A 53096-nucleotide genomic window follows, 5' to 3' on the forward strand; every position below is an offset into this window, starting at 1 on the left:
AATTAGGGTGTGACGCGCGAAAGGGCAACATGGCGCAGGCGGACTCGGGCGATTCGAACGGTTTCGAGGGCGGCGTCGCGCAGGCCTATGCCAACCAGGTGGCCTATTGCGAGGCGAACGGCGCGCCGGTGACCGCGCGCGTGGTCGCGGCGATCGCCCGGCAGCTCGGCCGCCCAGGCGCGGGCCCCTTCATCGAGCGGATCGCCGCGTGGCAGGGACAGGCGCTGGCCGACGGGCTGCCGTTGCGCTCGGCCGCGGCGGTGCATGGGCTGCACTTGTCGGGCACCGCGCCGGAACTCGCGCCGATCTATGCGGGCCGCAAGGCCGATGACGACGTGGTGATCGGCGCGCTGTGCCGGACGCGCGCGGCGCGGATGCTGCCGTGGCTCGACGGGCCGCCGCAGACCAACGAGGCGGGCCGGTCGAGCAATTTCGTTGCCGCCATGCTGTGGCTCGCGGATCGGGGACTACCGCCGCGATTCGCATGCCGCGAGATCGGTTCGAGCGCGGGGATCAATCTCATGATCGACCGCTATCGCTACGATCTGGGCGGCGTTGCGGTCGGTCCGCGCGATGCGGCGATGGCCTTCACGCCCGAGTGGCGCGGGCCGCCGCCGCCCTCGCATCCCATCACCTTCGAATCGCTGCGCGGCTGCGATGTCGCGCCCGTCGATCTGACCGATCCCGATCAGGCGCTTCGGCTCAAGTCGTACATCTGGCCCGAGCACCATGTCCGCTTCGAACGGCTCGAAGCCGCGATCGCTGCTGCGGGTTGTCGGCGGCCCGACCTCGCGGCGATGAACGCGGCGGATTTCGTCGAAGCCGAACTCGCGATGCCACAGGAGGCCGGTACTACCCGCGTGCTGATGCACTCGATCGTCTGGCAATATGTTCCGGCGGATGAGCAGGAACGAGTGACGCGCGCGATGGAAGCGGCGGGCGCGGCGGCGACTGCGGACCGCGCGCTCGCCTGGATCGCGGTTGAGGCGGACCGGAGCCTGCTCGGCCATCGCCTGACGGTGCGCTACTGGCCGGGCGGCGAGGCGGTGGTGGAACTCGCGGCGGCCCACGCGCACGGCGCCTGGATCGAATGGCGCGGCACGGCGGCGCGCTGAGCGCGCGTCAGGCTTCGCCCGGCGCGCGCGCGCGGATGGCGACGGCGTGGACGCGCTGGCCGGGAATGTCGCCGAGCGCTGCGATGACCTGGCGCTGACGCTGCAGCCGCGAAACGCCTTCGAACCGCGCGCTCTCTATCTCGATGGTGAAATGCGATTCGCCGCTGCCGTCGTCTCCCGAATGGCCCGCGTGGCGACCGCTGTCGTTGATGATGTCGAGGCGGCTGGGCGCGAAGGCGGCTTCGAGCAGGTGCCGCATTTCCTGTGCGATCGGTCCGGTCATGGGTTCCATTTCGTGCATGAGTGCCCCATCTTCAAGCGGGTGAGACGAGACAGGCTACACGGGCGCTTCGAATCCAGAGGCAAGATCTGCGACTGGCCGGGCTGCGATGAAGCGGGAGAATTTCGCGCTCCCGGCGCGCGGCGCGCGAGCTTCGATGGGCCGGGCGACTGGCGCTGGTTCTGCCTCGATCATGTGCGCGAATTCAATTCGGGATACGACTATTTCGAGGGCATGTCGTCGGAGCAGATCTTCGAGGAGCAGTCCCCGCTCCACGGCTGGGACCAGCACACCCGCGCGTTCCGCACCGACGCGGGCGTCGACGGTATTCCCCGCTGGGCCGATTTCTCCGATCCGCTCGAGGCGATCAGCGCCCGCGCGCGCCAGCATGTGCGCGAACGCCGCGAAGACCTGCGCGCGGCGCAAAGCGCGGCGCGCTTCAGCCCCAGCGAGCGCCGCGCGCTCTCGACGCTCGGGCTGGGGCAGGATGCCGACCGCAAGGCGGTGCGCACCCGCTACACCCGGCTGGTGCGCGACTTTCACCCCGATCACAATGGCGGCGACCGCAGCCGCGAGGACCGTCTGCGGCAAGTGGTCGAGGCCTATCAGCTCCTGCGCAAGGCGCCCGCGCTCGCCTGATCGCTCAGCCGCGCAGGGCCCTGGCGCGCGCGGCGCCTTCCTCGCCGTAGAGGCGCGGGATGTCCTTGCCCGAATAGAAGCCCGCGAAGGTCTCCGAACCTTCGGGGATCGCCACCCAGGGCTGTTTGCTCTCGACATAGATGTGCACGTCGGGCGGGCACGCATCAGGCTCGTCGAGCGTGCCGACGCGCACGAACGCGGCCTTCTCCCCCGCGCCGGCGAAGTGGCTCCACAGCGTCACGCGGCAGACCGGGCAGCGGAACACGGCCTGGCCCTTGCCGCTGGCCGAGGGCGTCTCGACCCGGTCGGGCGCCTGGCCGGTCACTTCGATCCGCGCGGTCTCGATAAGCGCGTTGAGCGCGAAGGACGATCCGCTCTCGCGCTGGCACCAGCGGCAGTGGCAGCAGTGCACGACGTAGGGATCGTCGAGCAGGCGGTAGCGGACTGTGCCGCAGGCGCAGCCGCCTTCGGCGCCGCTCATGCCCTTTCCCTTTCGCAGATCGTCGCAAGCTGGTCGGCGCAGGCCGTCCAGCCTTCGACGAAGCCCATCGTCTCGTGCTGCCTGCACGCGTCCTCGCTCCAGTGGCGGGCGCGGGCGGTGTAGCGGGTACCCGAGCCTTCGGGCGCGATCTCCCAGATGCCGATCATGAAGGGCTCCGAAGGCTGGAAATCATCGACGATCGCATCGGTGGTGATGAACCGGCGGCCTTCCTCGTAAGCCAGATAGATCCCGTTCTGCGGCACGATTTCGCCCTCGGGACCGTACATCGTCATCCGGCAGGCACCGCCGGGACGCCGGTCCTGCTCGTCGACCTCGGCGCGCCAGGGGGCGGGGCACCACCACTCGTTCTGACGTTCGGCCAGTACTTCCCAGACCTTGGCGGGCGGCGCGTCTATCAGGCGGGTCACCGAAAGTTCGCGGTTTTCCTGCGGCATCGTGGTTCTCTCCTCGAACGTGATCTCAGTCGCGGTCGGGCGCGCCGAGCGGGAAGAAGCGGCGGTAGGGGCGGGCATCCTCGATGCAGCGCGCCACGGGCGGCAGCGCCACGAGATGCGCGCGCCATTGCCTGAGCCTGGGGTAGGCGCCCGAAATGGGATGGACCCAGTCGGCATAGAACAGCGCGGGCGCGGCGGCGCATTCGACCAGCGTGACCTGCCCCACCACCGGATAGTATTGCAGCCAGCCCTCGAGCCAGGCGTAGGCCTTCTCGAGCCGTGCGCGCGCTTCCTCGACGCGCGCCATGTCCGGGTTCTCGCGGTCGCGCAGATACTCGTTCACGACGTCTTGCGTATTGGCCATCACATAGTTGTCGAACACGCGGTCGATCATCCGCACGCCGATCGAGGCGTCGGACTGCAAGGGGATGAGCTGGATGTGCTCGACGTGGTGGACGGCGAGATAGTCGATGATCGCGCTCGCCTCGAAGATGACGTTGTCGCCGTCCTTGAGCACGGGGAACTTGCCCGCGGGCCCCGCCGAGCCGACGAGTTCGGCGTGCTCGGGATGATCGGCGTCGACGATGCGGAAATCGAAGGGCAGCTCACTGGCATAGAGCGCGATCAGCGCCTTCCAGGTGTAGGACGAGAACGGGTGTCCGTAGAGCGCGAGGTCGGGGGCGGGGGTCTTTTCCATCAATTGCCTTTCCTGGCGGCGCTCACTTCTTCATTTCCTCGATCAGCTTGCTGTCGATCGCCTTGGCCGCCTTGTAGGCCGCGCGATTCTGGCAGCGCTCGGCGTAGGCGACAAAGGATTCGCGCGGCGGGAATATCCCGAAGTTGAGCCCCCAGTCGACCGAACTGCCGACGTAGACGTCGGCCATGGTGAAGCGGTCGCCGCAGACCCAGGCGCGGTCGGTCAGGAAGGCGTCGAGCGTGTCGATCGTGCGCACGAACGACCCGAAGCCGGCCATCCCTTCCTGCTCGGGAGAGCTTGGCTCGAACTTCAGTACCCGGGCGGTGATCGCCTGTTCGACGGGGCCGGCGGCGAAGAAGGTCCAGCGCAGGTAGTCCGCGACTTCGTCGTCGCCCGGGCCGAGCTTCGCTTCGGGGTGCATCACGGCGAGATAGAGGCAGATCGCCGCGGCCTCTGTCACGACGCGCTCTCCGCTCGCGGCGTGGTGGATGATCGTGGGCACCTTGCCCATCGGATTGGCAGCGAGGAACGCGGCGGGCTTGGCCTGCCAGTCGACCAGCACCTGTTCGTAGGCGGCTCCCGCCTCGTGCAGCGCCCAGCGCGCGATCTGGCCGCGCGACATGGGATTGGTGAAGAACGTGTAATCGGCCATGGCATCGTTTCCCCAGAATCTCCGAGGTGAGAACGTCTATAGAACAAAGGCGCGCGGTCAATCGCCTTGCGTTCATTCGCCCAGCGGCCCGACCACGCCGAAGCGCGCGCCTTGCGGATCGGTCGCGGTGACGACCCAGTCCCCGCCCGGAACCTCGTGCGGGCCGCTCTCGACGGTGCCGCCGTTCTCCTCGATCGCGCGCTTCGCCGCCGCCGCCGAGGGCACGCCGAAGTAGAAGTCCCAGAGCACCGGCGTGTCGAGCCGCTTGCGCATGATCGCGCCGAGGCGCTTCCCGCCATGGTCGATGAAGCAATAGTCGCCCAATTCACCCATCGGCATCGATTCGTCGAAGGCAAAGCCGAAGTGCCGGGCGTAGAACGCCATCGAGCCGGGCTGGTCGGGGCTGGCGAGTTCGTTCCAGCGCACGCGCTGCGTCGCGGTCTCGTCGAACACGTCGCTGGTCGCGCCGGGAGGCGCTCCGGGCGGAGGCTTGGGGGCCATGACGTAGATCGGCACGCCTTGCGGATCGCGCAGCATGGCGATGCGGCCGACCGGCAGATCGGCCGCGGGCATCTGCACGCTGCCGCCCTCGGCCTCGATCGCGACGACGGCGGCATCGACGTCGGCAACCTGAAGATAGGGCATCCAGCAAGGCCGCGCGCCGCCCGCCAGCATCGCCTCGGTCAGGCGCAGGACGCCGCCCGCATTGCCGCCGTCGTCGCGCACGATCATGCGATAGTCCATGCCCGCAGCGCTCGGGTCCGGATCGGCGTGCGCCGCGATCTTCCAGCCGATCACCGCGCCGTAGAACGCGGCGGCGCCTTGCGGATCGCTGGTCATCAGTTCGTACCAGATGAAGCCCGCGCAGCTCTCAGGCATCGGTCTTCTCCAGCACGACGACGGGCACGAAGCCGCCGTAGACCATCCGCATGCCGTCGAAGGGCATGCTTGCGGGCATGCTGATCTCGGGATCGTTCTGCATCCGCTCGCCCGCCGCATCGCAGGCCTCGCGCGAGGGCCAGGCCATGAACGAGAAGACGACGTTCTCCGCCTCGCGCGCGTCGACCGCGCGGAAGAAATCGGTCTGCTTGCCGCTTTCGAGGGCGTCGCCCCAACCTTCCAGCACGCACAGGGCGCCCAGGGGCTGGAACGCCTTGTCCCATCCTTCCTGGGCTACCGCCCGATAATCCTCGCGCCTGGCGTGTTCGACCGGGACGAGGAATCCCTGCACATAGGGCAATCGTGACAGATTGCCCTCGATCACCAGCGGCTCGAAGCTGCCGTAGATCATGCGCTGGCCATCGAACGGCATCGGGTGGCGGGCAGGGTCCATCCGCGGATCGGGGGGATCGGCCTCGAAGATCGCGGCCATGCCCTTGTCGCGCGTGGCCTTGTCGGGCCATTCGATCCACGAGAAGACGATGCTCTCCTCGTCCCGGGCATCGACCGCGCCGTAGAAATCGGTCTGCTTGCCATGCTTCACGTCGTCGGCCCAGCACTCGACGACGCGGCTCGCGCCATTTTCGAGAAAGAGCGGATCGACCTGCCGGGCATAGGCGATGAAAGCGTCCTTGTTCGCGGTCGGCACCGCGATCACGAGGCCGTCGAAATAGCTCATGGTTCAGGCTCCTGCGGTCTGCTTGGGGGCATTGGCCTCGAAATGTCGCATCTGGTCGGCCAGCGCCTGTTTGAACGCGGGCCGCGCCTTTCCGCGTTCGACGTAGTCGCGAAGGCCCGGCCGCTCGGCGACGAGTTCGGTGCGGTCGATGTCGCGCAGTACCGTGACCATCGCGATGTCCGCGATGGAGAAGTCGCCCGCGATCCACTCGCTGTCCCCCAGCGCTGCCGCCAGCCGGTCGAGCCGCTTGCCGGTATCCTCGAGCAGCGAGGGCAGGCGCAGCGGTGCCCAGTCCTGCTTGCGCGCGAAGATCGTGGCGTTGGCGATCTCGAACATTGCCGGCTCGACGCTGTTGTAGGCGGCGAAAAGCCAGCTCAGCACCGTCGCGCGGGGCTGCCCGTCCTTCGGCAGCAGGCCGCCTTTCTCGCCGAGATGAACAAGCGTCGCGCCGCTTTCGAACATGGCGATCTCCCCCTCGCGCAAGTGCGGGACTTGTCCCCAGGGCTGTTCAGCATAGTACCACTCGGGCCGGTCGACGGCGCTGATCAGGCGCTCGCGATAGGCAAGGCCGATTTCCTCGCAGGCCCAGCGCGGCCGCAAGTCGCGCACGAAGCCCTGCGCGAAGGGGGGCACCCATTCGAACGCGGTGATCTCGATCGTGGCGTCGGGATCGATCGGCATGGTTTTTCTCCTGTGGCGCGAAGGGATCAGGCGGCGGCCTTGCCGGCGCCTTCGAAAGCGGCGAGGTCCATCCAGGTGAATTCGATGACATGGCCGTCCGGATCGGCGACCGAGCGGGTCATCATGAACCCGTGGTCGATGGCGGGATTGACGTCGCTGGTGCCGCCGGCCTGTGCTGCCTTGTTCCCCAGCGCGTTGACCTCTTCGCGGCTGTCGAGCGTGAGGCAGATCGCCACTTCGCTCGATCCCGCCGGGGCGATCGGGCGTTCGGTGAAGCTGCGCCATTTGTCGTGGGTGAGGATCATGACGAAGATCGTCTCGGACCAGACCATGCAGGCCGCGGTTTCATCGGTGAACTGCGGGTTGTTGGCAAAGCCCATGCCTGCATAGAATGCCATGGCCCGGTCGAGATCGGCGACGGGCAGGTTTACGAAGATCATTCGAGGCATGGCGCTTCTCCTTGGACGTCGGCCTCGCGGGCGATTCGCTTGCCTCAGACTGGCCATAAGAGTTACTAAAAGCAACTATGAAGTTACGAAAAGAAACCGAGGCAGGCGAAATTCACGGCAAGTGGTACGAGGACGCCTGCGGCGCGGCCTTCGCCATGGAACTGATCGGCGAGCGCTGGTCGCTGCTGGTGGTGCGTGAGCTTATGCTCGGCGGAAGACGGTTCAGCGACATCCGCGCCAGCCTGCCCGGTATCAGCGCCAAGGTGCTGACCGAGCGCCTCGAGCGGCTCGAAAGCGCGGGTATCGTCGTGCGGACGCTCTCGGAGCCGCCCGCGAGCGTCCAGCTTTACGATCTCACAGAATGGGGCAGGGCGGCAGAACCCCTGATCCAGGAACTGGGACGATGGGCGGTGCGCTCGCCGCTTCATGACCCCACGCTGCCGATGACGCCGGTGGCGCTGATGCTCTCGATGCGGACGATGCTCGTCGTCGAAAAGGCCGAGAAGCTGGCGCTGACCGCGCTGTTCGAGGTCGGGCAGGACCGTTTCCTGGGTCGGCTGGAGGACGGGGCCTTGTCGTTCACGCGCCTCGGCACCGACGCGGTCGAGACCGATCTGACCTTCAAGGCGCCGACCGCGGGTGATTTCCTCCCGGTGCTCTACGGCAAGGTTCCGCCCGACACGCCGGGCATGCGAATCGAGGTCACCGGCGAGCGCGATCTCGCGGGCGCCTTCATCGATCTGTTCGTGCTGCCGCCCAAGATCCGCTGAGCGCCGGGCCCTCGGGCCTTGCCATGGCGCGGCCGGTCACGAATTTTCGCCCGTAACGTTATTGCAGCGCAGCGCCCGTCCGTTTAGGCCGGGCTGCGAGATGACCGAGATAACCAACATCACCGCCGACAGCCGCGACAAGACTGTCCTGCCCGCCCCCGATATCGAGATCGACGTGCGCGAGACGTTCGGGATCGACATCGACATGAAGGTTCCCGCGTTCTCCGAAGCCGACGAGCGCGTGCCCGATCTCGATCCGGCCTACGTCTTCGATCCCGATACGACGCTCGCGATCCTCGCTGGATTCGCGTTCAACCGCCGGGTCATGGTCCAGGGCTATCACGGGACCGGCAAGTCGACGCACATCGAACAGGTCGCGGCCCGCCTCAAATGGCCCTGCATCCGCATCAACCTCGATGCGCACATCAGCCGCATCGACCTGATCGGCCGCGACGCGATCGTGCTGCGCGACGGGCTGCAGGTGACCGAGTTCCGCGAGGGTCTGCTGCCCTGGGCGTTGCAGCACCCGGTGGCGCTGGTCTTCGACGAATACGACGCCGGCCGGCCCGACGTGATGTTCGTGATTCAGCGCGTGCTCGAGACCGAGGGCAAGCTCACGCTGCTCGACCAGAACCGCGTGATCCGCCCAGATCCGGGTTTCCGCCTGTTCGCGACGGCCAACACAGTTGGTCTCGGCGACACCTCGGGGCTCTATCACGGCACCCAGGCGATCAACCAGGGGCAGATGGACCGCTGGAACATCGTCGTGGGGCTCAACTACCTGCCGCAGCCGGTGGAGAACGAGATCGTCACCGCGAAGGTGTCCGGTGTCGATCCCAAGATGATCGCCGACATGGTCAAGGTCGCCGATCTTTCGCGGCAGGGCTTCATCAATGGCGACATCTCGACGGTGATGAGCCCGCGCACGGTGATCACCTGGGCGCAGAACACGCAGATATTCAAGGACCCCGGCTTCGCCTTCCGGCTCTCGTTCCTCAACAAGTGCGACGAGACCGAGCGGATGCTGGTCGCGGAATACTATCAGCGCGTGTTCGGAACCGAGCTGCCAGAAAGCGTCGTCGCCAAGGCCTGAGGGCCTAGCACTTGCGACAGCTCACCTGGCAATAGCCCGTATCACGCGGCAGCGCGCCGCAGCCGCGCTGCCGCAGCCACTCGATCGGCTCGCTCGCGAGTGATGGCGCCGCATCGACCGGCTTGCGGATCTCCGGCGGCAGTTCGCTCGCGGGGATCGGGCGGCCGAACAGGAACCCTTGCACCTGGTCGCAGCCCATCGCGGTGAGCGCCGCGAACTGGCCCTCGTTCTCGACGCCCTCGACGATCGTTTCCATCGAGAAGTCTCGCGCCAGACGCAGCAGCATCTCGACGATCGAGAGGCTGTCGCCGTCGCATGTCAGATCGCGCACGAACGAGCGGTCGATCTTGAGCTTGTCGAAGGGAAAGCTGCGCAAATAGTTGAGCGAGGAGTAGCCGGTCCCGAAATCGTCGAGCGCGATCCGGGCGCCGAAGGCGCGCAAGCGGTGCAGCAGCCGCGTGTGAACCTCGCATTCGTGGACCAGCAGGTTCTCGGTGATCTCGAGCTCGAGCCGTTCGGGCGCCACGCCGCTCGCCGCGAGCGCGCCGATGACTTGCCCGAGCAAGGCCTCGCCGCGCATCTGCGCGGGTGACACGTTGACGGCGATGGTGAGATTCTCGTCCCAGGTCGCGGCTTCGGCGAGCGCCTCGCGCAACACCCACGTGCCGATCGTGTTGATCAGGTCGAGGTCCTCGGCGAGCGGAATGAAGACCGAAGGGGGGACCGAGCCGCGCGTCGGATGGTTCCAGCGCAACAGCGCCTCGTAGCCCTTGGTCTGGCGTGTCGCGATGTCGATCAGCGGCTGATAATGGATCTCGAACTCGTCGCGCTCGAGCGCGTGGCGCAGGTCGCATTCCATTCGTCGGCGTTCGGCGCGTTCCTCGAGCAGGGCGGGCTGATATTCGACATGGCAGCTCCGGCCGCGCGACTTCGCTTCATAGAGCGCGAGATCGGCGGCGCGCAGCAGCGATTCGCCGTTGGCGCCGTCGCGCGGTCCGAGCGCGACGCCCACGCTGGCGCCACCGGGCATGGTCTTGCCGTCGACGTGCATCGGGCGCGAAAGCGCCGAGACCAGCGCCTCGGCGCGCGAGACGAGGTCGTGCGCGGTCTCGGCGGACGTGACGAGCAGCGCGAACTCGTCGCCGCCGAGCCGCGCGGCGGTGTCTCCGGGCCGTGCCAGCGCGGCGATGCGCTCGGCGGTCTGGCGCAAGACTTCGTCGCCCGCGGCATGGCCGAAGGTGTCGTTGGTCGCCTTGAAGGAATCGAGGTCGATGAACAATACGCCGCAGACCTCGCCCTTGTCGCAGGCCTCGAGCGTCTCGCTCAGCCGCGCGGTGAAGACGGGGCGGTTGGCAAGGCCCGTCAGCGCGTCGGTCAGCGCCATGGTGCGCACCCGTTCTTCGGCCGTATGCCTTTCGGTGACGTCCTGCACGAAGGCGCGGTATCCCGTGTGATTGCCCTCCCCGTCGAACACCGGGCAGCCCGAAATCGACCACCAGCGCCGCTCGTCGCCGAACCGGGCGGGCAATGTCAGGTTGCTGATCTGGCGCAGCGCCTGCGCCGAGCGGATAAGCTCGCGCCATTGGGGGCCGGGTTCGAGCAGCGATGTGATGTGCATGCCCTCGACGGCCTCGACGTCGCGTCCCAGCGCGGCGCACATCCGCGCCGACGGGCGCTCGAGGCGGCCATCGCGGTCGATCTCGACCAGCCAGTCGCTGCCGTGCTGGTCATAGTGGCTGAGCAGCACCTCGATCGTCTCGTTGGCCGTCTTGAGGCGGCGCGTACGCAGCCTGCGCGTCGCGAAGAGATGGTAGAGACTGAAGATGGCGTAGTGCACGCCCATCGCCATCATCAGCGTCATCGCCGCGGCGAGCCAGGGATCGACGTCCTTGGCGCGGATCAGCGCCATGCCGATGGCGAGCATGACCGCCAGATTCGAACCGAGCCCCACCAGCGGCAGCGATGTCATGAAGATCGTGTCGATCATCACCACGGCCGCGCCGAAGAAGATCGCCTGGCCAGAGCCGTTGGCGGGCGCGGCCGCGACAGCGATTCCGATCGCCAGCGACCAGATGCAGCCGCGAACCAGCAGGAGGACCCGGAGCATATTGAGGCGGCGCATCGTCTCCGGCGCGATCCGCATGATGTTGGAGTAGAGCACGCACTCGAGGACGAAGAGCGAACCGGTGAGCGCGGCGACCGTGAGGAACGCGTGGAGGGGAGCCGACGCGATCAGCCACAGCGCCATGCCCGTGCGCACCAGGTCGGACGTGATCCATGGAAACTGCTCGAGGTGGTGCATCCGGCAGTTGGCGAACCACTCCCGATCACGCTCGGGAATGTCGTGCCGGATCATCTCCAGCCGCGGCCCCTTGGCGAAGAAGTCCTTGAATCCTTTGACAACCACCGAATTCAACAGACCGTCATCCTTCGTCCGCGGGCCATCTCCTAGGACGGGCTTGGACGACTGAACTTAACCCCGGCGCATCCCCGCCGCATCCTCGGGGTAGACCGCGCGGACGAAATAGAGCCCGTCGGGCGGCGCATTGAGGCCGAGCGCCTGGCGGTCGCGCGCCGCCAGCGCCTCGGCGACGCGCGCCTCGCGCCAGCGGCCGAGCCCCACCATCGCGAGACAGCCGACCATCGAGCGAACCTGGTGATGGAGGAAGCTGCGCGCCGCCGCCTCGATGATCACCGTCTCGCCTTCGCGCCGGACGGTGAGCCGGTCGAGCGTCTTGACCGGGCTTCTCGCCTGGCAGTGGACCGAGCGGAAGGTGGTGAAGTCGTGATTGCCGACGAGCGCCTGCGCAGCGCGGTGCATCGCCGCGTGATCGAGCGGACGGGCGACTTGCCAGGCCTTGCCGCGCTCCAGCGTGAGCGGCGCGCGGCGGTTGACGATGCGATACTCGTAGGCGCGGCCGAGGCAGGAAAAGCGCGCGTGCCAGTCCTCGCTCACGGTCTCGCAGGCGGTCACCGCCACCGGATCGGGGCGCATCAGCGCGTTGAGTGCCTCCATCAGCCGGAACGGCGTGAGCGGCTTGGCGATGTCGAGATGCGCGCGCATCGCCAGCGCGTGAACGCCCGCGTCGGTGCGCCCCGCGGCATGCATCGTCACGTCCTCGCCGGTGATCGACCTGGCGGCATCCTCGACCGATTGCTGAACGGAGGGTCCATGCGCCTGGCGCTGCAGGCCCATGAACGGGGTGCCGTCGAATTCGAGGGTCAGGGCGAAACGCGTCATAGGCGGGTGCCGATACCGCGAGCCTCGCGCTGCTGCAAACGGCCTTGGCGGCGTGCGAGCAAGCTGGCACCATGCGCGAAACTCAGGAAAGGGACCGCAATGGACGAGACTCAACCCGAACGTCCGCGCTTCGAGATCTTTCGCGGCGCCGAAGCGCCGACGCTCGCCGAAGCCGGCTGCATGGCGATGGAAGGCGCGCCGGCGAACATGTTCGAAGTCATGGCCCGCGACGCCTCGATGGCCGAATCGGGCGGAGAGTACGTCGACGTTCCCTATCGCCGCCCGGGCATGAGCCTGACTCGTCTGTGGTTCAAGAGCGGCTACCCGCTGCCGCTCCACACGCACGATTGCGACTGCCTCTACTACGTTCTTGCCGGGTCGATCGAACTGGGCGATCGCACGCTGGTTGCGGGCGACGGGTTCTTCGTCGGCAGCGAGGTCCCCTACGGCTACTCGGCCGGACCGCAAGGCGCCGAAGTGCTCGAGTTCCGCACGACCGAGAGCTTCAACATCCGCATCAAGGACAAGCCGGTCGCCTCGTGGGAGCGCACAGCGGAATCGATGCGCGCGGCGCAGCCGCGCTGGGCGGACGAGGAGCCGCCGGTCCGGCGCATGCCCGAAAAGGCCTGATGCCTATCCGGTGAGGACGGTTCCGGCGGGGATCGCGCGGCCGCGAAGCAGATCCGCCGTCGCCATGGCCGGGCGGCCCGCGCGCTGGACCGTCAGCGGCCGGATCGCGCCGTTGCCGCAGGCGATCGTCAGCCCGTCGTCGATCACCGTGCCGGGCGCGCCCCGGCCTTCGACGACATCGGCCGCGAGCACCTTGTAGCGCTCGTCCTCGAACGCGAACCAGGCGCCCGGTGTCGGCGCGAAGGCCCGCACTTGCCGCTCCGCCTGCTCGGCGTCGGCGGTGAAATCGAGCCGGGCCTCGGCCTTGTCGATCTTCTTCGCGTAAGTCACGCCGTCCTCGGGCTGCTGGACCGGGCGGTGGAGCGCGAGGTCGCGCAAGGTTCCGACCAAAAGCTGCGCGCCGCGTTCGGCCAGTTCGCGCGTCAGCTCGCCGGCGGTCTTGCGCTCGATCACGGTGCGCAAGGTCGCCAGCATCGGCCCGGTGTCGAGACCGGCTTCCATCTGCATGATCGTCACCCCGGTGGTCGGATCGCCCGCCAGGATCGCGCGCTGGATCGGCGCCGCCCCGCGCCAGCGCGGCAGGATCGAGGCGTGGATGTTCAGGCAGCCGAGCCGCGGCGCGTCGAGGATTGCTTGCGGCAGCAGCAGGCCATAGGCGGCGACCACGGCGATATCGGCCTTCAGCGCGGCGAATTCCGCCTGCGCCTCGGCGCTCCTGAGCGAGGCTGGATGGCGCACCGCGATCCCGCGCAGTTCGGCCTCGCGCTGGACGGGCGAGGGGGTCGGTTCGCGGCCCCTGCGCCCGCCGGGGCGCGGCGGCTGGGTATAGGCGGCCACGACCTCGTGCCCCGCTTCTGTCAGCGCCACGAGCGCCGGTACGGCGAAATCGGGCGTTCCCATGAAGATGATGCGCATATGTCCCGGTTTGTTCTTCCTCTGGAGGGCCGCAAGCCCTATCTGCCGAGCCATGGCATCGCAAGAGATCGAAGCGCTCGCGGCGGCGCTGAGCAAGCTTCCGGGGCTCGGCCCGCGCTCGGCGCGGAGGGCGGTGCTGTGGCTGATCAAGCGGCGCGAGACCGCGCTGGTCGCCTTGCTCGATGCCCTGGGCGCGGTGCGCGAGACGCTGGTCGAGTGCCGCACCTGCGGCAATGTCGATACGAGCGATCCTTGCGGCATCTGCGCCGATCCGCGCCGCGACGCGCGGCAGCTCTGCGTCGTCGAGGATGTCGCCGATCTCTGGGCGCTCGACCGCGCGCATCTGTTCACCGGCCGCTATCACGTCCTCGGCGGCCGCTTGTCGGCGCTCGACGGGGTGCGGCCCGAGGACCTGACGATCGACCGCCTGCTCGAGCGTGTCGCCGGCGGCGGCGTCGACGAAGTGGTGCTGGCGATGAACGCGACGCTCGAGGGCCAGACCACCGCGCACTACATCGCCGAGCGGCTGGAGGCCTATCCGCTGCGGATCACCCAGCTCGCGCATGGCCTGCCGGTGGGCGGCGAGCTCGACTACCTCGACGAAGGCACGCTGGCCCAGGCGCTGCGCGCCCGCCGCCCGGTTTCCTGAGCCGCGAAGATCACCGTGATCGTCACGCGCAATATTGCGCAATCGCGGCGCCGCGCCTATTTTTGAGCGCATGGCTATCCGCGAAATCATCGAAGCGCCCGATCCGCGCCTCAAGCAAATCTCGAAACCCGTCGAAAGCTTCGACGACGATCTCAGGACGCTCGTCGCCGACATGTTCGAGACGATGTACGACGCGCCGGGCATCGGCCTTGCCGCGATCCAGGTCGGCGTGCCGCTGCGCGTGCTGGTGATCGACCTCCAGCCCGAGGACCCGGACGCGGAGCCCGAAGTGTGCAACCACGGCGGCCACCAGCACACCCATCAGCCGGTGAAGAAGGAGCCGCGGGTCTTCATCAATCCCCAGATTCTCGATCCTTCCGAGGATCTTGCGATCTACAATGAAGGCTGTCTCTCTGTTCCCGAGATCTACGCCGAAGTCGAACGTCCGGCGCGCATCCGCGCGCGCTGGCAAGACCTCGACGGCACCGTCCACGAGGAAGCGATGGACGATCTCATGGCCACCTGTCTGCAGCACGAGATGGACCACCTCGAAGGCATCCTGTTCATTGACCACTTGTCGCGCCTCAAGCGGCAGATGGCGCTCAAGAAGCTGGAAAAGCTGCGCAAGGCCGCCTGACTTCGAGCCGCTCCCGAAGCGTGGTTGTGGATTGCGGTGCGAAAGGGCTGGCGTTCTCCATTCGTTCTCGCTAGCCTCCGGGCATGGACCCGATTCTGCTCGTTATCGTCGCATTGGTTCTGGGCCTTGCCGTAGGGCTGGCGGCGGGCTGGTTCTTTGGCTCGCGGCCTGTCGTGGACTGGCGGGAGCGCTATCAGGCGCGCGATGCCGAGGCGCGAGAGCTTGACGAGAAGTTCCGCGCGGCGATTCGCGATCTGGCGAGCGCCAGCGAAAGGGCCGCGCGCGCGGACGAGCTGGCCGCCGCGTTCGAAGCGGCGCGCGCGGATCACGGCCTTACGCTCGACCGGCTGCGCGCCGAGCACGCGCACGTGCTCGAACGGGTCCGCTCCGAGCTGACCGAGGCGCATGAAAAGACGCGCGCCGAGCACGCGCGGCTCTCCGGCGAACTCGCCACGCTGCGCGAGAAGACCGCCAATTTCGACGAGCAGAAACGGCTCCTGATCGAGGCGCAGGACGCGCTGCGCAAGGAGTTTGAGAACGCGGGCGCCAAAGTCCTCGAAGGCGCGCAGGAAGCCTTCCTGCGGCGCGCGGGCGCGCGCTTCGCGGAAAGCGAGAAGGCGAACGCCGAACGCATCCGCACGATGCTCGAACCGGTCGGCGCGCGGCTCAAGAGCTACGAGGAGCAGGTCAATGCGCTCGAAGCCAAGCGCGTCGATTCGTTCGGCCAGCTCACTGGGCTCATCCGGTCGATGCGCGAAGGGCAGGAGCGGGTGCGCGAGGAGGCGCAGCGGCTCGGCAATTCGCTGCGCAACGCGCCCAAGGCACGCGGACGCTGGGGCGAGCAGCAGCTTCGCAACGTGCTCGAGCAGTGCGGCCTCGCCGAGCACACCGATTTCGTCACCGAGCATTCGATCGAGACCGAGGAGGGGCGGCTGCGCCCCGACGCGATCGTGCGCATTCCCGGCAACAAGCTGCTGGTGATCGACGCCAAGGTCTCGCTCAACGCCTATCAGGACGCCTTTCACGCCGACAGCGACGCCGAGCGCGAGGCGTTCCTGGCGCAGCACGCCAAGGCGATGCAGGCGCATATCCAGACGCTCGGCGCCAAGAGCTACCAGAGCCAGTTCGAGGACGCGCCCGACTATGTACTGATGTTCGTGCCGGGCGAGCACTTCATTGCCGCCGCGCTCGAATACGATCCGGGACTATGGGATTTCGCCTTCGATCGCCGGGTGCTGCTCGCGAGCCCCACCAATCTCGTCGCGATCGCGCGCACCGTCGCGCAAGTCTGGCGGCAGGACGGCCTGGCGAAGGAAGCGCGCGAGATCGGTCGCATGGGCGGCGAGCTGTACGATCGCCTCGCGGTCGCCGCCGATCACATGAAGCGCGTGGGCGCCGGGCTCGAAACGGCGGTGAACAACTACAACAAGTTCGTCGGCAGCTTCGAGCGCAACGTGCTCTCGTCGGGCCGCCGCCTGCGCGACAAGCATATCGAGATCGGCAAGCGCGAGATCGAGGATATTTCGCAGATCGAATCGTTGCCACGCTACGGCGAGGGGTCGGTGGCCGAAGCGGCCGAATAGGGTGCCGCCGGGTGGATTACCCGCCCGGTCCTGGCTCCTCCTCGCGCGTCAGTTCGGCGATGTGGCCGCTCGATCGCAGGACCATGCGATTGCCCTCGACTTCGTACTTGGGCGTGGCGGCCAGCAGGGCGCCAACGGCTTTCTCCTGGCCCCAGACCGGCCCCTCGCACACCATCTCGGTCTGTTCGAGCGGACCGGCAATCAGGCGGTCGGCCTCGGTGCGCCAAGGGCCGCCCAGGGCATTGCAGCCGACGGTGGCATCGAGCTGCGCGCGCTCGAACGTCAGTTCCGCGCTCTGCGAAGCCGGTTCCTCGCCGTCAATCGAGACGAACTTCCAGGTCGATTCGGCGAGGTGCGAGGAATCGGCGGGCCCCGCACAGGCCGAACTGAAAAGCACCAGGGCTGCTAAGATGCCGCGTTTCCGCATAGCAGCATAACCTATGTTGCAAATGCTTAGTTCCGGATGAACGAGCCCCTCAGGGTCGACCGATCCGGGCAAGCGCCTCGTAGGCGAGCACCGCGCCGGCGACGGCGGCGTTGAGGCTGTCCGCCCGGCCGAGCATGGGAATGCGCACGCGCAGGTCGCAGGCCGCCTCGTAGGCCGCGGGCAGGCCCTGCGATTCGTTGCCGATCAGCAGGAAGCAGGGCGGGGCATAGGGCGCCTCGCGATAGTCGGTCGGATCGCGCAGCGAGGCCGCGACGAGCTGGCCGGGGCCCGAACGCAGCCAGCCGATGAACTCGTCCCAGCGCGCGGTCGCGATGCGCTGGGTGAACACCGCGCCCATGCTCGCGCGAACCGCCTCGACCGAAAACGGGTCGGTGCAGTCGTCGAGCAGGATCAGCCCTCCCGCGCCGACCGCGTCGCAAGTGCGAAGCATGGTGCCGAGGTTGCCCGGATCGCGCAGCGCCTGTGCCACCAGCCAGATCGGGGCGGCGGTCTGGTCCAGCCTGGCGAGGCTGGTGTCGAACTCGGCGAAGACTCCGGCGACCGCCTGCGGATTGTCCTTGCCGGTGACCTTGCCGAGCACCGCCTCGTCCATTTCCACGACATCGCCGCCGGCCGCGAAGACCGCGTCCTCGAGCGCGGTGAGCAGCGGATGCGGCTCGCGATTGGTGGCCATGGCGAGCAATTCGGGGACCTTGCCGCATTCGCGGGCGTCGGTCAGCAGGCGCAGGCCCTCGGCGAGGAAGCGCTGCTCGCGGCGGCGATGCTTCTTGTCGCGCAAGGCGCGCATGAACTTGACCGTCGGGTTGGAAAACCCCGTAATGACGCGCCGTTCGGGCAAGCGTTCATTCCTCGCCGAAACCGTCGCGGACCAGCGCCGCGAGCATCGCGAGCGCGGTGTCGGCATCGTCGCCGCTGACCTTGATCTCGATCGAATCGCCCTTGGCCGCGCCCAGCATCATCAGCCCCAGGATCGAGCCGCCCGAGGCGCAGGCGCCGTCCTTGCAGACCTGCACCACGACAGAGGACGGGAGCTCCGCGACGTAGTTGACGAACTTGGCACTGGCCCTGGCGTGCAGGCCGCGTCGGTTGACGATCGTCACCGACTCGCAGGCGACCTGGTCAGGCATCCTGCCCCAGGTATTCCGACGCGATCGTGATGTAGTTGCGGCCCGCGTCGCGCGCGGCGGCGGCGGCCTCGCGCACCGACATGCACTCGCGCGCCTTGGCGAGACGGATCAGCATCGGCAGGTTGATCCCCGCGATCACCTCCACGCGTCCCGCCTCCATCAGCGAGATCGCCAGGTTCGACGGCGTTCCGCCGAACAGGTCGGTCAGCACGATGGCCCCTTCGCCCGAATCGACGGCATCAATCGCCGCGCGAATCTCGGCGCGGCGCTGTTCCATGTCGTCGTTCGGGCCGATGCAGACGGTACGGACCGCAGCCTGATCGCCGACGACATGCTCCATGGCGTGAACGAATTCCTCGGCCAGATTGCCGTGGGTAACCAGGATCATCCCGATCATGTGGAAGCGAAACTCCAAATTTCCCGCGATGGTTCCCAGGTCATGGTTCTAGCGTTCACGGCGCAGCCCCCCTTCGGGCAGGTCGGCTGCGCGCGAGCCCAGGTTGCGATGCAGCAATGTGGGCGAAAATCCCGAGGCACGCAAGGCGGTAGCTAACAGCTCCGCAGTGAACACCGACCGGTGCCGGCCCCCGGTGCAGCCGAAGGCGATGTGAACATAAGCCTTTCCCTGCGCCCGGTAGCGCGGCAGCAGCATCAGCACGAGATCGCGAATGCGCGCGAATGCCTCGTCGAAAGCCGGGTCCCTGCGGATGTGGTCGCCCACCGCCTCGTCCTGTCCCGTGAGCGGACGCAGCTCGGGCACCCAGTGCGGATTGTCGAGAAACCGCATGTCGAACACGAGGTCCGCCACCGGCGGCATGCCGCGCGAGAATCCGAAGCTCGAGACCGTGACCGTCAGATCCTCGCCGGCCGATTCGGCGAAGCGCTCGCGGATCACCGCCTGCAGATCGTTCGACGAGTATCCGGTCGTGTCGATCAGCATGTCGGCCCAGCGGCGCAACGGCGCGAGCAGTTCGCGCTCGGCGCGGATTCCCGCTGAAGCGGAGCTTTCACTGGCAAGCGGATGGCGGCGGCGGGTCTCGTTGTAGCGCCGTTCGAGCTCGCGGCTCGCGCAATCGAGAAACAGCGTGGTCAGTTCGAGGTCCTCGCGCTCGGTGAGGCGCTTGACCTGCGCGATGACGCCGGCCGGATCGAATCCGCGCGTGCGCGAATCGAAGCCGAGCGCGAGCTTTCCGCGCAGATCCGATCCCTCGGGGCCCTCGATGAGACGATCGAGCAGACGGATGGGGAAGTTGTCGATGATCTCCCAGCCGAGATCCTCGAGCACGCGCAACGCCGTCGTCTTGCCCGCCCCGAGCAGCCCCGTCACCAGGAGCAGCCGCTGGCGCTTGGGGTTCGATCCGGTTTGTGCGTCCCCTGTCATCGCGCCTGTCCATGCGCTTGTGCCCGGCGAAAGAAAAGGGGACTTTCGTCCCTTCCCGGGACGATCTCAGACGCCAAGTCCATAGCGTTCGAGTGCCAGCTCCACCTTGATCGCACTGACCGGGCTGTCGGGGCTGAGCGTCAGGTGCGGGATGCGCAGCCCACCGATCGCGACGTCGCCGGCGTGCTCGACGAAGCGCGGCGCGTTCGCCTCGAGCGTGCAGACCAGGCACACCGGCACCGATCGCGCGGCGGGCATGCGCAGCAGGCCCAGATTGCGCACCTCGATGAGCCCCTCGGTGGCGGGGTGCGGCGATGCCAGCAGGAGGCCGTCCGCGACTTCAAGGCCGACGCCGTCGTCGCCGACGAGGGTGGCGCCGCGGTCGATCAGCGCCAGCGCCAACGAGGACTTGCCGCTGCCCGGGGCGCCTTCGAGCAGGACCGCACGCGCGCCGATCGCGACGCAGGTGGACTGGCGCGGGCTCAAATCTCGCCCTCCCAGGCGGGCAACGAGACGATCAGCCGCGCGCCCTCGCGTCCGTCGGCCCGCGCGCCGGCGGTGAGGCGGCCGAAATGCGCCTCGACGATGGTCCGCGCGATCGCGAGTCCGAGGCCGCTGTGCGTGCCGAATTCCTCGCTCGCCGGGCGCAGCGAGTGGAAGCGTTCGAAGATCTTCTCGCGGGCATCGGCGGGAATGCCCGGTCCCTCGTCGCTGACCGAAACGAGAACGCGGTCGCCCTCGCGCGACAAGGCGATGAGGATCGACGCGCCCGGCGGCGAAAACGACACCGCGTTGTCGATCAGGTTGTGGAACACGCGCTCGAGCCGGGGGGGCGATCCGGCGACGGTCATGTCCGCGCCGCCCTCGCGTCCGACGACGAGCTTGCAGGTGCCGTTGACGCCGCGCTGGTCGCGCTCGGCGACGAGCGCCATGATCAGGCGCAGCATGTCGACCGGCTCGAACCGGGCCCGGCTGAGTTCGGCGTCGATCCGGCTCGCGTCGGCGATCTCGGTCACGAGGAAGTCGATGCGCCGCACGTCCTGCGCGGCGATGTCGAGGAGCTGGCGGCGCAGCGCCGGGTCCTCGACGCGGCCGAGCGTCTCGACCGCGCTGCGCAGCGAGGTGAGCGGGTTCTTGAGCTCGTGCGCGACATCGGCGGCGAAGCTTTCGACCGCGTCGATGCGTTCGCGCAGCGCGGCGGTCATGTCGGAAATGGCGCGCGCAAGCAGCCCGATCTCGTCGCCGCGCTCGGGCAGGCGGGGCACGACGACCTCGCGGTCGCGGCCGAGGCGCACGCGGACCGCCGCGCGCACCAGCTTGCGCAACGGCTCGACGATCGTGCGCGCCAGGAACAGCGAGAGCAGGATCGAGATGACCAGCGCCGCGCCGACGATGATCGCCAGCGTCTGGCGCGCGTCGCGCACGTTCTGGGTGATGTCGCGGGCGTTGCGCGTGATCAGCAGCGACTCGCCGTCCTCCCCGACCGGGGCGGCGGCGATGATCACCGGCGTGCGATCTGGCGCGAGGCGAAGGCCGATGGCGCTGGTGCCGGTCTCGAGGGCCTCGGCAAGCTCGGGCCAGTTGTTCGCGCTGGGGCCGTCCGGATCGGCGTAGGCCGGGATCGGCGGCGCGCCGATGAGGAAATCCATCCCGCGGTCGAGCAGCCGCGCGGCTTTCTGCAGCGTCGATTCGCTCGCCGGATCGACGAAGACGTAGGACGGCTCCACGAGATCGAAGCTGTCTTCCTCGAGTTCGCCGTCCTCGTCGTAGAGCCGCAAGCGCAGTTGCAGGCCCGATCCGATCTGCATCATCAGCGCGCGGCGCTGCTTGCGGCTGCGCTCCTCGAGCGCGTGGGAGGTGATCTCGACCTCGGAGGCGGCAAGGCGAAAACGCTCCGCCAGCAGTTCCTTGCGGTAGCTGTCGATGTAGAAAAGGCTGCCCGCCAGCAACGCCAGGGCGATGACGTTCACCGCGAGTATCCGCGCCGTCAGCGAAACCCGCCAGGACCATCCCCAACGATTAAGCCTGCTGTCGCCGCCTCGGCTAGCCATCGGTGAATGAATAGCCGGCGCCGTAGAGCGTGTCGATCGCCGAGAACTCGGGGTCGGTCGCGCGGAACTTGCGCCGCAGCCGCTTGATGTGGCTGTCTATGGTGCGGTCGTCGACGAAGATGTCCTCGCTGTAGGCGGCATCCATGAGCTGGTTGCGGCTTTTCACCACGCCGGGCCGCACCGCCATCGCCTCGAGGATCAGGAATTCGGTGACGGTGAGCGCGACCGGCGTGCCGTCCCAGGTCACGCGGTGGCGCGCCGGATCGAGCGCAAGGCGGCCGCGCACGATCGGTTCGGGCATGTCCTCGTCGTGCGTCTCCGCGGGCTCCTGGCGCACCAGTTCGGACCGGCGCAGGATAGCGCGGATGCGGGCGACGAGCAGGCGCTGGCTGAACGGCTTGGTGATATAGTCGTCCGCCCCCATGGCAAGGCCCAGCGCCTCGTCGGGCTCCTCGTCCTTCGAGGTCAGGAAAATGACCGGCAAGGGCGATTTCTCGCGCAGTTGCTCAAGCAGCTTGAGGCCGTCCATGCGCGGCATCTTGATGTCGAAGATGGCAAGGTCGGGCGGGTTTTCGAGCAGCGCCTTCAGGGCGGTCTCGCCGTCGGTGTAGACGCGGGTCGCGAAGCCTTCTGATTGCAGGCCGATCGATACGGTGGTGAGCACGTTGCGGTCGTCGTCGACGAGGGCTATGCACTTCTGGCGACCAACGGCGACGGGTGCCTCGCTGTCTGTTCCGGCGGGTGATTCTGCCATGGTCAATTCGTTTGCATTGTCGTGGGGCGGCCTGCTGGTTTTCCGCATAGCGCAATAGCGCATTTGCATGAAGTGCACGAGACGGCACGGTGTGTCAGTTTATTGCAATGGATTCGCGGGATTTGACGCGTATTATTCGGATGGACTATGCGGCGCCGACTCTCGCTTAGCCCCCATGATCTCACGCGCCATCCGACGGGATGGTTCGTCCAACCGGAGAAGATGACTTGACCGCTTCGCTTAGCTGCCCGCTCGAAAAACAGGGGATCGTGACCAAGGCTACGGTCCATGCCAATCTCGGCACGGCGCAACTGGTCGAACATGCGGTCCGAAACGGCGAAGGCAAGCTTGCCGCCGACGGCCCCCTCGTCGTCGAGACCGGCAAGCACACCGGTCGCTCCGCCAAGGACAAGTTCATCGTCCGCGACGCCGAGACCGAGAGCACCGTGTGGTGGGGCGACGTCAACGTGCCGATGACGCCGGAACACTTCGCCGCGCTCAAGGAAGACTTCCTCAAGACCGTCGAAGGCGAGGACACGCTCTACGTCGCCGATCTGTTTGGCGGTTCGCAGGCCGAGTATCGGGTCAACGTGCGCGTCGTGAACGAATACGCCTGGCACAACCTGTTCGTCCGCACCCTTCTGGTGCGTCCGACCGAGGAGCAGCTCGAGAGCTTCGTGCCCGAGTACACGATCATCGATCTGCCGAGCTTCCGCGCCGATCCCGAACGCCACGGCTGCCGCAGCGAGACGGTTATCGCGGTCAACTTCACCGAGAAGCTGATCCTCATCGGCGGCACGGCCTATGCCGGCGAGATGAAGAAGAGCGTGTTCGGCATCCTCAACTACCTGCTGCCGACCAAGGGCGTGATGCCGATGCACTGTTCGGCCAACATCGGTCCCGACGGCAGCACCGCGGTCTTCTTCGGCCTTTCGGGAACCGGCAAGACGACGCTTTCGGCCGACGCCAGCCGCAACCTCATCGGTGACGACGAGCACGGCTGGTCGGACACCGCGGTCTTCAATTTCGAGGGCGGCTGCTATGCGAAGATGATCCGCCTCTCGCCCGAGGCCGAGCCCGAGATCTATGCAACCACCAAGCGCTTCGGCACGGTGCTCGAGAACGTGGTGATCGACCCGGAGACCCGCCAGCTCGATCTCGACGACGCCTCGCTCGCCGAGAACTCGCGCGGCGCCTATCCGATCGACTTCATTCCGAACACCTCGGAACACAACATGGGCGCGGTGCCCTCGAACGTGATCATGCTCACCGCCGATGCTTTCGGCGTACTGCCGCCGATCGCGCGGCTCTCGCCCGATCAGGCGATGTACCACTTCCTCTCGGGCTATACCGCCAAGGTCGCGGGCACCGAGATCGGCGTCACCGAGCCGCAGGCGACCTTCTCGACCTGCTTCGGCGCGCCGTTCATGCCGCGCCATCCCTCGGTCTACGGCAACCTGCTCAAGAAACGGATCGCCAAGGGCGGCGTGAAGTGCTGGCTGGTCAACACCGGCTGGTTCGGCGGCAAGGCGACGCAGGAAGGCATCAAGCGCATGCCGATCCAGGCGACCCGCGCGCTGCTCAACGCCGCGCTCGACGGCAGCCTGAACGATGCCGAGTTCCGCGAGGACCCGAATTTCGGTTTCGAGGTCCCGGTCCACGTTCCGGGCGTCGATGACAGCCTGCTCGACCAGCGTTCGGCCTGGCCCAGCACCGAGGAATACGACAAGACCGCACAGAACCTCGTGCGCCTGTTCATCGACAACTTCGCGCAGTTCGAGGATCACGTAGACGAGGGCGTGCGCAAGGCCGCGCCGACCGTTCCGGTCGCCTGAGCCCCTCGGCCGTCTGGTCAATGGTTGCCTGACATTGCCGGCCGCGTGACCTTGTCCGGTCACGCGGCTCGGTTTATTGCTCGCGGCGAGGGCCTTTAGAGGAGGAGCCACCCCCATGAGCATCTTTGATGGTATTCTGAGCCAAATCAGCGGACACAGCGATATCGCCAATCTCGCCGAAAAGCTCGGCATCGACAAGGACATGGCCGAAAAAGCCATTGCCGCACTCGGATCGGCGCATCAGAAGCAGGGCGATACGGTCGAGCTGGCGGCCAGTTCGACGGGGCTCTCTTCGGTGATTCTCAGGCAGATTGTCGAGCAGATCGGCGGCGAGGGCTCGCTCGGCGAATTCGCGCGCATGATCCAGGACGATCCGTCCAAAGTCTCGGCCTTCTTCGACCGTGACGGTGACGGCAGCGCGCTCGATGACGCCGCCGATTTCGCGAACGGCCTGTTCGGCAAGAAGTAGCTGCCAGCGGCAGAGCCGGTCCTGCCGGCACCGTTATCCCATCCGCCGCAGCCGCTGCTTCAGGGCCTCCCGCGCGCTCGGTCGAGGGCGGGGTCAGCCGTGCGTCGAGTGCCGCACCCGCAACGTGTCGCCGTCGATGCCGCCACCCTTGACGGCCTTGGACGTCTTCGGCGGCGGTGTCGTCGTCGCGCCGGTGCACGAGCCTGCCGTGCGCGGCTTGGGGGTGGTTTCGGTGGCTTTTTCGTCGGGCTTGTCTGTCATCGGAAAACCTCGCCTGGGCGTTGCTGATACCTAAGCAATGCATTTGGAGGGCAATTCGTTTCCGATCGTTCACCGTGTGACCGACGAGACGACACGAACGCGCGCTTAACCAACTCGGGCTCGCGAAGCGGCGCGCCATCGGCTATCGGACCGGCATGGCCGACATCGCCCTTTCCCTGCTCGTGCTCGCGGCGCTGCTGCTGGTCGTGGGAGCCCTCTACCTGCTGCGGCGCGGCGGCGCGCGACGGCAGGCGATTCTCATGCTCGTGCTCGCCGCGGTCATGGCCGCCAACGTCGCGCTGTGGGCCGTACCCGACGAAGCGGGACGATCGCTCGTGGACGACGGGCAGGCAGGTCCGGAACCCGCTGCCCGCTAATCGTCCGTCGGCTACTTGATCGGGCAATCCGGCGCGAGGCGCATGTCGAGATAGTTGTCGACCGAGCGCATCAGTTCCTCGATCTCGCTTTCGTAGAAGTGATTGGCGCGGGCGATCTCGTCATGATGGATCGTGATGTGCTTTTGCGTGCGCAGCTTGTCGACCAGCTTTTGCACGGCATTGGGCGTGACCACCGTGTCCGACGTGCCCTGGATGATGATGCCCGAGGCGGGGCAGGGCGCGAGGAAGCTGAAGTCGTACATGTTCGCCGGTGGCGAGACCGAGATGAAGCCACGAATCTCCGGGCGCCGCATCAGCAGTTGCATGCCGATCAGCGCGCCGAAGCTGTAACCGGCGATCCAGGTGGTCGAGGCTTCGGGGTGGATCGACTGCACCCAGTCGAGCGCCGCCGCCGCGTCCGACAATTCCCCGATGCCGTTGTCGAAGCTGCCCTGGCTGCGCCCGACACCGCGAAAGTTGAACCGCAGGGTCGCGAAGCCGCGGTTGACGAAGGTCTTGTAGAGATGCTGCGTGATCCGATCGTTCATCGTGCCGCCCGCCTGCGGGTGCGGGTGGAGGATCATCGCCACCGGCGCGCGCGGACGCGAAGCGGGTTGGAAGCGGCCTTCGAGCCGGCCTTCGGGACCAGGAAAGATTACTGCGGGCATGGAATAGAGAACCCCGGGTTTGTGCCAGATCTTGCGCCAGATCTTGATGACGCCCCGGCTTCAGGGGACAGACCTGGACGCCGGGGATGATTAAGAGAGTGGTTCGCTATATAGAAACACGCGGAATGAAAACAACTTGCAAACGATGACCGCGAAATCGCTTTATCTTGATCATGCCGCCACCACGCCGCTCCTGCCCGAGGCGCGCGAGGCGATGATGCGCGGGTTCGCGGTCTGGGCCAATCCCTCAAGCCCGCATGCGGCCGGCCGCGCGGCGCGCGCGGCGCTCGAGGATGCGCGCGACCGGGTGAAGCGGGCGCTTGGCTGGCCGCACGAGATCGTGTTCACCGCCAGCGCGACCGAGGCGCTGGCGCTGGCGGCCCGGCACGCCAAGGCGGACCTCGCGGCGGTTTCAAGCGTCGAGCACGATGCCGTCCTGCGGCTAGCTGGCGAGGCCGTGCGGATCGAGGTCGACGCATGCGGCAGGGTCGATCCCGCCCGCTGCGGGACAGGGGGCCTGGTTGCCGTGCAGCAGGTCAATTCGGAGACCGGCGTCGTCCAGCCGCTCGACCGGGTCGCGGCGCAGGTGCGGCGATCGGGCGGGCTGCTGCTCGCCGATTGCGCGCAGGGCGCGGGCAAGCTCGATCTTCCCGATGCGGATCTCATTGCCGTTTCCGCACACAAGTTCGGCGGGCCGATCGGCGTCGGCGCGCTGCTCGTGCGCGAATGGGCCTTGCTCGAGGCGGTCGGCGGCCAGGAACGCGGCTATCGCCCAGGTACCGAAAACCTGCCCGGCGCGCTGGCGATGGCGGCGGCGCTCGAGGCGGGGCGCGACTGGCTGGGCGAAGCCGCGCGGCTGCGCGTGATGCTTGAGGAAGGCGTGCAGGCGGCCGGTGGTGAGATCGTCGCGGCCGGTGCCGAGCGATGCCCGACGATCGGCGCGGTGCGAATGCCGGGGCTGGCCGCCGCGCTCCAGTTGATCCGTTTCGATGTGCAGGGGATCGCGGTCTCGGCGGGGAGCGCCTGCTCCTCGGGTTCGATGCGCCCCAGCCATGTGCTGGCGGCGATGCGGCTGGGCGAGCGCGCCGCCGCCGAGACGATCCGGGTGAGCATCGGGCGCGAGACGCGCGAGGCCGATGTCGTTCGCTTCCTCGATGCCTGGCAGGCGATCGCGCGATCGGTTCGGACCGCGGCGTGATCTATCTCGACTATCAGGCGACCACGCCGCTCGCCCCCGAAGCACGCGAGGCGATGCTGCCCTGGCTGGGCGGGCCGGACACGCCTGGCTTCGCCAATCCGCACAGCGCACACCGGCCCGGCCGGGCGGCGGCCGCCGCGATCGAGATCGCGCGCGAACAGGTCGCGGGGCTGCTGCCGCCGGGCGGGCGGGTGATCTTCACTTCCGGTGCGACCGAGGCGATCAACCTCGCGATGAAGGGCGCGGCGCAGCGCGGCGAGGATGACGTCGTGGCCGTGAGCGCGATCGAACATGCCGCCGTGCTCGACTGTGCCGAGGCCATGCGCGGCGAGACTGAAGTGCGCGTTCTTTCTGTTGACGGCGAGGGTCTGGTCGCGGGCGATCTCGTGATGCCCGAGCGCTTGCGGCTCGCGGCGGTCATGCAGGTCAACAACGAGATCGGCACGATCCAGCCGGTCGCGGCGCTGGCCGGGGCGGCGCACCGCGCCGGAGGGCTGTTCCTGTGCGACGCGGTGCAGGGCGCGGGCAAGCTCGCCGCGCCGGGCGAGGCCGACATGATCGCGATCTCGGGGCACAAGCTGCATGGCCCCAAGGGGATCGGCGCGCTGTGGCTGCGCGACGGCATCGCGCTTGATCCGCTGATGCACGGCGGCGGTCAGGAGCAGGGCCTGCGCTCGGGCACGCTCAGCCCCGCCTTGTGCGCCGGGTTCGGCGCGGCGGCGTCGCTTGCAGCCGAGAGGCTCGAGGCCGATACCGCGCATGTTCGCACGCTGTGGCAAAGCGCCCGGGCGATCCTTTCGCGCTGGACGCTCAACGGTTCGGGCGAGCAGCGCTGGCACGGCAATCTCAATGTCCGGCTCGACGGCCTCGACGTCGCGCGGCTTATGTCGGACTTGCGCGACATCGCCTTTTCCGCCGGATCGGCCTGCGCCAGCGGCTCGGGTCGCCCCAGCCACGTGCTCAAGGCGATCGGCCTTGCGGACAGGAGTGCGAAAGCCTCTATCCGCCTCGGATTCGGGAGATATACTGCGCTTTCGGATTTGGAGGATGCCTGCGCACGTATCGAAGCCGCGGCGGCGGCGCAGGGAGTTTGAAGTGTTGAGCGTTTGTTTTGTGACCGCCGAGGGTGACAGGGTGATGGCACAGGCCGAACCCGGCTCGCGGCTTCTCGAAGTCGCGCAGTCGGCGGGCATGCCGCTCGAGGGGACCTGCGAAGGGCAGATGGCCTGCTCGACGTGCCATGTCATCGTCGCGAGCGACTGGTTCTCGCGGCTGCCGGAAGCCTCCGCCGACGAGGAGGACATGCTCGATCTCGCCGCCGGGGTGTGCCGCACCAGCCGCCTCTCGTGCCAGATCGAACTGACCAGCGAGATGGACGGGCTGGAAGTGCGCATCCCCGGCGTCTCGCGCGATATGCAGATCCGCTAGACGCCGGGGCGCTTCTTCAAGCGCGGCCGTTAGGGCCAAGGCTGTGCCATCAGGCCGGGACCGTGGCGCCCACGGCCTCGATGAGAGCCTTCGAGAAGGCCGGGATGTCATCCGGATTGCGGCTGGTGATCAGGTTGCCGTCGACGACCACTTCCTCGTCCACGACGTTCGCGCCCGCATTGCGCAAATCGGTGCGGACCGAGGGCCAGCTCGTGACCTTGCGGCCCTGCACGACGTCGGCCTCGACCAGCAGCCACGGGCCGTGGCAGATCGCCGCCACGGGCTTGCCCGCCGTCACGAACTCGCGCACCAGAGAGACCGCTCGTTCCTCGAGGCGCAGACTGTCGGGGTTCATCTGACCGCCGGGCAGCATGATCGCGTCGAACTTGTCCGCTTCCACTTCGGCGAGCGTCAGGTCTACGCCGACCTTTTTGCCCCAGTCGGTGTGATCCCAGCCCTTGATCGTTCCAGACTTGGGGCTGGCGACCACCGTCTCGATGCCGGCGTCGTCGAGAGCGCGGCGCGGTTCGAGCAGTTCGGACTGCTCGAAACCGTCGGTGGCGATGATGAGGACCTTGCTGGCCATGAGATATCTCCTTGGAATTTCTCGAACTATACCAGACCAACGGAAGCGCGGGGTCTGTTGTTCCGGACTTCGCGACGCTCCGTCTCACGCCAGCGTCGCCTCCTCGGACCCGACCCGTCTTGCGGCGAGGCGCGGATCGGCCGTCACCCGCCCGGTTCCTATGGATAATGCCCGCCTTGCTCCTTCCGGTCGGAATCGCCGCCTGCTAGGGCCGATGCCATGGTCAGCACCACCGATGACGATTCCGATCCGTTCGACGCGATCGTCGATGCGCCGTTCGATGCGGCGTTGTCCGAGCGCTACCTCGTCTACGCGCTCTCGACGATCACCGCGCGCTCGCTGCCGGACCTGCGCGACGGGCTGAAACCGGTCCACCGCCGGCTGCTGTGGGCGATGCGGCAGTTGAAGCTCGATCCGGCGAGCGCCTACAAGAAATCCGCGCGCGTCGTCGGCGACGTGATCGGCAAGTACCACCCGCATGGCGACGCCTCGGTCTATGACGCGATGGTCCGGCTCGCGCAGGACTTCGCGCTGCGCTATCCGCTGGTGCAGGGACAGGGCAACTTCGGCAACATCGACGGCGACAATGCCGCGGCCTACCGTTACACCGAGGCGCGGCTGACCAAGACCGCGATCCAGCTCATGGCAGGGCTCGACGAAGGCACGGTCGATTTCCAGCCGACCTACAACGGCGAGGAGGAAGAGCCCGAGATCTTCCCCGGCCTCTTTCCCAACCTGCTCGCCAACGGTGCGACCGGCATCGCGGTGGGCATGGCGACCTCGATCCCCAGCCACAACGTCGCCGAAGTAATCGACGCCTCGTTGATGCTGATCGACAATCCCCACGCCGAGCACGCCGACATCATGCAGGTGTTCAAGGGGCCGGACTTCGCCACCGGCGGGCTCGTCGTCGACAGCCCCGAGGCGATCAGCGCCGCCTACGAGACCGGCAAGGGCGCCTTTCGCGTGCGCGGCCGTTTCTCGACCGGCAAGAACGGCAGCGGCATCGACGCGCCCTGGGAGGAAACCGGCATCGAGAAGCTCGGCGGCGGCCAGTGGCAGCTCGTCGTTTCAGAAATCCCCTACATGCTGCCCAAGGGCAAGCTGATCGAACAGATCGCGCAGCTTATAGCAGACCGCAAGCTGCCGATCCTGGAAGACGTGCGTGACGAGAGCGACGAACAGATCCGCATCGTGCTCGTGCCCAAGAGCCGCAACGTCGATCCCGAGCTGCTCAAGGAAAGCCTCTACCGGCTGACCGACCTCGAGAACCGCTTCACGCTCAACCTGAACGTGCTCGACGCGGGCCGCACGCCGGGCGTGCTGGGGATCAAGCTGCTGCTGCAGGAGTGGATCAAGTCCCAGATCGACATCCTCCAGCGGCGCACCCGCCACCGGCTCGACAAGATCGCCTCGCGGCTCGAACTCGTCGAAGGCTACATCGTCGCCTACCTCAATCTCGACCGGATCATCGAGATCATCCGCACCGAGGACGAGCCCAAGCCGGTGATGATGGCCGAGTTCAACCTGACCGACCGCCAGGCCGAGGCGATCCTCAACATGCGCCTGCGCTCGCTGCGCAAGCTCGAGGAAATGGAGCTGCGCCAGGAGCGCGAGGACCTGCTCAAGGAGCAGGACGAACTCAACAAGCTGCTCGAAAGCCCGGCGCGCCAGCGCACGCGCCTGAAGCGCGATCTCGGCAACCTGCGCAAGGACTATGCCGAGGATACCGCGCTCGGCCGCCGCCGCACCACCATCGCGCAGGCCGCGCCGACGGTCGAGTTCTCGATGGACGCGATGATCGAGAAGGAGCCGATCACGGTGATTCTCTCGCAGCGCGGCTGGATTCGCGCGGCGCGCGGTCACGTGGCGCTCGACGGCGACTTCAAGTTCAAGGAGGGCGACGGCCCCGCCTTCGCCTTCCACGCACAGACCACGGACAAGCTGCTGATCGCGCTCGACAACGGCCGCTTCTACACACTCGGCGCGGACAAGCTGCCGGGCGCGCGCGGCTTCGGCGAGCCGGTGCGCACGATGCTCGACATCGACGCCGATGCGCAGATCGTCGCGGTGCTGCCGCACAAGCCCAAGATGCAGCTTTTGCTCGCCTCGAGCGTGGGCAAGGGTTTCGCCGCCGAGAGCGAGGAACTGCTTGCCGAGACGCGCAAGGGCAGAGCGGTGGTCACCACCAAGCCGGGCGTGAAGCTGGCGGTCGTGCGCGAGATCCCGCCCGAGCACGATCATGTCGCGGTCGTCGGCGACAACCGCAAGCTGGTGGTCTTCAGCCTCGAGGAACTGCCGGTGCTCGCCAAGGGGCAGGGCGTCACGCTCCAGCGCTACCGCGACGGCGGTCTGGCGGATGCGACCACGCTCAAGCTCGAGGATGGGCTGTCCTGGACGATGGGCGGCGAATCCGGTCGCACGCGGACCGAGAAGGACATGATCATGTGGAAGGTCGCGCGCGGCGCCGCCGGCCGCCTTCCGCCCCAGGGCTTTCCGCGCGACAACAAGTTCTGAGCTGATAGACTTCGCGTCCGTTCGACGGAGGATCGAAAGCGATGCCCGTGCGCCTGACGTCTCTGCTGCTGGCGATTGCCGCTATAGTGTCGGTTCCTTGCTTCGCGCGGGACGCCCCCTTCGCGCCAGACGCCGCGCTGGACAACCGGGTCTATGAAGGTCCGGTCATCGACATGCATGTCCACACCGCCGGCGCGGGCGAGAACGGACCGCCGGGCAGCATGGTCTGCGTCGGCGCCGCGGCGGACTTGCGCTTCGATCCGCGCGAGCCCTGGATGGAGGCGCTGGGGCGGTCGATGGCCCGGCCAGCCTGCGACGATCCCATCAAGGGAGCGATGACCGACGTCGAGAACCGCGACGGAACGATCGCCGCGCTGCGCCGCCATCGCGCGCGCGCCGTGCTCAGCGGCGATCTCGCGAGCCGCAAGGACTGGATGGACGCCGCGCCCGCAGGCCTGTTCATTCCGGCGCAGTACCTGAGCTGGGCCGACCTGCCCGACTATCCGCCAGAGGCGATCGCCGCCGCGTTCGATCGCGGCGAGATCGCGCTCCTGTCCGAAGTGACGATCCAGTACCGTGGGGTCTTCGCCGACGATCCGCGCTTCGAGCCCTACTGGAAGATGGCCGAGGACAAGGGCATTCCGGTCGGCATCCATGTCGGCGTCGGGCCACCTGGCTCGCCGATGGTCTTCCCGGAATATCGGCTGCAGAACCCGAAGCATCTCGAAGCCGTGCTCACCCGCCACCCGCGCCTGCGCGTTTACATGATGCACGCCGGCTGGCCCTATGCCGAGGACCTCAAGGCCATGTTCTATGCCTGGCCGCAGCTCATGGTCGATACCGGGGTGTTGCAGGTGGCGCTGACGGGCGAGGAGTACTACCGCTTCCTCAAGGACATAGTCGAGGCCGGGTTCGCCGACCGCATCATGTTCGGTTCGGATCAGATGAACTGGCCGGGGCTGATCGACGAGGGCGTGTCCGCGATCAACGCGGCGCCGTTCCTGACGTACGGACAGAAAAAGGCGATCCTGCACGACAACGCCGCGCGGTTCCTGCGGCTCGACGAGTAGCCGTCTAGCTCTCCGTCACCGGCTGCGGGTGATTGGGCACGAGGATCAGCGTGTTGTCCTCCACCCGCCACGCCGCGAGGCGCGAGAGCAGGTTCATGCCGATCACGTTGGTGTCGCCGAGCCCCGGCGCGACGACCGCGTCGAGCCCGCGGGCGACGACGTTGCCGAAGCGCAGCTCGTCGATCGTGGCGAGTTCGGCGCGGATGTTGCCGTTTGCCGTGCGCATGTTGACCGCCTGCGGAAACTGGCGTTGCGGCACGCCCGCCTGCGTCGCGGTGCGCGGCGAGATCGCGGTGAGCGTCGCGCCGGTATCGACGAGGAAGCGCTGTTCCACGCCGTTCACCGTGGCGCGGATCCAGAAATGGCCGTCGCGGTCCATCGGCACGCGCGTCTCGCCGCCCTCGACGACCTGGGCGGGCATGTCGAGCTGCGGCAGCGCGAAGTCGTTGCCGGTGGTGAAGCGCGTGACTTGCGCGATCGTGAGCAGCAGCGCGGCCAGCAGGCCGAGGTTGCCGACACCGCGCACGAAACCGCCCGCCATCGGCGCGGAGCGGCGGATCATGCCGCCGAGCGTCGTCAGAAAGATCGCCGCGATGGCGAGCGTGAGCAGCGGCTGCATGCGCAGGAAATCGACAAGGTCGGAAAAGCTGGAACTGTCCATTTCCCGCCTTTCTAGCACACCAATGCTTGCGCTGGGCTGACCGGGATCAGCGCGCCACCGCTTCGTTGAGCAGTTGCTCGACGCGTTTGCGGCCGGGGAAGCCCTCGGCAATCCAGCGCTCCTCGATCGCGCGCAGCACGCGGGCGACCTCGGGCCCCGCACCGACGCCGCGCGCGACGATCTCGCCGCCTCGCAAGGGCAGTTGGGGCACGTCCCAGCCTTCGAGCGGGGCGATGTCGGCGCCCGCGATCAGGAGCCGGTCGAGCGCGGCTTCGCGGCCGATGCGGTATGCCAGCGGTCTTGCGGCGTCGGCGTGGCCTTCGCGCGCTGCCGCCAGCGCGAGCCGCTTCTTCTGCGCGCCCGAGAGCCGGAAGCGCGCGGCGACCTGCTCGGCGAGCGGGACGTCGGGCGGCAGCAGCGCGGCAAGGCGACGCAACGCATCGGGCGCGACCTTCTGGCGGTGTTCCTGCGCCACCAACGCGGCAAGCGCTCCGGGATCGGCCTCGGGCAGGATCACCGCGAGCACGCCGAGCTGCGCCATGCGCGCCACGGTCGGCGCGGGATCGGGCAGGCCGAGCAGGTTCATCGTCTCCATGCCGATGCGCTCGCGCGAGAGGCCCTTCAGCGTATCGGCCAGTTCGGCGCAAGCCTTTTCAGATGCATCATCAGCAGGTTGTGAACCGAATCTTGCCTGAAACCTGAAGTATCGCAGGATGCGCAAGTGGTCCTCGCGGATGCGTTCGCGCGGGTCGCCGATGAAGCGAACGGTGCGGCTTTCGAGATCGGCGAGGCCGCCGAACCAGTCGAAGATCTCGCGGCTCGCCGGGTCGGCGAAGAGCGCGTTGATGGTGAAGTCGCGCCGCGCGGCGTCCTCGCGCCAGTCCTCGGCAAAGGCGACCGTGGCATGGCGCCCGTCGGTCGAAACGTCACGCCGCAGCGTGGTGATCTCGACCGCACCGCCGGCGAGGACGGCGGTCACAGTGCCATGCGCGATCCCGGTCGGCACGCTCTTGATCCCGGCCTCGTCGAGGCGTGCGATCACCGCGTCGGGCAGCAGGCGCGTGGCGATGTCGATATCCTTGACCGGCAAGCCGAGCAGCGTGTCGCGGACGGCGCCGCCGACGTAGCGCGCGTTGCCCTCGCCGAGCGCGCCAACGAGCGCGGCCAGGTCCTCGCGGCGAGTCCAGTCGGCTTCGGGCAGCAAGCTAGTCATGCCATTTGAGCCGTCCGGCGAGGTTGTGGAGGATCGCGCCGGTCACACCCCAGATCTGGTGGCCCTCCCAGTCGATCTCGACGAAGTTGTGCGTGCGGTCTTCCCACTCGATCGACTTGATCTGCTGGTTCGCCGGATCGAGCACGAAGTCCACCGGCGCCTCGAACCACTGCGCGACTTCGGCGGGGTTCGGCCGGATCTCGATGTCGGGCGAGACGACGCCGATCACCGGCGTGATCTCGTAGCCCGAGCCGGTGCGGTAGCGATCGCTCTCGCCCACGACGCGCACCGCCGCGCGGTCGATGCCCAGTTCCTCCCAGGCCTCGCGCAGCGCGGCGGTGACCGCGTCCTCGCCGGGATCGACGCGGCCGCCCGGAAAGGCGATCTGCCCGGCATGGGCCCGCATGTTCGAGGGGCGGTGGAGGAACAGCATGCCCGGCCGCTCGCGCTCGACGATGGTGACGAGCACGGCGGCGGGGATGAAGCTCTCGATCTCGTGGATACGCGGGTCGATCCAAAGGGCCTGCGGGGCCGCCGCGTGCCCGGTTTCGTATTTGCGGAAGACGTGATCGAAAAGCATGCTCATGCCGGGGTCAGCGAGAATTCCACGCCCTGGCTCGTGACCGAAGCGCCGCTTCCGGCCAGCGCGATCTCGGCGAGCTGCGCCCATGTGCTGCGGTTGAGCCGCGCCTCGGTGCCGTGGCGCACGGCGACGTAGATCGCGGGGGTCTCGCGATCGCCGGCCGCGCGGATCGGATGCTCGGGGCCGGCGATGACGAGATCGTCGGTGTTGAGCCGGAATGCGAGCGCGTCGCCGTCCTGCCGCACGTCGGTGGCAATGAAGGCGGCGTCGTCGACCGCGATCGCGAGCTTCTGGGTCGGCGTCACCAGCCAGTGCTGCCCGTCGGCGTCGCGCAGCAGCAGCGAAGCGAAGGCGCGCACCATCGCCGCGCGGCGGATCTCGCTGCCCTGATGGAACCAGCGGCCGTCCGCCGCGATCCGCATCTCGCTGTCGCCCACGTGTTCGGGCGACCACTGGTCGAGCGGCGGCAGTTTGCGCGCGGTGACGAGATCGGCGATCTCGGCCAGCGAGAGGCCGGCAAGCTCGGGGGGAGGCTCGTAAGGCATCGGATCGCGATGCCAGATCGGCTCAGCCGCGCCAAGGCCCCAGCATGCCCTCGCGGGGCAGAACGCCCGGGTTGTCGCAGCGCACCAGCAGCCGGGCCGGGTCCCAGGGACCGGGAAGCGACCAGCCTCCGGTCGGCGCCGCGCTGAAGCCCCAGAAGCGGCCGTAGTAGTCGGCATCGCCGATCAGAACTTGCGGCAGCGGCGCGCCGGGCGCGATGCAGGCGAGCGTGGCGGACATCAGCGCCTTGCCGTAGCCCTGCTCCTGCAACTCGGGCAGCACCGCGACGGGGCCGACCATGATCATCGGATGCGGCTTTCCGGCATCGTCGGTGAGCGCGACCGGCCAGCACTGGATCGTCCCTGCGAGCTGGTCGTGCGCGTCGAGCACGGCGAAGCTGAGGCCGGGCAGCCAGTCCATGCCTTCGCGGACCTTGTAGGCGGTTCGCTGGCCGCGCTCGGGTTCGAAGGCGCGATCGAGCAATTGCTCGACCAGCACGGGATCGACGTTATCGAGCGGGATGATCGCGGCTTCGGACATAGCCGGCGCGCCGATAGGGGCTGCGCGCGCCGTTGTCGATGGCGTTTACCGTCCGGTCGGGACCATTTTGAGCAATCGGCTCGCGCCGCGCTCCTCGCCGTCCTCGAGCAGCCAGATCGCGCCGTCCGGTCCCTGCTCGATCTCGCGGATTCGGTGTTCGGTGGGATAGCGAGCCACTTCGCGGGCGCTGGTGCCCTCGATCGCGACGCGCACGATGCCTGCCGGCTTCATCGCCGCGATCACCGCCTCGCCCTTCCATTCGGGGAAGGCGTCGCCGGTGTAGAAGATGAAATCGCCCGGTGCGATCACCGGGTCCCAGCTTATCGCGGGCGCGGCGAGGTCGGGACGCGTCGAATGGTCGGGGATCGCCTCGCCGTCGTAGTGGACGCCGTTCGAGACCAGCGGCCAGCCGTAGTTGCGGCCCGGCTCGACGAGGTTGAGTTCATCGCCGCCGCGCGGGCCGTGCTCGAGATCCCACAAGCGCCCCGCTGGATCGAACGCGAGGCCGAGCACGTTGCGATGGCCGTAGGACCAGATCTGGTTGGTCGGCGCGGGTTTGTCCGCCATCGGGTTGCCGGCGGCGGGTGTCCCGTCCGGATCGAGCCGCACGATCGTTCCCAGGTTGTTGGTCATATCCTGCGCCGGGCTCATTTTCTGGCGCTCGCCCGACGAGATGAACAGGTGCTGCCTGTCGGGCGAGAAGGCGATGCGATGCGAATAGTGGCCGCGCCCGGTGACCTTGGGCTGCTGGCGCCAGATCACCTCGAGATCCTCGAGGGCGCAGGCGTCCGGTTCCGCGCACACGAGATTCGCGCGGCCGACCGCCGCGCCGCGCGTGTTTCCGTCGCCCGCCTCGGCCCAGCTCAGGTAGACGGTGCGGCGGTCGAGCGTGTCGCTCGTCTGGCCGGGCGCGAAGACGAAATCGCCCAAACCGCCTTGTCCGCCGTAATCGACCTCGGGCACGCCGGAAACGGTGCCCATGGTGCCGTCGGGCCTCATGAAGCGCAGGCGGCCCTTCATCTCGGTGACGAAAAGCGTGCCGGTGCCCTCGTCGAAATCCATGGCCCAGGGCTCGTCGAACTGCTGCACGACCTCGATCGTGAAGGGGGCTCCGGAGCCGGTTTCCCGAGCGTTTTCCCCGGATGCGGCCTCGCCGCAACTTGCGAGACCGAGAGCGAGAGGCGATACGAGAGTGAGGAAGCGAAGAGTTGTCATGGTCCTCCTAACGCAGATCGCCGCCGATGGTGTCAACGGTATCATCGTCGGCGTTGACGAAGCCGGACGCGGTCCGCTGGCCGGACCGGTCGTGGCCGGTGCGGTCGTGCTGTGCAAGCCCCGGCCCGCCGGGCTCGACGATTCCAAGAAGCTCACGCGCGAACGCCGCGCGCAGCTCGAGGCGACGATCAAGCGCCGCTGCACATGGGCGGTCGGCGTGGTCGACGTCGACGAGATCGACCGGCTCAACATCTTCGGCGCGACCATGCTGGCGATGACCCTGGCGGTCTCGTCGCTGTGCGAGCAACTCGGCTGCGATCCGCTGGAAGTGCGGGTCGACGGCAACCTGACTCCGGCGGGCCGGCGTCCGGAGTGGCGCTGGAAGGCGCGCGCGATCGTCGGCGGTGATGCCGTGGAGCCGTGCATCTCGGCCGCCTCTATCATCGCCAAGGAACACCGCGACCGCCTGATGCGCGAGCTTGCGCTGGCGCACCCGCACTATGGCTGGGAGCGCAACGCGGGCTACGGCACGCCCGAGCATCTCGCGGCGCTGCGCGAACACGGACCCACACCCTGGCATCGCCGCAGCTTCGCGCCGGTCGCGCAACTTGAGATGGCGCTATGAAGGGCTTCACCGCCGCCGATGTGCCCGACCTTGCGGGCAAGTGCGTGATGGTGACCGGGGCGAACACCGGCATCGGCTTCGAGGCCGCCAAGGTGCTTGCCGCGCGGCATGCGCGTGTGCTGCTCGCCTGCCGCAGCGAGGACCGGGCAAGCGCGGCAATGGACGCGATCCGGCGGGAGGTGCCTGCGGCCGACCTCGCCTTCGTGGCGCTCGACCAGGCCGATCTCGAAAGCGTGCGCGCCTGCGCCGCCCAGATCGCGGACGAACCGCGCCTCGACGTGCTGCTCAACAACGCCGGAGTCATGTTTCCGCCGCTGACGCGAACCGCGCAGGGTCACGAATTGCAGTTCGGCGTGAACCATCTCGGCACCTTCGCGCTGACCGGACTGCTGCTGCCCAAACTAACGCAGTCGCCGGGCGCGCGCGTCGTCGTGACGGCGAGCCTCGCGCACTGGAGCGGCGACATCAAATGGGACGATCTCGACGCGCACCGGAGCTACGAGCGGGGCAAGCGCTATTCGGACAGCAAGCTGATGAACCTGCTGTTCGCGCACGAACTCGATCGCAGGCTGCGCGCGGCGGGCTCGCCGGTGAGCGCGATGGCATGCCATCCCGGTGTCGCGGCCACCGAACTGGTGCGCCACTTGCCGTGGATCGCGCGCGCGACCTGGCCGATCGTCAATCTGCTGCTCAACACGCCGGCGCAGGGAGCCTGGCCCGCGCTGCAGGCGGCGACCGATTCCGGGGCGCAGCCGGGCGGCTATTACGGACCGAGAGGCTTTCGCGGCACGCGCGGGGATTCCGGCCTCTCGCCGCGCAGCAAGGCCTCGCGCGAAGATGCCCTGGCAGAGCGGCTCTGGAAGGTGTCGGTCGAGATGACCGGGATCGATCCGGACTTCGCCGCGCGCTGAAAATATTTTCGGGCCGAATCCGCTCGACTCCGCATCCAGATATGGTGGCGCTCTTCGGGGGCGCATGCCACATCTTGTGTCGGACTCGTTCCGTTCTTGCCGTCTTAACCTCCCCTAAACCATGAAACGTCAGGATTCCCGGCGAGTCGCGGCTTGACGGCGAGTCGCCGAAGACTCACCCTAGGGAATTCAGGGGCAAGTCGGAGCGGTCATGGCCGAGGTGATGTTGAAGGAGCGCCGGGCGGCGCAGGTGACGCGCGCGGTGCTGCCGCTCGGACAGATTCTCGATGGCGACTGCGTCGAGGCGATGCGCGGCCTGCCCGACGCCTGCGTCGACATGGTCTTCGCCGATCCGCCCTACAACCTCCAGCTCGGCGGCGACCTCGAACGGCCCGACGGCAGCCAGGTCGACGCCGTCAACGACGAGTGGGACAAGTTCGACAGCTTCGCCACCTACGACGCCTTCACCCGGGCATGGCTCGCAGAGGCGCGCCGGGTGCTCAAGCCCAACGGCTCACTCTGGGTGATCGGCAGCTATCACAACATCTTCCGCGTCGGCGCGACGCTCCAGGACATGGGCTTCTGGATCCTCAACGACATCGTCTGGCGCAAGGCCAACCCGATGCCCAACTTCAAGGGGACGCGCTTCACCAACGCCCACGAGACGCTGATCTGGGCCTCGCTAGGCGAGAAGGCGCGCTATACCTTCAATTACCGCGCGATGAAGACGCTCAACGACGAGTTGCAGATGCGCTCGGACTGGGTGCTGCCGATCTGCGCGGGACAGGAACGGCTCAGGAAGGACGGCGCGAAGGTTCATCCCACGCAGAAGCCCGAGGCGCTGCTCTATCGCGTGATGCTGGCGACGACCAACAAGGGCGACGTGGTGCTCGATCCCTTCTTCGGCACGGGCACGACCGGCGCGGTCGCGCGGCGGCTGGGCCGCGAATGGATCGGCTGCGAGCGCGAGGAGGCTTACCGTGCGGCGGCGCGCGAGCGGATCGAGATGGCGCTGCCGCTCGATGAAAGCGCGCTCACCACGATGCAGAGCCGCAAGTCCGCGCCTAAGGTGGCCTTCGGAGTGCTGGTGGAAACCGGCCTGATCGCGCCCGGCACCGAGCTTACCGCCAAGAAGGGCAAGTACCGCGCGACCGTGCGCGCCGACGGCTCGCTTCTGGCCGATGGGATCGACGGTTCGATCCACGGCGTCGGCGCGAAAGTGCAGGGGGCTTCGGCCTGCAACGGCTGGACCTTCTGGCACCTTGAGCACGAGGGCCAGGTCAAGCCGATCGACGCGATCCGCCAGCTCTACCTGCTCGCCACCGAACCGTGAGATCGCCGCGGCGCAGATGAGCCAGTCCGTCTATATCCGGCCGATCGCACTCGTCGACAGCCCGCAGTGCGAGGAGGGCGAGGCGATTCGCCTAGGCGGCGCGATGGTCTGGGCGAGCCGTTTCGCGCTGATCGTGCGCGAAGGTGGCCGCGTCGTCTCGCGCGAGCGCGTCGCGGCCTGCGAGATGGCCGATGCCATCGCTGGCCTGCGCGATGCGCTGGGCGCCGAAGCGGAGGCACAATGGGCGGCCCTTCGCATGGTTCACGCCCCGTTGACGTGCGGCGAACGGGTAATCCGTCTGGACCAGCCGCAGGTCATGGGCATTCTCAACCTCACGCCCGACAGCTTCTCCGACGGCGGTGAGTTCCTCGATCGGCCCGACGTCGGGCGCGCGCATGCTGCGGCCATGCTCGAAGCGGGCGCGGCGATCATCGACGTGGGTGGGGAATCGACTCGTCCCGGGGCGGCGGCGGTTTGGGAGGGCGACGAGATTCAGCGCGTCGTTCCCATGGTCGAGCATCTTGCCGCGACGGGCGCGGCCATCAGCGTCGATACGCGCCGCGCGGCGGTGATGGAGGCCGCGCTCGGCGCGGGCGCGCATGTCCTCAACGACGTCTCCGCCTTGCGCTACGACCCGCGCAGCCTCGAACTGGCGGCGGCGACCGGTGTACCGGTCGTGCTGATGCACGCGCCGGGCGAGGGCGACGCGCTCCACGACGGCCCCGGCTACGGCGATGTCGTGACCGATGTGTTCGACTGGCTGCGCGAGCGGCGTGACATCGCGATCGCCGCCGGGATCGCGCGCGAGCGGATCGTGCTCGATCCGGGCATCGGCTTCGGCAAGACGGTTTCCGAGAATCTCGCGCTGATGAATGCGCTGCCGATGTTCCATGCGCTGGGCCAGCCGCTGCTCGTCGGTGCTAGCCGCAAGCGCCTGATCGGGGCGCTCGCCAACGAGGCTCCCGCGCACGAGCGGCTCGGCGGTTCGCTCACGCTGGCGCTCAAGGCGGTCGAGGCAGGAGTGCACCTCCTGCGCGTGCACGACGTGGCGCAGACGGTGCAGGCGGTGCGCGTCTGGCGCGGCATGCGGGACGCGGCTCTGACCGATTTCAGCCAGCTTCCGGCGCTCTGATCGAAGCTGTCTGCTAGATTAACCACCTGAAAATTATGTAAAAAAGTGGCGCTATCGGCGCAGCCTGCCCGCCGCGCGGAACGGCTCGACGGATTGGCGGGAGGCATTTGCCCGGTTCCTCGTTGAGCCTTCCGAACGCAGGCAATCGGGCCTTGCGTCACGTTGAGAAGGGGAACCCAAATGACCCGCAACATCACCAAGTCCGCACGTATCGCCGTTGCCGCTCTGGCGCTCGCGCCCGCGACGGCCATGGCCATTCCGATGCTCTACGAGGAGCAGCTCGCCCATTCCGAGGAAACGCGGATCATCCGCTATCCGATCGCCGGAATCGAGAACCAGTGGTGGTTCAACTACCGCAGCAACGTCGGCGAGGCCAGGAAGGAACTCGCCAGTGACCTCAAGCGCGCGAGCGACACCGAGGATAAGCGCGACGCCTGGGACGAATATGCCGGCGAACTCAAGGATGAGCGCGTCGATTACGTCAAGAAGATGCAGAAGAAGGGTTATCCGGTCGGCGAGGTCTACGTCGGCGACTGATCCCGTTCCCGATCACGCAAGGGCGGCGGCGGGCCGGGCAGGCCGCGCCGCCCTTGTCGTGCCGGCGCGCCGTCAGGCGGCGTTGTCGATGCCGAGTTCGGAGAGCTTGCGGTAGAGCGTCGAGCGGCCGATGCCGAGCCGCCGCGCCACTTCGGTCATCCGCCCCCGGTAGAGGCCGATCGCCAAACGGATCACGTCGGCCTCGATCTCCTCCAGCGGGCGCAGGTTGCCGTCGGCAGTGTAGAGCATCACGCCCGCATCCTCGTGCCGGCTTGTGGACAACCCTGTGGACTGGTCTGTGCCCAGGATGTCGAGAAGCTGTGGAAAGTCTTCCGAGGTCAACGCGTCGCCGTCGCAGAACACCGCGGCGCGGAACAGCACCGCCTGAAGCTGGCGCACGTTTCCCGGCCAGTCGTAGGCGGCGAGCAGCGAGAGCGCGCCGTCGGTGATGCCGAGTTCGCGCAGGCCCGGCTGCTCGCCGATGCGCGCGAGGAAGAAACGCGAGAGCGGCGAGATGTCGCCGGTGCGCTCGCGCAGCGGCGGCAGCTCGACGGTCACCGGGGCCAGCGCCTCGTGGAGTTCGGGCAGGAACAGCCCGGCGTCGACCAGCTCGCGCAGCGGCATGTTGCTGGCCGCGAGCACGCGCACGTCGACGCGGAAGCTGTGCCGCGCACCGATCGGCCGGACGCCGTTCTTGCGCAGCGATTCAAGCAGGCGTTCCTGCACGCTCACCGGCAGGCGGTCGATCTCGTCGATCGCCAGGGTGGCGCCGTCGCAATGCTGGAGCGCTCCGATCTGCCGGTCGAAGGCGCCAGCGAAAGCGCCCTTTTCATGCCCGAACAGCACCGATTCGATCGAGTTCGCCGGAAAGCCGCCGATGTTGACGATCCGCAACGGCATCTTGGCGCGCGGACTGGCGGCGTGCATCGCGCGGATCAGCATTTCCTTGCCGGTTCCGCTCTCGCCCTCGATCAGCACCGGCGCATGGCCGCGCGCGGCCTTGGCGGCGACGGCGAGCGCCTTGCGGAACTTCGGCGCGGCACCGATCATCGATTCGAAGTCGGCGTTGGCGATGAGCTTTTCGGTCAGCGGCGCCAGTTCGTCGCGCGGCGCCTCGCGCGTGGTCGCCGCGCGCAGCGCCTGCATCAGCCGGTCGGGCGCGACCGGCTTGACGAGGTAGTCGGTGGCTCCGGCGCGCATCGCCTCGACCGCGAGCAGCGGCGAGGTGCTCGATGTCAGCATCAGGATGGGCAGGGCGGGGCGGCGCGACTTGAGCTCGGCGATCAGTTCGCAGGCGTCGTCTCCGGGGACCCACTGGTCGAGGATGATCGCGGACAGCGCCATGCCCTGGCGCGTGCCGAGCTGGGCGATCGCGGTCTCGGCATCGCGCGCGACGATCGTGCGCCAGCCCTCGCGCGAGGCGAGCGCGGTGATGAGCCGCGATTGCGCGGGCTCATCGTCGATCAGCATTAGCAGACGAGTATCCGTATCCGCCATGGCGTGCGAGCGGTCCTTGGGTCCCTGAATGTCAGGAAGACCGGCATAAAGACGGGGGGTAAAGGTCCGATTAAGGCTAGGCACTTGAGCCGCGCGAAGGGCCCGGCTAGAGAAGACGCCGAAGACCGCATCACCGGGGGGACTACGCGATGGCTACCGGCCATGACATGAAGACTGCCAACAGCACCTACGAGGGCTTTCTCACGCTCTTCAAGTGGGGGACGATCCTTTCGGTGATCGTCGCGGCCTTCGTCGTTTTCCTGATCGCGTCCTGATACCGGCATGACCGGAACCTGCCGGATCGCAGTCCTCAAGGAACGCGCTCCGGGAGAGACGCGCGTTTCGGCCACGCCCGAGACGGTCAAGAAGCTCACGGCGCTCGGCGCGACGCTCTGCGTCGAATCGGGCGCGGGCTCGGCCGCTTCGATTTCCGATGAGGACTATGCCGCCGCCGGGGCCACGCTGGGCAGCGCCGGCGAAGTCGTGGCGGGTGCGGACATCGTTTTCGGGGTGCAGGGGCCCGACCCCGCGATGCTGGCCGGCGCCAGTTCCGGTGCGTGGATCGTCGCCGGGCTCGATCCGTTCGGCAAGCGCGAGCGCGTCGATGCCTATGCCGCCGGCGGCTACGAGGCGCTGGCGATGGAGTTCATGCCGCGCATCACGCGCGCGCAGTCGATGGACATCCTCAGTTCGCAGTCGAACCTCGCTGGCTACAAGGCAGTGATCGCGGCGGCCGACACTTACGGTCGCGCCTTTCCGATGATGATGACCGCCGCGGGCACGATCAGCGCCGCCAAGGCCTTCATCATGGGCGTCGGCGTCGCGGGGCTTCAGGCGATCGCCACCGCGCGGCGGCTCGGCGCGCAGGTTTCGGCGACCGACGTGCGCTCGGCGACGAAGGAACAGATCCTCTCGCTCGGCGCCAAGCCGATCTTCGTCGAAAGCGTCGCCGGCATCGAGGGCGAGGGCTCGGGCGGCTATGCCACCGAGATGAGCGAGGAATACCAGAAGGCGCAGGCCGAGCTGGTCTCCAGCCACATCGCCAAGCAGGACATCGTCATCACCACCGCGCTGATCCCGGGCCGCCCGGCGCCGCGCCTCATTTCCGACGCGCAGATCGCGACGATGAAGGCGGGAAGCGTGATCTTCGATCTTGCCGCGCCGCAAGGGGGCAACGTCGAGGGCACCGTCGCCGACCAGATCGTCGAAAGGCATGGCGTCAGGATCATCGGTTATTCGAACACGCCCGCGCATCTTCCCGCCGACGCCTCGGCGCTGTTCGCGCGCAATCTGTTCAACTTTCTCTCCGCCTTCTGGGACAAGGACGCGGGCAAGCCGGTGCTCGACGCCGAAATCGGCGACGCGATCCGGCTGACGCAGGGCGGCAAGGTCGTCAACGAAAGGCTGCTGGGGTAAGGCCATGGACTTCATCGCGATCCTTTCGATCTTCGTCATGGCCTGCTTCGTGGGCTACTACGTCGTCTGGTCGGTCACGCCCGCGCTGCACACGCCGCTGATGGCCGTCACCAACGCGATCTCCTCGGTGATCATCGTCGGCGCGCTCGTCGCGGCGGCCGCGAGCGAGAGCCCGGCTGCGCGCTGGCTCGGCCTCGCGGGTATCGTGTTGGCGAGCGTCAACATCTTCGGCGGCTTCGCCGTGACCGAGCGCATGCTGGCGATGTACAAGAAGAAGGAGCGCAAGTAGTGGCGCTCATGGCTCCCGAGATCATGGCCGATCCGGCGATCGCCGCCGAGGTCGCGCACCAGGTCAATCCCTGGGTGGCGCTCGCCTATCTCGTCGCCGGGGTGTTCTTCATCCTCGCGCTGCGCGGGCTCTCTTCGCCCTCGACCTCGCGGCAGGGCAACCGCTTCGGCATGGTCGGCATGGCGATCGCCGTGTTCACGACCATGCTGCTCAAGGCTCCGGTTCCCGAAGGCGCGTTCCTGCCCGAGCCCACCGCCGATGACCTTGCGACGCTGGTCCAGATCCTGATCGCGATCGCGCTGGGCGGCGGCATCGGCTTCGTCATCGCGCGGCGTATCCAGATGACGGCGATGCCGCAGCTCGTCGCCGCGTTCCACAGCCTCGTCGGGCTTGCCGCGGTGCTGGTGGCGATGGCCGCCTTCCTCAACCCTGGCGCCTTCGACATCCTGGGTCTCGACGGCAACATCCTGACCGTCAGCCGGATCGAGATGGCGCTCGGCGCCGCGATCGGCGCGATCACCTTCTCGGGCTCGGTCATCGCCTTCGCCAAGCTCAACGGCAACATGTCGGGCGCGCCGATCATGCTGCCCGCCCGCCACGTCATCAACCTGGGCACGCTGATCCTGATCATTGCGCTCACGGCGATCTTCGCCGCCTCGGAGGCGGCTGGGCCGGGCGAGAACCCGCTGTTCTGGGTGATCGTCGCGCTCGCCTTCGCGATCGGCTTCCTCCTGATCATCCCGATCGGCGGCGCGGACATGCCGGTGGTCGTCTCGATGCTCAACTCGTACTCGGGCTGGGCCGCGGCGGCGATGGGCTTCACCCTCCACAACACCGCGATGATCATCACCGGCGCGCTGGTCGGGGCATCGGGCGCGATCCTCAGCTACATCATGTGCCGGGCGATGAACCGCTCCTTCATCTCGGTGATCGCGGGCGGCTTCGGCGCCGACGCGGGCGGCGGCGATGCGGGCGCGGCCAAGACCGACCGCCCGTGGAAGCGCGGCTCGGCCGAGGACGCGGCCTTCCTGATGAAAGAGGCCGAGACCGTCATCATCATCCCGGGCTACGGCATGGCGGTGGCGCAGGCGCAGCACGTGCTGCGCGAGATGGCGGACCAGCTCAAGGAGCATGGGGTCAACGTCAAGTACGCGATCCACCCGGTCGCCGGGCGCATGCCGGGCCACATGAACGTGCTGCTCGCCGAGGCCAACGTTCCCTACGACGAGGTGTTCGAACTCGAGGACATAAATTCCGAGTTCGCGCAGGCCGACGTCGCCTTCATCATCGGCGCCAACGACGTCGTCAATCCGGCGGCCAAGACCGACAAATCCTCGCCGATCTACGGCATGCCGGTGTTCGACGTAGACAAGGCCAAGCAGGTCTTCTTCATCAAGCGCTCGATGGGCGGAGTGGGCTATGCCGGCGTCGACAACGACGTGTTCTACATGGACCAGACGATGATGCTGCTGTCCGACGCGAAGAAAATGGTCGAGGAAATCAACAAGGCGCTCGCCGACTGATGCGACCGGCAATCGCGCCGCTGCTCGGCGCGGCGCTGCTGCTCGCGGGCTGCGTCGAGAAGATCGCGCAGGAGCGAGTGCGCGGCGCGCTGGTCGAGGCCGGGCTTTCCGAAGGCAACGCGCAATGCATGGCGAGCCGCATGGTCGATCGCCTCTCGATCGGCCAGTTGCGCAAGCTCGAGGCGCTGCAAGGCGAAAAGCGCACGCTCGCGGACTACGTCGCGATCGTCCGGCGGGTGGGCGATCCGGAACTTATCGGGGTGACGGCGAGTTCCGCCGCCTTGTGCGCGGCGGGATTCGTCCGCTAATCGAGGCTCGCAACTCGCGACACCATTTCCATGGAAGGACCCAGACCTTGCGGAAGATCGGCCTGATCGGCGGACTAAGCTGGTTTTCGACACGAACCTATTACGAGCAGATCCAGCGGCGCGTGCAGGCCCGTGCCGGCCGCCACGCGAGCGCGCCGATGATCATCGAGAGCCTCGATAGCGACAACCTGATGCGGCTTTCGAGCGCCGAGGACTGGAATCGCGCGGCCACTGTCCTGAGCGAGTCGGCCCGGCGCCTCGAAGGCGCGGGCGCGAGCGCGATCCTGATCGGCGCGAACTCGATGCACAAGATCTACGACACGGTGGCCGAGGCGGTCTCGGTCCCCGTGCTGCATATCGCCGAATGCGTCGCCGAGGCGATGGTCGCCAAGGGGGCGAGCCGCGCTGCGTTGCTCGGTACGCGCAACGTCATGCTCGACACGTTCTACCGCCAGAAGCTGATCGCGCGCGACATCGAACTGCTTGCGCCCAATCTCGGGCGGGTCGAAACGCTCGACCGCATCATCTACGACGAACTCATGCTCGGCAAGGCGACGCGCCAGTCGGAGCGCGAACTCAAGTCGATCATCACCGTGCTCGAGCAGGAAGGCGCTGAAGCGATCGTGCTGGGCTGCACCGAGCTCGAAATGATCGTCGATGTGGACGCCAACGTGCTGCCGATCTTCGATTGCACGCAGATCCATGCCGAGGCCGCGGTCGACTGGATCCTGGGAGAAGACTGACTTGGCTCATGCCGCGTATGCCTCGCACCCCGAACGCTCGCGCGGGCGCGAATTTCCCATGGAGAACGCGCTCTCGCGCGGACCGCGCTCCTGCTACCAGCGCGACCGCGACCGCATCATCCACTCGATCGCGTTCCGCCGCTTGCGCTACAAGACGCAGGTCTTCGTCGCGCCCGACGGCGACCAATACCGCGTGCGCCTCACGCACAGCCTCGAAGTCGCGCAGATCGCCCGCGTCGTCGCGCGCGTGCTCGGGCTCGACGAGGATCTGACCGAAGCCCTGGCACTGGCGCACGACATCGGCCATGCGCCGTTCGGGCACGCCGGGGAAGACGCGCTCGACGGCGCGCTCAACCGGCACGGCGGGTTCGACCACAACGCGCATTGCCTCAAGGTGCTGATGCGGCTCGAATCACCCTATTGCGAGCACGAGGGGCTCAACCTGACCTGGGAGACGCTCGAGGGCCTGGCCAAGCACAACGGGCCGGTCACCGAGCCCAACTGGGCGCTGGCGGAGCTTGACGCGGACTATCCGCTGGACCTCGGCACCTGGCCCTCGCTCGAAGCGCAGGTCGCGGCGCTGTCCGACGATATCGCCTACGACAACCACGACATCGACGACGGGCTGCGCGCGGGCTACCTCGATCTCGACGAACTGATCGCGCAGCCTTTCGTGGCGGCGCACTGGGCCGAAGTCGAGCGCCGCTATCCCGACGCCCCGCGCGACCGGCAGGTCGCCGAGCTGATCCGCAGCCAGATCGGGTTCATGGTCAACGACCTGATCGAGGAGACGCGCAGCCGCTGCGAGGGGCTCGACAGCGTCGAGGCGGTTCGCGCCGCCGGGCAGGCGACCGCGGCGTTCTCGCCCGAACTCGCCGCCAAGGAGCGCTCTTTCAAGCGCTTCATGTACGAGAAGCTCTACCACCATCCGATGCAGATCGAGACCGCGCGGCGCGCGCGCGCGGTGGTCGCCGAGCTCTACTCGGCCTACTCGCAGGAGCCGGTGCTGCTCGAGGACGAGTGGATCGACACGCTCCCGCGCCACGAACCCGGACGCAGCCGCCATATCGCCTGTTACATCGCCGGCATGACCGACCGTTTCGCGCTCAACTGCCACGAGGCGATCTACGGTTCCTCGCACGAAAGCCTCTCGCATGTCTGATGCTGCCGGCGCATGACGCAGGCGGCAGCGCGCAGGATCTGCCTCGTCGGGGCGACGGGGCTTGTCGGCGGCCGCCTGATCGCGCGGTGCGTCGGGCGTGAGGACGTGCGGCTCGTCGCCGTCGCGCGAAGGGAAGTCAGCCTGCCCGTCGGCGCGCGCATGGAAGTGCTCGTGGCCGAGCCCCGCGAGTGGCCGCACGCGATCGAGACCGCGCGGGCCGACGTGCTCGTCTGCGCGCTGGGCACGACCATGGCCAAGGCGGGAAGCGCCGAGGCGTTTCGCAGCGTGGATCACGACCTCGTGCTGACCACGGCGCGCGCCGCGCGTGAGGCAGGCATCGAAAGGATGATCGCGATCTCCTCGGTTGGGGCCGATCCCGCCAGCCGCAATTTCTACCTGCGCGTGAAGGGCGAGACCGAGGCGGCGCTGGGCAAGCTCGGTTTCGCACGGCTCGATATCTTGCGCCCCGGCCTACTGCTCGGCCCGCGCGGCGAGCGGCGTCCGCTCGAGGCCGCCGCGCAGATCGGCGCGCCGCTGTTCGACCTCGCGCTCCACGGCCGCAGCCGGCGCTTTCGCTCGATGCGCGCCGACGCGCTGGCGGACGTCGTGCTGGCGCTGTCGCACGAAAAGGCGCCCGGCCGCTTCGTCCATGAATACGACGCGATGCACCTCGTGCTTCGGCGCGGGCGGGGGTGAATGCGCGCGTGCTGCGCCGCAGCAGTTGACTTGCCATGCGCACTCCCGCATCGTTAGGTCATCGCTGACAGCGCGGGAGAGACTTTTCGATTCGAGCCCGGATCGAAAGGCGCCGAAGGAGCAACCGCCCCGGAATCTCTCAGGCAAAAGGACCGCGCAATGTCTATAGCGATGCTCTGGAAAGTGCTTCGTCCTTCGGACGGGCCGCCGACGGTGTAACCCCGCGGGATTTGCGCAGGGGAAAGCTCTCAGGCTTCCGAGACAGAGGGGGCACCGAATTTGGTGTGCCAACCTGTGTGCGGAGCCGTGTCTTGAGTGAAGACCAGTCGAACGACAATGATATCGCCGAAGATCAGCATGGGCCGCAGGCTCTGCCGCTCGATGCCTGGCACCGCGCGCGCGGCGGCCGGATGGTCGCGTTCGCCGGTTATCACATGCCCGTCCAGTACGAAGGCATCATCGCCGAACACTTGTGGACGCGCGAGAATGCCGGGCTGTTCGACGTCAGCCACATGGGCCAGCTCGAATTTTCGGGCGAAGGCGTCGCCGAGGCGCTCGAAGCGCTGCTTCCCGGCGACATCTCGGCGCTGAAGCCGGGTCGCCTGCGGTATTCACTGTTGCTCGACGAGAATGGCGGCATTCTCGACGATCTCATGATCACCAACCGCGGCGGCGAATACTACATGGTCGTCAACGGCGCCACCAAGTGGGACGATATCGGCCATTTGCGCGAGCATCTGCCCGACGAGATCACCATGACGCACCTCGACGAGCACGCCCTGCTCGCGCTGCAGGGCCCCAAGGCGGCCGAAGCGCTGGCGAAGCTCTGCCTCGAACCCGCGTTCCCGGGCATGCCCAAGCTTGACGATCTCAAGTTCATGCAGTCCGGCCCCTTCTTCTGGGACGGCCGGCCGCTCGGCGTCAGCCGCTCGGGCTACACCGGCGAGGACGGTTTCGAGATTTCGGTGCGGGGCGAGGACGTCGAGGCGCTGGCCGAGGCGCTCGTGGCGCTCGATTTGGTCAGGCCGATCGGGCTCGGCGCGCGCGATTCGCTGCGGCTCGAGGCGGGGTTACCGCTCTACGGGCATGACCTGACCCCAGAGACCGACCCGATCAGCGCCGACCTCGGCTTCGCGATCTCCAAGCGGCGGCGCGCCGAAGGCGGATTTCCCGGCGCCGAGCGCATCCTCGCCTTGCGCGAGAGCGGCGCGCCGAAAAAGCGGGTCGGGCTGGCGCTCGAAGGCCGCATGGCCGCGCGCGAAGGCGCGACGGTGCACCTGGGCGATGCCGAGATCGGCGTCGTGACCTCGGGCGGGTTCTCGCCCAGCCTCCAGCATCCCATCGCGATGGCCTACGTCGATGCCGCCTATGCCGGCGAGGGCACCGCGCTCGAGATCGAGGCACGCGGCAAGCGCCTGCCCGCGCGGGTCGTGCCCCTGCCTTTCCTACCCCACCGCTATTACCGCTGAGGAGCCTGAGATGACCCGCTATTTTACCGAGGATCATGAGTGGATCGACGTCGAAGGCGATGTCGGCACCGTCGGCATCACCGACTACGCGCAGAGCCAGCTCGGCGACATCACCTTCGTCGAGGTGCCCGCCGAAGGCACCGAAGTGGCCAAGGGCGACTCGGTGTCGGTCGTCGATTCGGTCAAGGCCGCCTCCGATGTCTACACCCCCGTGAGCGGCACCGTGACAGCCGCCAATACCGCGCTCGCCGACGAACCCGAACTCGTCAATTCGGACGCGGAGGAGAGTGGCTGGCTGTTCCGGGTCGCGTTGTCGGACACATCCGAACTCAAATCGCTGATGGATCGCAAGGCCTACGACGCGTTCGTCGCGGAGCTTTGAGCGCATGCGCTATCTCCCCCTGACCGATACCGACCGTTCGGCCATGCTCGATGTCATCGGCGCCGGCTCGGTCGACGATCTGTTTTCCGATGTGCCCGAGGAAGCGCGGCTTTCGGGCCTCATCGCGGGCCTGCCGCTCCACGCGAGCGAAATGGCCGTCGAGCGCCACATGGCGAAGCTCGCGGGCAAGAACATCAGCGCGGGAAGCGCGCCGTTCTTCCTCGGCGCCGGGGCCTATCGCCACCACGTTCCCGCGACCGTCGATCACCTGATCCAGCGCGGCGAGTTCCTCACCGCCTATACGCCCTATCAGCCCGAGATCGCGCAGGGGACCTTGCAGGTCCTGTTCGAGTTCCAGACGCAGGTCGCGCAGCTTTTCGGCACCGAGGTCGCCAACGCCTCGATGTACGATGGTTCGACCGCGTGCTGGGAAGCGATCGTCATGGCCTCGCGGATCACGCGCAAGCGCCGCGTGCTGCTTTCTCAAGGGTTGCATCCGCATTACGCGCAGGTCGTCGGGACCATGGCCAAGTTCACCCGCGACGATATCGTTCACGGCGCCCCCAGGCTCGAGGCGGACCCTGACGACGCGGCGCTGATCGCCGAGATCGACGATGCCACTTCGTGCGCCGTCGTGCAGTATCCCGACGTGCTTGGCCGCATTCCCGATCTCGCCGCGATCGCGGAGGCGGCGCATGCAAAGGGCGCGCTGCTGATCGCGGTAGTCACCGAGCCGGTCGCGCTTGGGCTGATCGAGGCGCCGGGCAATCTCGGCGCGGACATCGTCGTCGGCGAGGGGCAGTCGCTCGGCGTCGGGCTCCAGTTCGGCGGCCCCTATCTCGGCCTGTTCGGCTGTCGCGAGAAGTTCGTGCGCCAGATGCCTGGGCGGCTCTGCGGGCAGACCGTCGACGCAGCCGGCAAGCGCGGCTTCGTGCTGACGCTCTCGACGCGCGAGCAGCACATCCGGCGTGAGAAGGCGACGAGCAATATCTGCACCAATTCAGGGCTTTGTGCTCTGGCATTCAGCATTCACATGACCCTGCTCGGCGGCGAGGGCCTGGCGCGCATGGCGCGGATCAGCCACGCACGCACGCGGCAACTCGTCGACCGGCTGACCAAGCTCCCCGGCGTGACGTGCATCAACGAGACTTACTTCAACGAGGTGACGCTGCTGCTGCCCGCCGACGCGCGCGAGATCGTGCGTGAGCTGGCCGATCGCGGCGTGCTGGGCGGGGTTTCGCTCGGCCGGTTGTTCCCCGGCGAGGGATCGCTCGCGAACGGACTGCTCGTGGCGGTCACCGAGACCTGCACCGAGGAAGACATCGAAACATTCGCCGAGGAACTTGCAGGAGTGCTGGCATGAACGTCGTCAATTCGAGCGGCTGGCGTCCGAGCATGGGCGAGGACGGCGAGGCCTCGGCGCTCCCCGAGACTTGCAGCGGCGATCACGCGCTGATGCTCGAGGAACCGCTGATTTTCGAACTCGCCGCGACGGAGGGCAAGTGCGGCGTCGATTTCGAGGAGGTCGAGGCCGAGCCGGTCGCCGGGCTTGCCCGCTTCCTG

General features: G+C 67.7%; 62 protein-coding genes, 2 pseudogenes and 2 riboswitches (1 of these 66 cut by a window edge). Of the genes and pseudogenes, 33 read left to right on the forward strand and 31 right to left on the reverse strand.

Translation table 11 applies throughout. From position 1 onward, the window contains the following. Positions 1 to 29 precede the first annotated feature (29 nt). Complete coding sequence (locus B2G71_RS07425; RefSeq protein WP_098105110.1) at positions 30 to 1115, forward strand: DUF2332 domain-containing protein; 1086 nt, start codon at positions 30 to 32, stop codon at positions 1113 to 1115. A 7-nt stretch (positions 1116 to 1122) separates the two neighbouring features. On the opposite strand, the gene B2G71_RS07430 is transcribed toward B2G71_RS07425, so the two are convergent. After that, positions 1123 to 1398, reverse strand: coding sequence for a BolA family protein (locus B2G71_RS07430; protein WP_206049344.1), 276 nt, complete (start codon positions 1396 to 1398; stop codon positions 1123 to 1125). Positions 1399 to 1437: 39 nt separating this feature from the next. Between B2G71_RS07430 and B2G71_RS07435 the strand changes: the two genes are divergently transcribed. Continuing rightward, the gene (locus tag B2G71_RS07435; protein ID WP_098105287.1) at positions 1438 to 2034 is read left to right on the forward strand and encodes a DnaJ domain-containing protein; all 597 of its coding nucleotides are present in this window, start codon (positions 1438 to 1440) and stop codon (positions 2032 to 2034) included. Positions 2035 to 2038: 4 nt separating this feature from the next. On the opposite strand, the gene B2G71_RS07440 is transcribed toward B2G71_RS07435, so the two are convergent. The 9 genes and pseudogenes from B2G71_RS07440 to B2G71_RS07475 form a co-directional block, all read right to left on the reverse strand. Then, positions 2039 to 2515 (reverse strand): GFA family protein, encoded by a 477-nt coding sequence (locus B2G71_RS07440; protein ID WP_098105111.1) that lies wholly within the window; start codon positions 2513 to 2515, stop codon positions 2039 to 2041. Continuing rightward, the gene (locus tag B2G71_RS07445; RefSeq protein ID WP_098105288.1) at positions 2512 to 2970 is read right to left on the reverse strand and encodes an SRPBCC family protein; all 459 of its coding nucleotides are present in this window, start codon (positions 2968 to 2970) and stop codon (positions 2512 to 2514) included. Before B2G71_RS07445 ends, B2G71_RS07440 begins: the two co-directional genes overlap by 4 nt. Before the next feature lie 25 nt (positions 2971 to 2995). Beyond that, the gene (locus B2G71_RS07450; protein WP_098105112.1) at positions 2996 to 3667 is read right to left on the reverse strand and encodes a glutathione S-transferase family protein; all 672 of its coding nucleotides are present in this window, start codon (positions 3665 to 3667) and stop codon (positions 2996 to 2998) included. A gap of 22 nt (positions 3668 to 3689) precedes the next feature. After that, positions 3690 to 4319, reverse strand: coding sequence for a glutathione S-transferase family protein (locus tag B2G71_RS07455; protein WP_098105113.1), 630 nt, complete (start codon positions 4317 to 4319; stop codon positions 3690 to 3692). Positions 4320 to 4391: 72 nt separating this feature from the next. Then, positions 4392 to 5198, reverse strand: a complete 807-nt coding sequence (locus B2G71_RS07460; RefSeq protein WP_098105114.1) for a VOC family protein — start codon at positions 5196 to 5198, stop codon at positions 4392 to 4394. Further along, complete coding sequence (locus B2G71_RS24485; protein WP_346426932.1) at positions 5191 to 5610, reverse strand: DUF1428 domain-containing protein; 420 nt, start codon at positions 5608 to 5610, stop codon at positions 5191 to 5193. Before B2G71_RS24485 ends, B2G71_RS07460 begins: the two co-directional genes overlap by 8 nt. Next, a pseudogene (locus B2G71_RS24490) lies at positions 5584 to 5937 on the reverse strand (DUF1428 domain-containing protein); the annotation flags it as partial. The gene B2G71_RS24485 and the pseudogene B2G71_RS24490, both read right to left, overlap by 27 nt. 3 nt (positions 5938 to 5940) lie before the next feature. After that, the gene (locus tag B2G71_RS07470; RefSeq protein ID WP_098105116.1) at positions 5941 to 6618 is read right to left on the reverse strand and encodes a glutathione S-transferase family protein; all 678 of its coding nucleotides are present in this window, start codon (positions 6616 to 6618) and stop codon (positions 5941 to 5943) included. 26 nt (positions 6619 to 6644) lie between these two features. Beyond that, positions 6645 to 7067, reverse strand: a complete 423-nt coding sequence (locus B2G71_RS07475; RefSeq protein ID WP_098105117.1) for a VOC family protein — start codon at positions 7065 to 7067, stop codon at positions 6645 to 6647. A 77-nt stretch (positions 7068 to 7144) separates the two neighbouring features. Here B2G71_RS07475 and B2G71_RS07480 point away from each other — a divergent pair, with 77 nt between their 5' ends. Beyond that, entirely contained in the window at positions 7145 to 7837 is a 693-nt protein-coding gene (locus B2G71_RS07480) for a helix-turn-helix domain-containing protein (RefSeq protein ID WP_098105118.1), read from the forward strand. Between the two features lie 100 nt (positions 7838 to 7937). After that, a complete protein-coding gene (gene cobS, locus B2G71_RS07485; RefSeq protein ID WP_098105119.1) occupies positions 7938 to 8930 on the forward strand; it encodes a cobaltochelatase subunit CobS in 993 nt (330 codons plus the stop codon). A 4-nt stretch (positions 8931 to 8934) separates the two neighbouring features. On the opposite strand, the gene B2G71_RS07490 is transcribed toward cobS, so the two are convergent. Together B2G71_RS07490 and truA are read right to left on the reverse strand one after the other, a co-directional pair. Next, positions 8935 to 11337, reverse strand: a complete 2403-nt coding sequence (locus B2G71_RS07490) for an EAL domain-containing protein (RefSeq protein ID WP_098105120.1) — start codon at positions 11335 to 11337, stop codon at positions 8935 to 8937. 66 nt (positions 11338 to 11403) lie between these two features. Continuing rightward, positions 11404 to 12171, reverse strand: a complete 768-nt coding sequence (gene truA, locus B2G71_RS07495; protein WP_098105121.1) for a tRNA pseudouridine(38-40) synthase TruA — start codon at positions 12169 to 12171, stop codon at positions 11404 to 11406. 99 nt (positions 12172 to 12270) lie between these two features. On the opposite strand from truA, the gene B2G71_RS07500 reads away from it, so the two are divergent. Continuing rightward, the gene (locus B2G71_RS07500; RefSeq protein ID WP_098105122.1) at positions 12271 to 12801 is read left to right on the forward strand and encodes a hypothetical protein; all 531 of its coding nucleotides are present in this window, start codon (positions 12271 to 12273) and stop codon (positions 12799 to 12801) included. 3 nt (positions 12802 to 12804) lie between these two features. On the opposite strand, the gene fmt is transcribed toward B2G71_RS07500, so the two are convergent. Continuing rightward, positions 12805 to 13716, reverse strand: coding sequence for a methionyl-tRNA formyltransferase (gene fmt / locus B2G71_RS07505; RefSeq protein ID WP_098105123.1), 912 nt, complete (start codon positions 13714 to 13716; stop codon positions 12805 to 12807). Between the two features lie 52 nt (positions 13717 to 13768). On the opposite strand from fmt, the gene recR reads away from it, so the two are divergent. The 3 genes from recR (at position 13769) to rmuC (ending at position 16585) form a co-directional block, all read left to right on the forward strand. Continuing rightward, entirely contained in the window at positions 13769 to 14365 is a 597-nt protein-coding gene (gene recR / locus B2G71_RS07510) for a recombination mediator RecR (protein WP_098105124.1), read from the forward strand. Between the two features lie 70 nt (positions 14366 to 14435). Further along, complete coding sequence (gene def, locus B2G71_RS07515) at positions 14436 to 15002, forward strand: peptide deformylase (RefSeq protein WP_098105125.1); 567 nt, start codon at positions 14436 to 14438, stop codon at positions 15000 to 15002. An 83-nt stretch (positions 15003 to 15085) separates the two neighbouring features. After that, entirely contained in the window at positions 15086 to 16585 is a 1500-nt protein-coding gene (gene rmuC, locus B2G71_RS07520) for a DNA recombination protein RmuC (RefSeq protein WP_098105126.1), read from the forward strand. A gap of 16 nt (positions 16586 to 16601) precedes the next feature. Here rmuC and B2G71_RS07525 read toward each other — a convergent pair whose 3' ends face one another. The 8 genes from B2G71_RS07525 to B2G71_RS07560 form a co-directional block, all read right to left on the reverse strand. Next, complete coding sequence (locus tag B2G71_RS07525; RefSeq protein WP_240530043.1) at positions 16602 to 16982, reverse strand: META domain-containing protein; 381 nt, start codon at positions 16980 to 16982, stop codon at positions 16602 to 16604. 79 nt (positions 16983 to 17061) lie between these two features. Further along, entirely contained in the window at positions 17062 to 17871 is an 810-nt protein-coding gene (locus tag B2G71_RS07530; RefSeq protein WP_098105128.1) for an RNA methyltransferase, read from the reverse strand. Between the two features lie 4 nt (positions 17872 to 17875). Beyond that, entirely contained in the window at positions 17876 to 18160 is a 285-nt protein-coding gene (locus B2G71_RS07535; protein WP_098105129.1) for an HPr family phosphocarrier protein, read from the reverse strand. Further along, a complete protein-coding gene (locus B2G71_RS07540) occupies positions 18153 to 18557 on the reverse strand; it encodes a PTS sugar transporter subunit IIA (RefSeq protein ID WP_098105130.1) in 405 nt (134 codons plus the stop codon). Before B2G71_RS07540 ends, B2G71_RS07535 begins: the two co-directional genes overlap by 8 nt. 48 nt (positions 18558 to 18605) lie before the next feature. Further along, positions 18606 to 19541, reverse strand: a complete 936-nt coding sequence (gene rapZ / locus B2G71_RS07545; protein ID WP_098105131.1) for an RNase adapter RapZ — start codon at positions 19539 to 19541, stop codon at positions 18606 to 18608. Positions 19542 to 19607: 66 nt separating this feature from the next. Next, on the reverse strand, positions 19608 to 20027 hold the full coding sequence (locus tag B2G71_RS07550) for an HPr kinase/phosphatase C-terminal domain-containing protein (protein WP_098105132.1): 420 nt from the start codon (positions 20025 to 20027) through the stop codon (positions 19608 to 19610). After that, complete coding sequence (locus tag B2G71_RS07555) at positions 20024 to 21592, reverse strand: ATP-binding protein (RefSeq protein WP_098105133.1); 1569 nt, start codon at positions 21590 to 21592, stop codon at positions 20024 to 20026. Before B2G71_RS07555 ends, B2G71_RS07550 begins: the two co-directional genes overlap by 4 nt. Further along, positions 21585 to 22346 (reverse strand): response regulator transcription factor, encoded by a 762-nt coding sequence (locus B2G71_RS07560; protein WP_098105134.1) that lies wholly within the window; start codon positions 22344 to 22346, stop codon positions 21585 to 21587. The genes B2G71_RS07555 and B2G71_RS07560 overlap by 8 nt, the downstream gene beginning before the upstream one ends. A 200-nt stretch (positions 22347 to 22546) precedes the next feature. On the opposite strand from B2G71_RS07560, the gene B2G71_RS07565 reads away from it, so the two are divergent. Together B2G71_RS07565 and B2G71_RS07570 are read left to right on the forward strand one after the other, a co-directional pair. Beyond that, on the forward strand, positions 22547 to 24181 hold the full coding sequence (locus B2G71_RS07565; RefSeq protein ID WP_098105135.1) for a phosphoenolpyruvate carboxykinase: 1635 nt from the start codon (positions 22547 to 22549) through the stop codon (positions 24179 to 24181). 115 nt (positions 24182 to 24296) lie between these two features. Next, positions 24297 to 24650, forward strand: a complete 354-nt coding sequence (locus B2G71_RS07570; RefSeq protein ID WP_098105136.1) for a hypothetical protein — start codon at positions 24297 to 24299, stop codon at positions 24648 to 24650. Between the two features lie 93 nt (positions 24651 to 24743). Here the strand turns inward: B2G71_RS07570 and B2G71_RS24055 are convergent, their stop codons facing one another. Continuing rightward, a complete protein-coding gene (locus tag B2G71_RS24055; protein ID WP_168176299.1) occupies positions 24744 to 24911 on the reverse strand; it encodes a hypothetical protein in 168 nt (55 codons plus the stop codon). Between the two features lie 155 nt (positions 24912 to 25066). Here B2G71_RS24055 and B2G71_RS07575 point away from each other — a divergent pair, with 155 nt between their 5' ends. After that, positions 25067 to 25288: a hypothetical protein gene (locus B2G71_RS07575; protein ID WP_098105137.1), complete on the forward strand. Its 222-nt coding sequence runs from the start codon at positions 25067 to 25069 to the stop codon at positions 25286 to 25288. An 11-nt stretch (positions 25289 to 25299) separates the two neighbouring features. On the opposite strand, the gene B2G71_RS07580 is transcribed toward B2G71_RS07575, so the two are convergent. After that, positions 25300 to 25956, reverse strand: a complete 657-nt coding sequence (locus tag B2G71_RS07580) for an alpha/beta hydrolase (protein ID WP_098105138.1) — start codon at positions 25954 to 25956, stop codon at positions 25300 to 25302. A gap of 145 nt (positions 25957 to 26101) precedes the next feature. Between B2G71_RS07580 and B2G71_RS07585 the strand changes: the two genes are divergently transcribed. Genes B2G71_RS07585 through B2G71_RS07595 form a run of 3 tightly spaced genes read left to right on the forward strand, consistent with a single transcriptional unit; the run spans position 26102 to position 28582 of the window. Then, a complete protein-coding gene (locus B2G71_RS07585) occupies positions 26102 to 27154 on the forward strand; it encodes an aminotransferase class V-fold PLP-dependent enzyme (protein ID WP_098105139.1) in 1053 nt (350 codons plus the stop codon). Beyond that, positions 27151 to 28248, forward strand: a complete 1098-nt coding sequence (locus B2G71_RS07590) for a cysteine desulfurase family protein (RefSeq protein ID WP_098105140.1) — start codon at positions 27151 to 27153, stop codon at positions 28246 to 28248. The genes B2G71_RS07585 and B2G71_RS07590 overlap by 4 nt, the downstream gene beginning before the upstream one ends. A gap of 1 nt (position 28249) precedes the next feature. Beyond that, entirely contained in the window at positions 28250 to 28582 is a 333-nt protein-coding gene (locus B2G71_RS07595; RefSeq protein WP_240530044.1) for a 2Fe-2S iron-sulfur cluster-binding protein, read from the forward strand. Positions 28583 to 28631: 49 nt separating this feature from the next. On the opposite strand, the gene B2G71_RS07600 is transcribed toward B2G71_RS07595, so the two are convergent. After that, a complete protein-coding gene (locus B2G71_RS07600; RefSeq protein WP_098105142.1) occupies positions 28632 to 29168 on the reverse strand; it encodes a type 1 glutamine amidotransferase domain-containing protein in 537 nt (178 codons plus the stop codon). 219 nt (positions 29169 to 29387) lie between these two features. Here B2G71_RS07600 and parC point away from each other — a divergent pair, with 219 nt between their 5' ends. Continuing rightward, on the forward strand, positions 29388 to 31685 hold the full coding sequence (gene parC, locus B2G71_RS07605) for a DNA topoisomerase IV subunit A (protein ID WP_098105143.1): 2298 nt from the start codon (positions 29388 to 29390) through the stop codon (positions 31683 to 31685). A 41-nt stretch (positions 31686 to 31726) separates the two neighbouring features. After that, entirely contained in the window at positions 31727 to 32755 is a 1029-nt protein-coding gene (locus tag B2G71_RS07610) for an amidohydrolase family protein (protein WP_098105144.1), read from the forward strand. Positions 32756 to 32759: 4 nt separating this feature from the next. Here B2G71_RS07610 and B2G71_RS07615 read toward each other — a convergent pair whose 3' ends face one another. From B2G71_RS07615 to B2G71_RS07640, 6 genes are read right to left on the reverse strand one after another with little or no spacing between them, the layout of a single operon-like run. Then, positions 32760 to 33416 (reverse strand): TIGR02281 family clan AA aspartic protease, encoded by a 657-nt coding sequence (locus tag B2G71_RS07615; RefSeq protein WP_098105145.1) that lies wholly within the window; start codon positions 33414 to 33416, stop codon positions 32760 to 32762. 46 nt (positions 33417 to 33462) lie between these two features. Continuing rightward, a complete protein-coding gene (locus B2G71_RS07620; protein ID WP_098105146.1) occupies positions 33463 to 34629 on the reverse strand; it encodes a CCA tRNA nucleotidyltransferase in 1167 nt (388 codons plus the stop codon). Beyond that, entirely contained in the window at positions 34622 to 35215 is a 594-nt protein-coding gene (locus B2G71_RS07625) for a CoA pyrophosphatase (protein WP_098105147.1), read from the reverse strand. The genes B2G71_RS07620 and B2G71_RS07625 overlap by 8 nt, the downstream gene beginning before the upstream one ends. Beyond that, positions 35212 to 35757: a DUF1285 domain-containing protein gene (locus B2G71_RS07630; RefSeq protein WP_098105148.1), complete on the reverse strand. Its 546-nt coding sequence runs from the start codon at positions 35755 to 35757 to the stop codon at positions 35212 to 35214. The genes B2G71_RS07625 and B2G71_RS07630 overlap by 4 nt, the downstream gene beginning before the upstream one ends. Positions 35758 to 35779: 22 nt before the next feature. Then, a complete protein-coding gene (locus B2G71_RS07635) occupies positions 35780 to 36295 on the reverse strand; it encodes an N-acetyltransferase (protein ID WP_098105149.1) in 516 nt (171 codons plus the stop codon). A gap of 45 nt (positions 36296 to 36340) precedes the next feature. Then, on the reverse strand, positions 36341 to 37510 hold the full coding sequence (locus B2G71_RS07640; protein WP_098105150.1) for a PQQ-dependent sugar dehydrogenase: 1170 nt from the start codon (positions 37508 to 37510) through the stop codon (positions 36341 to 36343). On the opposite strand from B2G71_RS07640, the gene B2G71_RS07645 reads away from it, so the two are divergent. The 5 genes from B2G71_RS07645 to B2G71_RS07665 all read left to right on the forward strand — a co-directional run bounded on the left by B2G71_RS07645 (position 37509) and on the right by B2G71_RS07665 (position 42048). Next, positions 37509 to 38135 carry a ribonuclease HII gene (locus B2G71_RS07645; RefSeq protein ID WP_098105151.1) on the forward strand — a complete coding sequence of 209 codons (627 nt, stop codon included), beginning with the start codon at positions 37509 to 37511 and terminating at the stop codon, positions 38133 to 38135. The two genes, B2G71_RS07640 and B2G71_RS07645, sit on opposite strands and share 2 nt — an antisense overlap. Then, positions 38132 to 39046, forward strand: coding sequence for an oxidoreductase (locus B2G71_RS07650; RefSeq protein ID WP_098105152.1), 915 nt, complete (start codon positions 38132 to 38134; stop codon positions 39044 to 39046). The genes B2G71_RS07645 and B2G71_RS07650 overlap by 4 nt, the downstream gene beginning before the upstream one ends. 211 nt (positions 39047 to 39257) lie before the next feature. Then, entirely contained in the window at positions 39258 to 40379 is a 1122-nt protein-coding gene (locus B2G71_RS07655) for a site-specific DNA-methyltransferase (protein ID WP_098105153.1), read from the forward strand. Positions 40380 to 40395: 16 nt separating this feature from the next. Continuing rightward, a complete protein-coding gene (folP, locus tag B2G71_RS07660) occupies positions 40396 to 41511 on the forward strand; it encodes a dihydropteroate synthase (RefSeq protein WP_098105154.1) in 1116 nt (371 codons plus the stop codon). 180 nt (positions 41512 to 41691) lie between these two features. After that, on the forward strand, positions 41692 to 42048 hold the full coding sequence (locus B2G71_RS07665; protein ID WP_098105155.1) for a hypothetical protein: 357 nt from the start codon (positions 41692 to 41694) through the stop codon (positions 42046 to 42048). A 72-nt stretch (positions 42049 to 42120) separates the two neighbouring features. On the opposite strand, the gene B2G71_RS07670 is transcribed toward B2G71_RS07665, so the two are convergent. Beyond that, complete coding sequence (locus B2G71_RS07670) at positions 42121 to 43545, reverse strand: sigma-54 dependent transcriptional regulator (protein WP_098105156.1); 1425 nt, start codon at positions 43543 to 43545, stop codon at positions 42121 to 42123. A gap of 140 nt (positions 43546 to 43685) precedes the next feature. Between B2G71_RS07670 and B2G71_RS07675 the strand changes: the two are divergent. The 12 genes and pseudogenes from B2G71_RS07675 to gcvPB form a co-directional block, all read left to right on the forward strand. Further along, a pseudogene (locus B2G71_RS07675) lies at positions 43686 to 43820 on the forward strand (aa3-type cytochrome c oxidase subunit IV); the annotation flags it as partial. 7 nt (positions 43821 to 43827) lie between these two features. Continuing rightward, a complete protein-coding gene (locus B2G71_RS07680; RefSeq protein WP_098105158.1) occupies positions 43828 to 44961 on the forward strand; it encodes an NAD(P) transhydrogenase subunit alpha in 1134 nt (377 codons plus the stop codon). 4 nt (positions 44962 to 44965) lie between these two features. Next, complete coding sequence (locus tag B2G71_RS07685) at positions 44966 to 45250, forward strand: NAD(P) transhydrogenase subunit alpha (protein WP_098105159.1); 285 nt, start codon at positions 44966 to 44968, stop codon at positions 45248 to 45250. 8 nt (positions 45251 to 45258) lie between these two features. Then, positions 45259 to 46773: an NAD(P)(+) transhydrogenase (Re/Si-specific) subunit beta gene (locus B2G71_RS07690; protein ID WP_098105289.1), complete on the forward strand. Its 1515-nt coding sequence runs from the start codon at positions 45259 to 45261 to the stop codon at positions 46771 to 46773. After that, the gene (locus tag B2G71_RS07695; RefSeq protein ID WP_240530045.1) at positions 46773 to 47081 is read left to right on the forward strand and encodes a hypothetical protein; all 309 of its coding nucleotides are present in this window, start codon (positions 46773 to 46775) and stop codon (positions 47079 to 47081) included. Before B2G71_RS07690 ends, B2G71_RS07695 begins: the two co-directional genes overlap by 1 nt. A 47-nt stretch (positions 47082 to 47128) precedes the next feature. Next, entirely contained in the window at positions 47129 to 47824 is a 696-nt protein-coding gene (locus B2G71_RS07700; protein WP_098105160.1) for an amino acid racemase, read from the forward strand. A gap of 1 nt (position 47825) precedes the next feature. Then, a complete protein-coding gene (locus tag B2G71_RS07705) occupies positions 47826 to 48986 on the forward strand; it encodes a deoxyguanosinetriphosphate triphosphohydrolase (RefSeq protein WP_098105161.1) in 1161 nt (386 codons plus the stop codon). Positions 48987 to 48998: 12 nt separating this feature from the next. Continuing rightward, on the forward strand, positions 48999 to 49682 hold the full coding sequence (locus B2G71_RS07710; protein WP_098105162.1) for an NAD(P)H-binding protein: 684 nt from the start codon (positions 48999 to 49001) through the stop codon (positions 49680 to 49682). A gap of 63 nt (positions 49683 to 49745) precedes the next feature. Further along, positions 49746 to 49847, forward strand: a riboswitch (glycine riboswitch). A 1-nt stretch (position 49848) separates the two neighbouring features. Then, positions 49849 to 49957: riboswitch (glycine riboswitch) on the forward strand. A 36-nt stretch (positions 49958 to 49993) separates the two neighbouring features. Then, positions 49994 to 51151 carry a glycine cleavage system aminomethyltransferase GcvT gene (gcvT, locus tag B2G71_RS07715; RefSeq protein WP_098105163.1) on the forward strand — a complete coding sequence of 386 codons (1158 nt, stop codon included), beginning with the start codon at positions 49994 to 49996 and terminating at the stop codon, positions 51149 to 51151. 10 nt (positions 51152 to 51161) lie between these two features. Then, positions 51162 to 51533 carry a glycine cleavage system protein GcvH gene (gene gcvH / locus B2G71_RS07720; RefSeq protein ID WP_098105164.1) on the forward strand — a complete coding sequence of 124 codons (372 nt, stop codon included), beginning with the start codon at positions 51162 to 51164 and terminating at the stop codon, positions 51531 to 51533. A 4-nt stretch (positions 51534 to 51537) separates the two neighbouring features. Further along, complete coding sequence (gcvPA, locus tag B2G71_RS07725; protein ID WP_098105165.1) at positions 51538 to 52896, forward strand: aminomethyl-transferring glycine dehydrogenase subunit GcvPA; 1359 nt, start codon at positions 51538 to 51540, stop codon at positions 52894 to 52896. Then, on the forward strand, positions 52893 to 53096 hold the 5' end (the start) of the coding sequence (gcvPB, locus tag B2G71_RS07730) for an aminomethyl-transferring glycine dehydrogenase subunit GcvPB (protein ID WP_098105166.1). It continues 1377 nt past the right edge of the window; the window shows 204 of its 1581 coding nt (coding positions 1–204); it begins with the start codon at positions 52893 to 52895; the stop codon falls past the right edge of the window. The genes gcvPA and gcvPB overlap by 4 nt, the downstream gene beginning before the upstream one ends.

It is taken from the genome of Novosphingobium sp. PC22D (genome assembly GCF_002556635.1).
Taxonomy (GTDB): domain Bacteria; phylum Pseudomonadota; class Alphaproteobacteria; order Sphingomonadales; family Sphingomonadaceae; genus Novosphingobium.

Excerpts from the sequence above, each read along its gene's own strand:
- B2G71_RS07430 (WP_206049344.1), bottom strand. The coding sequence starts at position 1,398 with ATGACCGGACCGATCGCACAGGAAATGCGGCACCTGCTCGAAGCCGCC.
- cobS (WP_098105119.1), top strand. The coding sequence starts at position 7,938 with ATGACCGAGATAACCAACATCACCGCCGACAGCCGCGACAAGACTGTC.
- B2G71_RS07695 (WP_240530045.1), top strand. The coding sequence starts at position 46,773 with ATGCGACCGGCAATCGCGCCGCTGCTCGGCGCGGCGCTGCTGCTCGCG.
- B2G71_RS07690 (WP_098105289.1), top strand. The coding sequence starts at position 45,259 with ATGGCTCCCGAGATCATGGCCGATCCGGCGATCGCCGCCGAGGTCGCG.
- B2G71_RS07475 (WP_098105117.1), bottom strand. The coding sequence starts at position 7,067 with ATGCCTCGAATGATCTTCGTAAACCTGCCCGTCGCCGATCTCGACCGG.
- gcvPA (WP_098105165.1), top strand. The coding sequence starts at position 51,538 with ATGCGCTATCTCCCCCTGACCGATACCGACCGTTCGGCCATGCTCGAT.
- B2G71_RS07580 (WP_098105138.1), bottom strand. The coding sequence starts at position 25,956 with ATGCCCGCAGTAATCTTTCCTGGTCCCGAAGGCCGGCTCGAAGGCCGC.
- B2G71_RS07445 (WP_098105288.1), bottom strand. The coding sequence starts at position 2,970 with ATGCCGCAGGAAAACCGCGAACTTTCGGTGACCCGCCTGATAGACGCG.
- B2G71_RS07615 (WP_098105145.1), bottom strand. The coding sequence starts at position 33,416 with ATGGACAGTTCCAGCTTTTCCGACCTTGTCGATTTCCTGCGCATGCAG.
- B2G71_RS07710 (WP_098105162.1), top strand. The coding sequence starts at position 48,999 with ATGACGCAGGCGGCAGCGCGCAGGATCTGCCTCGTCGGGGCGACGGGG.
- B2G71_RS07685 (WP_098105159.1), top strand. The coding sequence starts at position 44,966 with ATGGACTTCATCGCGATCCTTTCGATCTTCGTCATGGCCTGCTTCGTG.
- B2G71_RS07575 (WP_098105137.1), top strand. The coding sequence starts at position 25,067 with ATGGCCGACATCGCCCTTTCCCTGCTCGTGCTCGCGGCGCTGCTGCTG.
- B2G71_RS24055 (WP_168176299.1), bottom strand. The coding sequence starts at position 24,911 with ATGACAGACAAGCCCGACGAAAAAGCCACCGAAACCACCCCCAAGCCG.
- B2G71_RS07625 (WP_098105147.1), bottom strand. The coding sequence starts at position 35,215 with ATGAGCATGCTTTTCGATCACGTCTTCCGCAAATACGAAACCGGGCAC.
- B2G71_RS07450 (WP_098105112.1), bottom strand. The coding sequence starts at position 3,667 with ATGGAAAAGACCCCCGCCCCCGACCTCGCGCTCTACGGACACCCGTTC.
- B2G71_RS07650 (WP_098105152.1), top strand. The coding sequence starts at position 38,132 with ATGAAGGGCTTCACCGCCGCCGATGTGCCCGACCTTGCGGGCAAGTGC.
- B2G71_RS07555 (WP_098105133.1), bottom strand. The coding sequence starts at position 21,592 with ATGGCTAGCCGAGGCGGCGACAGCAGGCTTAATCGTTGGGGATGGTCC.
- B2G71_RS07585 (WP_098105139.1), top strand. The coding sequence starts at position 26,102 with ATGACCGCGAAATCGCTTTATCTTGATCATGCCGCCACCACGCCGCTC.
- fmt (WP_098105123.1), bottom strand. The coding sequence starts at position 13,716 with ATGCGCATCATCTTCATGGGAACGCCCGATTTCGCCGTACCGGCGCTC.
- B2G71_RS07620 (WP_098105146.1), bottom strand. The coding sequence starts at position 34,629 with ATGACTAGCTTGCTGCCCGAAGCCGACTGGACTCGCCGCGAGGACCTG.
- B2G71_RS07645 (WP_098105151.1), top strand. The coding sequence starts at position 37,509 with ATGGTCCTCCTAACGCAGATCGCCGCCGATGGTGTCAACGGTATCATC.
- B2G71_RS07535 (WP_098105129.1), bottom strand. The coding sequence starts at position 18,160 with ATGCCTGACCAGGTCGCCTGCGAGTCGGTGACGATCGTCAACCGACGC.
- gcvH (WP_098105164.1), top strand. The coding sequence starts at position 51,162 with ATGACCCGCTATTTTACCGAGGATCATGAGTGGATCGACGTCGAAGGC.
- B2G71_RS07640 (WP_098105150.1), bottom strand. The coding sequence starts at position 37,510 with ATGACAACTCTTCGCTTCCTCACTCTCGTATCGCCTCTCGCTCTCGGT.
- B2G71_RS07480 (WP_098105118.1), top strand. The coding sequence starts at position 7,145 with ATGAAGTTACGAAAAGAAACCGAGGCAGGCGAAATTCACGGCAAGTGG.
- B2G71_RS07440 (WP_098105111.1), bottom strand. The coding sequence starts at position 2,515 with ATGAGCGGCGCCGAAGGCGGCTGCGCCTGCGGCACAGTCCGCTACCGC.
- B2G71_RS07670 (WP_098105156.1), bottom strand. The coding sequence starts at position 43,545 with ATGGCGGATACGGATACTCGTCTGCTAATGCTGATCGACGATGAGCCC.
- B2G71_RS07460 (WP_098105114.1), bottom strand. The coding sequence starts at position 5,198 with ATGCCTGAGAGCTGCGCGGGCTTCATCTGGTACGAACTGATGACCAGC.
- rapZ (WP_098105131.1), bottom strand. The coding sequence starts at position 19,541 with ATGACAGGGGACGCACAAACCGGATCGAACCCCAAGCGCCAGCGGCTG.
- def (WP_098105125.1), top strand. The coding sequence starts at position 14,436 with ATGGCTATCCGCGAAATCATCGAAGCGCCCGATCCGCGCCTCAAGCAA.
- B2G71_RS07500 (WP_098105122.1), top strand. The coding sequence starts at position 12,271 with ATGGACGAGACTCAACCCGAACGTCCGCGCTTCGAGATCTTTCGCGGC.
- parC (WP_098105143.1), top strand. The coding sequence starts at position 29,388 with ATGGTCAGCACCACCGATGACGATTCCGATCCGTTCGACGCGATCGTC.
- folP (WP_098105154.1), top strand. The coding sequence starts at position 40,396 with ATGAGCCAGTCCGTCTATATCCGGCCGATCGCACTCGTCGACAGCCCG.
- B2G71_RS07680 (WP_098105158.1), top strand. The coding sequence starts at position 43,828 with ATGACCGGAACCTGCCGGATCGCAGTCCTCAAGGAACGCGCTCCGGGA.
- B2G71_RS07635 (WP_098105149.1), bottom strand. The coding sequence starts at position 36,295 with ATGTCCGAAGCCGCGATCATCCCGCTCGATAACGTCGATCCCGTGCTG.
- B2G71_RS07655 (WP_098105153.1), top strand. The coding sequence starts at position 39,258 with ATGGCCGAGGTGATGTTGAAGGAGCGCCGGGCGGCGCAGGTGACGCGC.
- B2G71_RS07425 (WP_098105110.1), top strand. The coding sequence starts at position 30 with ATGGCGCAGGCGGACTCGGGCGATTCGAACGGTTTCGAGGGCGGCGTC.
- B2G71_RS07470 (WP_098105116.1), bottom strand. The coding sequence starts at position 6,618 with ATGCCGATCGATCCCGACGCCACGATCGAGATCACCGCGTTCGAATGG.
- B2G71_RS07665 (WP_098105155.1), top strand. The coding sequence starts at position 41,692 with ATGACCCGCAACATCACCAAGTCCGCACGTATCGCCGTTGCCGCTCTG.
- B2G71_RS07630 (WP_098105148.1), bottom strand. The coding sequence starts at position 35,757 with ATGCCTTACGAGCCTCCCCCCGAGCTTGCCGGCCTCTCGCTGGCCGAG.
- B2G71_RS07565 (WP_098105135.1), top strand. The coding sequence starts at position 22,547 with ATGGTTCGTCCAACCGGAGAAGATGACTTGACCGCTTCGCTTAGCTGC.
- B2G71_RS07610 (WP_098105144.1), top strand. The coding sequence starts at position 31,727 with ATGCCCGTGCGCCTGACGTCTCTGCTGCTGGCGATTGCCGCTATAGTG.
- recR (WP_098105124.1), top strand. The coding sequence starts at position 13,769 with ATGGCATCGCAAGAGATCGAAGCGCTCGCGGCGGCGCTGAGCAAGCTT.
- B2G71_RS07455 (WP_098105113.1), bottom strand. The coding sequence starts at position 4,319 with ATGGCCGATTACACGTTCTTCACCAATCCCATGTCGCGCGGCCAGATC.
- rmuC (WP_098105126.1), top strand. The coding sequence starts at position 15,086 with ATGGACCCGATTCTGCTCGTTATCGTCGCATTGGTTCTGGGCCTTGCC.
- B2G71_RS24485 (WP_346426932.1), bottom strand. The coding sequence starts at position 5,610 with ATGATCTACGGCAGCTTCGAGCCGCTGGTGATCGAGGGCAATCTGTCA.
- B2G71_RS07560 (WP_098105134.1), bottom strand. The coding sequence starts at position 22,346 with ATGGCAGAATCACCCGCCGGAACAGACAGCGAGGCACCCGTCGCCGTT.
- B2G71_RS07540 (WP_098105130.1), bottom strand. The coding sequence starts at position 18,557 with ATGATCGGGATGATCCTGGTTACCCACGGCAATCTGGCCGAGGAATTC.
- truA (WP_098105121.1), bottom strand. The coding sequence starts at position 12,171 with ATGACGCGTTTCGCCCTGACCCTCGAATTCGACGGCACCCCGTTCATG.
- B2G71_RS07570 (WP_098105136.1), top strand. The coding sequence starts at position 24,297 with ATGAGCATCTTTGATGGTATTCTGAGCCAAATCAGCGGACACAGCGAT.
- B2G71_RS07600 (WP_098105142.1), bottom strand. The coding sequence starts at position 29,168 with ATGGCCAGCAAGGTCCTCATCATCGCCACCGACGGTTTCGAGCAGTCC.